Consider the following 57671-nt stretch of genomic DNA (forward strand, 5'->3'; position numbering starts at 1 on the left):
GTTATCATGCCAAAAATTCACCGGGAAGTGATTTTCTTCATGATACGCTTCAAATTCATACCCTTTTTCTTTTAGTCCTTTTATAATTGCTGGAACAGCTGCAACAGATTGCGGATGAATATCGTGCATTAAAATCACTTCTTGATCATTTGTTGCACCAGCAAGTACATTTTGCGCAATTTTAGCTGCTGCTGCATCGACTGGCATCTTGTTGTATTTCCAGTCTAAAGAATCAATTGTCCAATCCCATACTTTTAAGTCAGCTTCAACCACTTTGTTACGAAGCGCTTCATTTAGCCCTGGCATTGATCCATACGGTGGACGTGTTAATTTAGGGGATTGTCCAATAATATTTGCTATTAATCTTTGATTCTCTTTCATTTCCTTTACGTATTCACCATTTGTATATAACTTTTTAAAGTTATGTGTCATGCTATGCATACCTACATAATGACCTTCTTCCTTTTCACGCTTTACTAAATCAGGATATTGTTTTACATTTGCACCAATTAAGAAAAATGTAGCTTTCGCATCATTTTGTTTCAAAATCTTTAGCAACTCTGCTGTATATTTTCCTGGTCCATCATCGAAAGTAAGATATGCAACCTTTCTCACTTGACCATTAAATTTACTTGGCGCTGTTTTTTTTAGTTCAACTTTTCCTTGTTCGCTTGCTAGCTGCACCGGGTTCTCTTGCTTAGCTACAGTTGTCGCTGGCGAAGTAATCGATTGAAACATAAAATAGCCGACTGCAATTGCAATAATCGCTACCATTACTACGACAATACGTTTTACTTTTAAAGCATTATCCATTCTATCATTCCTTCTCTCTATTAATTTTATATATAAATTACCAAATGTAATTATACACGTATTCATTTGATTGTAACGATAAAAAGACAAATATAGAATAAATTTTAACGAAATTGTTATACCGATTTCTTTTTACTCTCAACATATTATACCTATAAATCTACAATTCTTCATAATCACTCATTAGACTTTCACGTAAAACACAACTCGCATCTACCTTTCTTGTTTCTCTCTGAATCCTAAGGAAGAGTGTAAACTGTTATTAATCTGATACAAAAAAGGATGGCAAATACCACCCTTTTCATCTAATTTTGAGTTAATTTGATGCAATGCCTAGGTGTTCATTTAATGTTTTCGAAATCTCTTTTACATTTTTCTCATTTGGCATATAATAATAAATTCCACGAATACGTTTATCTGTCCCTTCTACTTGTATTTTGTCCATTTGCCAATCGGATTCAGCCATATTTTTTGCAATCGAAAGCATATCATCAAATGTTAAATTCGTTTTCATACCATTATCAATTGCAGTTAATAACGAACTCATTTTACTAATAGATTGAGCTGAAAACGCTTTTTTCGCAATAGCTTCAATGACAAGTTGTTGTCTTTGCCCACGCATTGCATCACTATCAATTTTACGTGTTCTCGCTAATGCGAGAGCTTGTTCTCCATTTAAATGTTGATACCCTTTTTCTAAATGAATCATACCTGCTTGGTCTTTGCTGTCTTGTTCTGTAAACGTTACAGGCACATCCACATCAATGCCTCCAAGTGAATCAACAATTCTCATAAACGAATCAAAATTAAATTTCACATAATAATCTACTGGAACATCTAAAAATCGTTCAACAGTATCTCTTGTACTTTCAACACCACCAAATACATGAGCATGTGCAATTTTATCTAATTTCTTTCTTGATGGAATATATACACGTGAATCACGTGGAATACTTACTAATTTCACAGATTTATTATCTTTATTAATAGTAGCCAATAAAAGCGCATCGGTACGAACTGCTTCTCCATACTGACTTTCTCTTACATCACTACCATCTACACCCATAATTAAAATTGAAACGTTATCCTTTAGTGGTTCAACTTCCTTATCACGTTTCGTTGATTTATCAATTTGTTCATATGCTTTATTTGCAACTGCTTTCGCTTTATTATATATAACAGAACCATATCCAATGCCTCCCAAAAGAAGCAAAAACAATGAAATGAAAATGATCCATTTAAATGATTTTCTTTTAAAGCGTCTCTGTTTACTTCTTGTATTATGATGTTCTAATTCAGAGCTCATGTTCACTCTCCTCTCTTTCTTTTTTTTAGTATACTTCATGTATAGTAAACTTCCTATTGAAATTCATTTCATTCACCTTACATTTTTGTAAGGTTTCACTTCAAAAAATGCAAAATGAATATATATTTCACTTCACATTATACTCTCGTATTTTCTTTTGACAAGGTAAAAAACTCCTTTTAACAAAGTAAGAAATACTACTTTAAAAAAATTTACAATCATAAAAGTTAAAAACTTTTTATCATACTTTATAATATGTAATGGAATATCTTTATTTTTCCACATTTCCTGTTTCTATATCTCCCCCATACACATACAAAGCATTTATTACAAAAATGTAATAATAAAAAAAGAAAGCTAGTACACAGCCAGCTTTCTCTCCTCACGATTTTTCTTTTTCTGTTTTCACATATTTAATGCTAATTATCTGTTCACTGATATGTCCATATTTACGACTACTCCCTCGTAATCAATCTCCAGTTCACACACCTCTATCTTTGGAAAGACTTTCATTAACTGTTCAGCAATCTCCTGACGATTTTCATATGGGGTTAAAATGAAGAGAGATGGCCCTGCCCCACTTAGTGCTGTTCCATATGCTCCAAATCGCTTCGCATATTCACGAACAGAAGGTAGAAGAGGAACCAATTGCGAACGATACGGCTCATGAAATAAATCTCGTTCCATCATTTCACCAACTATTTCCCATTTCTTTTCACATAGTGCTGCCACTAATACGTTACTAATCGAGCTTGCACGAACAGCATGATGAAATGAAAATGTTTCAGGTAGCACGAAACGACTTTCATTTGTATTTAGTTCTTCATCTGGTATTACAGAAATAACTCCTAATTCTTTACTTTCAATCCGAACAACGGATACATGTCCCTCATCCATTGCACCAATGACTGTTCCTCCTAAAATAGAAGCTGCTACATTATCCGGGTGCCCCTCAAACTTTGTAGCAAGATGAATTTTTTCGTCTGTTGTTAAGTGTAACGCTCCTAACTGATTCGCTAGTTCAATTCCAGCAACAATGGCAGAAGCACTGCTTCCTAATCCTCTTGTAAGTGGAATATTACTTATGACTTCTATTATATGAGAAGATAACGATGGGCATACTTGAAGGGCCGTACTTATAATTAAATTGCTATCATCGTTTGGAACGGATTGGTCAAATGGATGTATAACATACCAATGCGGCACTTCTTCCTTCACAATAACTTCTAAATATAAAGATAGTGCCATCCCTACAGAATCAAAACCAGGGCCTATATTTGCTGTACTCGCTGGAACACGAATTTTAAATGGTATCACGAAATAATCACTCCCTTAATATGACCTTTCATTTGTTCTAAATCATTTGAGATATTTGTAATTTGTAATGAATTCGAGGAGATTGCGATATCCGGGTCTTTCAAACCATTTCCTGTTAATACAGCGACGACTGTCTCTCCTTGACGAATTTTACCTAATTGAACATGTTTAATGATCCCCGCTAAAGAAGCGTTGGAACCTGGTTCAGCAAACACTCCTTCTGTTCTCGCTAGCAATTGATAAGCCTTTACAATCTCTTCATCCGATACCATATCAATTTCACCGTTCGACTGTTCGGCAGCCTCCACTGCATAATGCCAGCTTGCAGGATTGCCAATTCGAATTGCAGTTGCAATTGTTTCTGGTCCTTCAATGACATGACCTTTTACAATCGCTGCTGCACCTTCCGCTTCAAACCCATGGATTCTTGGTTTTTTATACCCTTTTTCTTTCTCGTATTCACAAAAACCTTTCCAATATGCAGTAATATTCCCAGCATTTCCAACTGGAATAGCAAGAACATCTGGCGCTTTTTGCAACTGATCACAAATTTCAAACGCAGCTGTTTTCTGCCCTTCAATCCGATACGGATTAACAGAGTTTACTAATGTAATAGGCTCTTCAGCCGCGATTTGTCGCACTGCTCGCAGCGCATCATCAAAATTTCCTTCTATCGAAATAATTTCTGCACCATATGCAAACGCCTGTGCTAACTTTCCATGAGCAATTTTACCTTCCGGTATAACGATAATACATTTCATTCCAAGGCGAGCCGCATATGCTGCTGCAGATGCCGAAGTATTCCCTGTCGAAGCACAAATAATGGCTTTTGAACCCATCTCTTTTGCTTTTGCAACTGCCATTACCATACCGCGATCTTTAAATGAACCGGTTGGATTTGCTCCTTCATATTTTCCGTATAAACATATCCCTAATTTTTCAGAGATATTTTCAAGCGGAATAAGCGGTGTATTTCCCTCCATCAAACTAACCTCTGGTGTATTGTGGCTCACAGGTAAATAAGAAGCATATTGTTTTAATAACCCTTTATACATATTGTTTTTCCTCCTCAATACTGTAGTAACTTTTTATTTCACTTGCGACATCCTCTAATAACTGTAAGACTTGTGAAAATTGATATTTGGAAGTTTGATGCGTTACAATTACAATTTCTGCAAATTCTTTATTTATTGGTAATTGTATAATTTCTTCGAAACTAACAGAACAATTCTCGAAACATTCTGTCACTTTATGGAACATCCCTGGTTCATCACGTAATATAATACGCAAGAAATATTTTGAAACAATATCTTTATCTTGTTTTAATTCATATGGCTCCATTTCTTTACATACATCTTGATTTTGCACCTCTTGGTTCATTTTTTTTACAATAGCTACAATATCACTTACTACAGCAGAACCTGTCGGCAACTTGCCTGCACCCGGTCCGTAAAACATGACTTCTCCAACTGCTTGACCATGTACGTATACAGCATTAAACTCATTATTTACACTTGACAGAGGATGTTTGCTCGGCAATAAAGTAGGTGCAACGCTTAAATGAATTGCTGAACCTTCTCTTTCTGCTTTCCCAATCAGTTTCATTGTAAACCCTAGTTTTTCTGCTATTTCCAAATCTTCTTTTTCAATATTCCGAATACCGCGAACATAGACCTCATCTAAAGACACATTCATTGAAAATCCTAAATTAGCAAGAATAGCTACTTTTCTTGCTGCATCTAGCCCATCTACATCTGCTGTAGGATCTGATTCTGCAAACCCTAACCTCTTTGCTTCTTGCAACGCTTCTTCATAAGACCAGCCATTTTGACTCATCTTTGTTAAAATATAATTTGTTGTTCCATTCAAAATTCCCATCATCTTTTCAATATGATCTGAAGCTAATCCGTCAGCAAGTCCTCTTAATATTGGAATTCCACCTGCTACACTCGCTTCATAAAGCAACTCACAATGATTCTCGTTTGCAAGTTGTAGTAATTCTGCTCCATGTACAGCCATCAAATCTTTATTAGCAGTTACAACATGCTTCTTATATTGCAACGCTTTTATAATATGCTCTTTTGCTTCTTGAATCCCGCCCATTACCTCTACAACAATATCAATATCTGCATCATGTAAAAGTTCTTCGGCCTCTCTTGTAACAATAATTCCCTTGATAGAAACATCTCGTTCTTTTTCTAAATCCCGCACAACAACTGTTTTTACCTTCACTTCACTCCCTGTCTCAAGACCAATCTTCTTACCATGTTCCTGTAAAATTTGAACGACGCCACTTCCAACAGTTCCTAGTCCTAATACTCCAACATGTACAACACGATTCATCTTTCAATCTCCTCTCAAATTTGAAAATAAACAATCTGTTCTTTTCTTATTTGCTTTCTATACATGCTAGCGGTTCTTTCCGTACATATAACCAGCATCATATACAGCACCTCCTTTCAAAGTTATAAAAAAACACACTCATCCCTAGTAAAGGGACGAATGTGTTTTCGTGGTTCCACCCTTGTTCCAATCTAGATACGTTTTCTTTCTAGATTGCTCAAGTTCAGATAACGGCTGAGACCGCCAATAATTACTAGATTTCTCGTTCACTATTGAAGTTCAAAGGTGGTAAGATCATTTTTCGTGTTAGGAAGCTCACAGCCTTAGACTTCCCTCTCTGCAAACCGTAAAAATCATCTTGTGTCCTTATCATTACTTTTCCATTCATATTTATTTGTTAACTCATTATACGCGTATACAAAACAAAATCAATATATTTTTGATTTTGTTTATTTTCAATCGATTTAATCCGAAAAAAACACACTCATCCCTAGTAAAGGGACGAATGTGTTTTCGTGGTTCCACCCTTGTTCCAATCTAGGCACGTTTTCTTTCTAGATTGCTCAAGTTCAGATAACGGCTGAGACCGCCAATAATTACTAGATTTCTCGTTCACTATTGAAGTTCAAAGGTGGTAAGATCATTTCTCGTGTTAGGAAGCTCACAGCCTTAGACTTCCCTCTCTGCAAACCGTAAAAATCATCTTGTGTCCTTATCATTACTTTTTCGTTCATGTTTATTTGTTAATTTATTATAGTTATGAAAATGTAAAAAAACAACCCTTTTTTTCTTTATTTTTCAAAATTTCATACAATTGATATGTAATAAAATATATAGAAAGGGGAATTAAAATGGTTAACGATATTCCATAGGAACAGAGAAAAAATCGGCAAGAAACTTCGGGATGACGTACATCGCGACGGCGACTGGCATGAAATATTTCATTGCTGGTTTGTAGAAAAGAACAAGAAAGATATGTTTTTATATTTCCAATTGCGCTCTAAAAACAAAAAAGATTTTCCTGGCAAGTGGGATATTATATCAGGAGGACACATTATGCACAATGAAGATGTAAAAATGGGGGCCTTCGTGAAATAAGCGAAGAAGTAGGACTTTCCTTGCAGACAACTGATTTAATATATAAAGGAATCTTTTCAACCCACAAAAATGGCGTCCATGATCCTCTTTCTCTCTTTCCTTTGCACATGATTATGAGTAGTAGCATGTAGCACATCAGAATTTCTATAAAAATAGTTTTCATAATACGGTATATTTACATACAGCATATAAATATTTCTATCCAAAGAAGTATTTACTTAAAAAGGGGGCATCATTTTAAATGGCTATGCATCATACATAATCAAAAACCTCCCTAACATTTTATATGCCTTCCCTCTATACTTTGTTAGAGAAATGGTCATCATCCGTAAATAAAAATAGGATTTCTACTCCATTACAGAATAGAAATCCCATTTGGATTTTATATTCTCTCTTCTTATGGATTAGTAGACCAAAGCCCTGCTGATTTAATAAATGTACGCTTATTTAACTTCAACTGCGCTACGATAAATTCCGCAATATCTTCAGCTTGCATTACTTTATCTGGGTTACCGTCTGTTAATCCTAATTCTACTGCCATATCTGTTGCTACTGTACTTGGTGTTAACGCTGTGACACGAATGTTATGTTTACGAACTTCCATTGCTAATGATTCTGTTAAACCAAGAACACCAAATTTTGATGCACTATATGCACTTGTTACTGGCGCACCTTTTTGCCCAGCTGTAGACGAAATATTAATAATATCGCCAGATTGTTGCTCAATCATGCTTGGTAAAGCTGCACGAGTTACATAATATACACCCATTAAGTTAACTTGAATTATTTTTTCCCAATCAGCTACATCTAGTTCTAAGAATTTACCGAATTTAGAAATACCTGCATTATTAATTAAAATGTCAATAGAACCTAATCCATCTTTTAACGTTGCAATAGCAGTTGTAACTTCCTCATATGAAGACACATCAGCAGTAGCAATAACAGCTTTTACCCCTTCTGCTTCTACTTCTTTTGCAACGGCCTTTAAATTCTCTTCAGAACGCGCTAATAGACCAACATTTACACCTTCTTTTGCTAAAGCGATTGCTACAGCACGACCGATTCCGCGGCCTGCTCCTGTAATTAACGCATTTTTGCCTTGTAATAATTCTGCCAAATAAAACACTCCTCAATCTATGTTGCTTATTTCATATCATGAATTCTATATGCATATGATAAAAAATGCAATGATGCACTTTAACGTGCGTAGGTTACTTATAAGTAACTATAAACAATTTATTAAACCTGAAATTCCCCCTTCAATCTTTCCTACTTCGCAATTCAAATATATTGAACTCCCACCTACTTCTACATGAGCTGGAGATGGGAGTCTTACTTTCCTAAAATAGCGAGATAAATTATAAATATCTCCATTCCTTGAAAGAGGTATTTCTTTGCAAATAAATAAGTAAATTTCACCTTAACCATTTTCATGATTTATACGCACAGTTTTTACTAGAGTCTGAAAATGAAAAAAGCCTTCCGAGTTTCCTCGGAAAGCCTTTTTTATCATAATGATACTATCTCTTATTATGCTTTTGTATACCCTAATAGATGCTTACTCCAGTAAGAGTTATTTACTGAACTAATTCTTACACCAGTTTCATCAGTTTCTGCACTAATGAATTGACCGTTTCCTAAATAAACACCCATGTGTGAAGGACCAGCCTTATAAGTATTGGCAAAGTATACTAAATCGCCTGGTTGTGGATTACTTGTTTTTGTCTTAGAGCTCCAGTAACCTGCAACTGTTTGACGAGGGCCGCTATGCCCTGTTTGTTTTAATACATAGTAAATAAAGCCACTGCAGTCAAACCCAGCAGGTGTTGTACCAGCTGTTCTATATGGAGAGCCATTTAAAGATCTTGCAAATGCGGCAACTGATGATGTATTACCTGTTGGTGCAGCCGATTTTTGTGTTTGAGTTGTTTCTTGACTTGCACCTGTATTTGTATTCGCGGCTCCACCTTTTACGAATTTCACATAGTCTGCACTTACATACCCTGTTCTTCCGTTATGATTTATTTTATACCAACCATTTTCTACACCAGTTACTTGTAGCACTTGACCTCTTGTTACACCACCAATAACAGCATTATATGTAGCAGGACCTGTACGTACTTTTAAAGCGCCTGTATTTACTCTACATATGCTCCACCAGTTTGAAGTGCCACACTATTGTTTGCAGCTGGTTTCTCTGTTTGGCTAGATACAGCTGTCCCACCTTTTGTTACGAAGTCTTTACTTATGTATCCAGTTCCACCATTGTAGTTAACCTTAAACCAATCTTGTACTTCCCCTACAACTTGTACCACTTTTCCTTTATGTACAGAACCTAAAACAGTATGAGATGTACTTGGGCCTGTACGTACATTAAGTGAAGATACATTCACTGTGTAGTTGCCTGTTCCTTGTTGAACAGCAGTACCTTTTGTTCCACCAGTTGTTACAAAATCGCCACTTACATAGCCTGCTTTACCATTTACATTTACTTTAAACCAACCGTTTTCTTCACCAGTTACTTGTAATACTTGACCTTCTGTTACTTTAGAAATAATGTTATGTTCTGTACCAGCCCCTGAACGAACATTCAATACATCAGCTGTTACTGTATATTTTAGTTCAGAAGGTGTTTCAGATACGTTGTTTGTTTTAGTTGTTTGTTGTTGAGTTTGTCCATTGATTTCCTTTAACGCATCAGATGTAACTTGTGCATGAGCAGAGTCCATTCCAGGAACTGCTACACCAGCTACGGATGCTACTGCCAAACCTGCAATTACTTTCTTCATAAGTTATTTTTACTTCCTTTCCCTACTACCCTCTTTAAAAAAATGAACTTAATAATCTACAATTTTCTTAAAATTGAATGCGCATTAAGTTTCATTTTTTGACAAGAGCTTTATTTTTCACACGTCGTTTATTGTAAAACATTGACGTGAATTTTGTGTGAACTTTGTGTGAACTTTTTTGAGATGATAAGATAAGTTGAAACAATCACTAAACGTATTCAATTGCTATCTCATTCAAAAAGTTCATTCTATAAGTCACTCTTACATCATGACAAAAATCGAATGATTTATCAACTATATAATATTTTGAAATACTATATTTCTTTTAACGTAGTACCTTTTCGTTTAAATGCCCCCCTCTACCTCTACATGAGCGAAAGCGGAGGTGCATCATAAGCATTTTCGTAAAAAACGTTCATGATACATTCTTGATTTTTTATAGAAGATACAATTTAAACATGTTAAAATAACTATTACATATAGAAACCATAGGAGGCTCTTATTCATGGCTTACGTGATTGATCAACATTCTAAACAGCACAAAGAAATTTACTATGCATGTATGTGTCTATTATCCGTATTAACATTCCGAAAAATTCTAACGATTGAACAAAAAAAGAAAAATTTAAAATATGCTATGACTCACGATTGGAATGATATAAACAAAGATAACATTTATAAATTATGAATCTTCTTATACAAAAAAGGACTACATATTTTCTGTAATTCTTTTTTCATTATATTAATACATTCGAAAGGAACTATCGTTAATGAAAGTTTTCGCATTACATATAGACAGATTATTACAAACAAGCGAATTTCATACTTTAATGAAGCACATTTCACCAGAACGAATTACAAAAATCAATCAGCTTGTTTTTCCTAAGGATAAACATCGTTCCTTACTTAGTGAAATTTTTGTCCGATTCATTATTCAAGAGGAACTTCATCTCCCAAATCACAACATTACATTTCAAGTTGGACCGTACGGAAAACCTTTTGTCGAAAATCTTCCTTCCTTTCATTTTAATATATCTCATTCTGGTAATTGGATTGTATGTGCAATAGATTGTCATCCGATCGGAATTGATATTGAAAAAATAGCACCGATAGACTATAGCATAGCAAAACATTTCTTCTGTTATGAAGAATATGAAGATTTAATGGCGAAAATAGAACCTGAACGAATGGCTTACTTTTATCACTTATGGACTATAAAAGAAAGTTTTGTAAAGCAGTCTGGTGCAGGTTTAACCGTTCCCTTGCATTCATTTTCAATTTCAATTGATTCATCTCAAAACGTTCATATACGAACTATCGAAAAAACAAATCCTGTTTGTATCGAAATTCTTCACATAGGCACTGGCTATAAATCTGCAGTCTGCTCTTATAAAAAGAATAAGCCTACTAAAATTACATATATAAAATTGGAAGACCTTCTTTTTTATACGCCTTTCTCACGCTGCAAATTCTTTTTACCCGACTAGCGACTGTCTCATGTATTTCTAGTGAATCGAGGATGTTCACTTTTTCAAATAAGATGTTTCTTCATGTTCTTTTCTCTCATTAACGAATTCAAATCCATAAGACATTAATTTATGTGTTTCAGTGAACCGTTTTGTTTGACTCTTTGTTCCCATAACAACTGTAATAATACGTTTATCTCCCTGTTTTGCTGTTCCTGTGAAACAATATCCTGCACTATCAGTAAAGCCTGTTTTTAATCCATCCATTCCTTCTATATGAAGGTTTTTATTAGCTGTATTTAACATTTCATTTGTGCTTGTAACAGAAATATTTTTAAAAGCTAATTGGCTGCGACGTAAATGTGTTACCTCTAATATTTCTGGATACTCTTTAATAAGATGATACGCCAACTTTGCAACATCAGCAGCTGGCATCTTCGTCTCACTTCCATCTGGTTCTTGTAGACCAGACGCATTAGCAAACTTCGTTTTATTAGAAAGTTCCAAATCCTTCGCTTTTTGATTCATAATTTGAACAAAGTTTTTTTCTGTCTTTGCCATATGTTCTGCCAAAGCAACTGCTGCATTATTCGCGGATTGAATCATTAAAGCATGGAATAAATCTTTCACCGTTACTACATCATTCATTTGTAATGGAATTTTAGCACCTTCCGTTTGTGCTGATTTTGCACTTATTTTCACTTGATCTTCCCAATGCACTTTTCCCTTATGTATATTTTCTAAAAGCAAATATGCGGTCATCATTTTTGACATACTCGCTGGAGCAAACGTTTCATTTTCATTATTTTGATAAATTACTTCTCCATCGCTTGCATCAATAATAATCGCTGCTTTTGCTTCCACAACCGGGAGATATTTTTGCGGAATGACTTTTTCCGATACACCCAACTTTGGCAACTCTGCCACTTGAAGAGGCTGTCCTTCTATTAGAAGATTTTCTTTTGCTTTTGCAATATCTCTATCATCTTTTCCTAAACCTTCATGGAAAACGAACCAACATATACCGAAAATAACGGCTAATAGTATTGTTACTCTTCCCCACCTTAACCTTTTCATCGCTAAACTCCTTTTAATCTATCAAATTATCATTTCAGATTTAACCTTATCAACAATGCCTTCATACCGTCAAGGTAAAAAAGTCCTAACATACTAATACAAACCATACACACTGTGTCAGGTCAATTGTAAACTATTTATTCTACACATTTTTTATAAAATAGAAGATATGTACAAACCAAAACCATGTTATTTAATAGAATATAGTACACCTTAACAAAAGGAGGGATTACGATATGGCACATCGTAGTAACAGAGGGCCGATCTTTGAATTACTCTCAGGATTAAATCCTGGAACAGATGTAGAAGATGTTTTTATCAACGGCCTAGAAGAAGCAGTTGATGCTTTTGCTTCATTTGATAGAAGAAGCGGCCTTGCAACTTTTTCAAAAGGGAATGGAGAGATTCTAGTAGTTGATTATCGTAAAATTGATGCTATTGAATTCAACTAATCATTAACATCACTCTCTAATTATCTACTCATGCTAAGCATTTTTATTTTGCTTAGCATGTTTTCATGAAATGAATTCTATTTATGAGGAAACGACTTTCTTTTAGAAAAAAGAGAGTTGTTTCCTCATATTGTTTTCCCACATAAGACATGATACTATATACTTTGGAATGTGAATGGACAAACATTCTATATCATAAAGAAGATAATGAAATTCATTCGCTTCAAATTAATGTATTTACATGTAAAAGAGAGTGAATATATGAAACCGACTATAAAAAATTATATCTTTTTACATGCTGCTTTCTTACTATATTCGATTATCATGGTTTATATGAAATGGGCAGCTAAATTCCCGATTGCATCTATTGGCTTTTTTGTCGCCTACTTCGGACTTATCGTATTTTTATTTGGCTATGCTATTATTTGGCAACAAGTCATTAAACACTTTGAAATATCTAGAGCATACTCACACCGAGGTATTATTATATTATGGTCTATGCTATGGTCTGTTCTCCTATTCGGCGATACAATCAAGTGGAATCATATACTTGGTGCGGCTATTATTATCGTTGGAATTGTGGTGGTGACAAAAGATGAATAATTACATGTTACTATTTATTTTTGGTATCATTTTAGCCAATTACTCACAGATTTTATTAAAAAAAGCAACATTACAAAAATACGACTCTAAACTAAGAGAATATGTCAACCACTATGTTATGATCGGGTATTCTTTGTTTGTTATGAATGCTGGCTTAAATGTCATTGCATTAAAAGGCTTGCCTTTAAAACAAGCATCTGCCTTAGAATCACTAAGCTATCTTATTATTTTAGTATTTAGCTGGTACTTCTTAGGCGAAAAAATTACAAAAAGAAAGCTCATTGGTAACCTTATTATTGTCATCGGTGTTGTCATTTATTGTATACAATAATAAATATAGCCATACAAAAAGTCCGTTATTGAAAACGGACTTTTTTGTACTCTTACACTTATTCCCCTATATTTTGAATCTTATTTTTTAACTCTTGAACTTGTTGAACTGTCTGCATAAACTCTGAATCTTTAAATTGTTCTAGATCCACTTTACCTTTCTCAATCTTTTTCATTGTTTCATCAATCCATGTACTTAACGTTTCATTGTATCCAACAATCTGCTCATGCATTTCTTTTGCTACATCCGGCGGCGTTAATTTATTAAAGCTTGAAATATCCTTTTGAATCTCTTCTAACTTATTCTCTAACTCTTTTCTTGATGCGCTATCATTGATCGCTTTTTTCGCTAACTCTGGTGCCTCATTTGCAAACTGACTGACTTCGTTTATATAGTCCGTTGTCTTTTGTGCATATTCAACGGAGTTTTTCCCCCCTTCAATCATCGAGCAACCTGTTAATCCGATTAAGAGTACGGCTAAAAATGATAAAACTCTTTTGATTGCCATTGTTTTATCTCTCCCTTATCTTCATGGATTTACCACATACATTCATTTTATGTATTCTAGTAAAACGTCTCTTTCCCTTGTTAATTGGCTATAAAAAATATTTTTTTACATATGTTTATTACATCTTCTAACTCTAAATGGACTCCCTCCTTCGTTTAGAGAAAGAGAGCTTCTCGGTTATAGCATTCCCTTCGTACACTCTCCTCTCGTTTAAACTTATATGTTTTCACTGCAGACTTTCACAAGTTAAACATTGCAAGTTATGAACACACTTCATTCTATTCATAACTTGTAGCTTTTATATAGAGTGAAGCTTTCATCAATAGAGACTTCCTCTCCACTCAGTTTTTTTTACATACAACTACTCCTACCTATTTCTTCACCTAAACATGATTTTCTACCATTTCTAATTCTTTTTTGATTTGATTTTGATTGAATCCCTCACCTATCATAACCAAATTAGTTGGAAAGCCAAAGTCTTGTTCCAATAAGGTTGGTACTCCAAACGAATATTGCAATAAGTGTGGATACTTATTCCCATGAAATTTCACAAAGCCTTTCACACGATAAATACAATCAGGTAATGTTGATAACCATTCATATAATCTTTCTTGATCGATTGGTGTCGTAAATTGATATGTCATTGTTTGAATATGCAAATGCTGTTTCACATGCAATGTCTCATGCTCTTCCTTGCTTCTAAACTCAGCTTTTTCTATATGAGCTAAAGATATATTACAATACTTTGTTTCATACAATTTAGCATGCTGATTTATAGTCCGTACCTCTTCTACAAGCTTGTTCTTATCCTCTTCTGTGAGTAAGTCTACTTTGTTTATAAGAATATGACTTCCATATTTTATTTGTTCTTGTAATAACTGCTGAACGTTTGCACTTAATACACTTCGATTTAACCACCTTACTCCATCTAAAACGACTATAATTGATTTCACCTCAAGAAAAGGAGCTAAAATCGGTGAGATACATGCATCTAATACTTCAATTGGGTGAGCTACTCCCGTTGTTTCTATGTAAATGACATCCGGCTTTTCTTGTTGATATAAAGAATGTAACTGGATTTCAAGCTCTTCTTTTAATGTACAACAAATACAACCTTTTAGTAGCTCCCTTAAAACATTCTCTTTCCCAATAATATCTGTATCTACTGAGTATTCACCTATTTCATTCATTAAAACAGCAACTTTTCTATTCTTTTTCTTTTCTGCTAATAATAGGTTTTGAAGCAATGTTGATTTTCCGCTTCCTAAAAACCCACCTAATATATGAATTTCTACTTTTTTCATTTCATCGACCATCCATTTCTCTACTCTAATCTTCTCAAAACGTAATAATTACGATTTATATTCATTATTTTATTAAAAGAAGTATGTTTTGTAAACGAAACTGTCTCATTCACCTCGTATGTAACTCGAACTCTAGACTCACTCGCACTTTGTACCCATCCCCCATTATCTCATACTATTTGCAACTATATCAATTACACCATCTGAATAATGATCGCTTAACAAAGAACCTAATGAATATCTTTTTTGTAATGTCATAAACTAGATGAGAATCTGTATAAGCAGAGTCCATTTGTACATATCAAAATTATTGAAATAGCGAGGAATTGGTATATGAAAAAAGGTATTAATCGTGTTGTATTAGTGGGAACTGGAGCGGTAGGATGTAGTTATGCTTACTGTATGATTAACCAAGGCGTTGCTGAAGAATTTATTTTAGTTGATGTAAATGAAGCGAAAGCAGAAGGAGAAGCAATGGACTTAAGTCATGCGGTTCCTTTCGCTCCAGCACCGACAAGAGTTTGGAAAGGAAGCTACGAAGATTGCAAAAATGCCGACCTTGTTGTAATCACTGCTGGTTTACCACAAAAGCCAGGTGAAACTCGTTTAGATTTAGTTGAAAAGAATGCAAAAATTTTCAAACAAATTGTACGTAGTATTATGGATAATGGATTTGATGGCCTCTTCTTAATTGCTACGAATCCTGTAGACATTTTAACTTATGTAACATGGAAAGAGTCAGGATTACCAAAGGAACGTGTCATCGGTTCTGGTACGACTTTAGATTCTGCACGTTTCCGATATATGTTAGGAGAATATTTCAACGTTGCTCCTCATAATATTCATGCTTATATCATTGGTGAACATGGTGACACAGAACTTCCGGTTTGGAGTCACGTATCAGTTGGTGTTCAAAAACTACAAACGATTTTAGACAAAGATAATGAACATAATCAAGAAGAATTAGATAAAATCTTCATTAAAGTTCGCGATGCTGCCTATCATATTATTGAACGTAAAGGCGCTACGTATTACGGCATTGGCATGTCTCTGTTGCGCATTACAAAAGCAATTTTAAACAATGAAAACAGCGTATTAACAGTCTCTGCTTACTTGGATGGACAATATGGACAAAAAGACGTCTATATCGGTGTGCCTGCTGTTCTAAACCGCCAAGGTGTTCGCGAAGTATTAGAAGTTGAATTAAATGCGCAAGAAGAATTACAATTCGATCATTCTGTTCAAGTATTAAAAGAAACAATGGCTCCTGTTCTTTAATCGAGAATCAGCTACATGTATCGTAATCAAAAAACGCTTGGGGATGAAGCGTTTTTTGTAAATTTGTTAAAATAGAGAGTGAATACTAGAAATGAAAGTAGCAATTTGATCGTACTTAAATACTCTCCATCGATATCCTTTAAGTAAACGGACTCCCACTTATGTTCGGGAGTCCGTTTTTACGTATTTTTATACATTCAAACGTCTAGGTGTGTTTTCGTTCGCTGGAAACATACGTATTCTTTTCATTTCTTAACTATTCTTCATCATTTACTTCAAATACATCTAATAAGAAAATAAAGATTGGAATTCCGATAATAAGACCCCATATTCCTAAAAAATGCTCTGAGAAGATTAAAATCATAAATGTATAGAAAATGGGTAAGTTCGTTTTTGCAGACATAAATTTTGGATTTAAAAAATAACTTTCAAGAGCATGAATAACCGTAATCACAATTAATATGTATACAACGTACATTATTCCACCGATATTGTAGGCAATGATACAAAGTGGAAACAATGAAATAATAACACCAGCAACAGGAATTAAGCCAAGTAAAAAAATCATAATTGCTAATACGAGAAGCTGGGGAAATCCTAAAAAAACAAGTGCAATGACCGTGAGAATACAATTTACGATCGCAATTAAAAACTGTGCTTCAATCACTTTTCCAAATGACCGTGCAAACCGTTGAGAAAAATAGGCAATTTCTTCATAAAAAATCTTTAATTTACTCTCTTTAAATTTAGACGTAAACGTAATAATTCGTTCTTTTTCTAGCAAGAAAAATAAACTTAAAATAAGAGATAATAAAATTTGCAAGCTAACTTTTCCAATGTTCGCCACAGACTGGTAAATGACATCTACACCTTGTTCAATATATTTTGATACTTCCATTTGATTAATTGTTGAAAGTACATATTTAATGATCTCATTATCAGGTGGATGCTGAAAAAACAGTTTAAACTGATAAATTAACTGAGAAATTTGTATCGTTAATACCGGCAAATATTTATATAATGTTGTGACAATAAACGTTACTAAAACACTATATAAACAAGCAATCACTACTTTTCGATTTATTTTTAACTTGTTTGAAATAAATCGTTGAAATCGATCCATTAAAAAAGTCAGAATAAAAGTGATTAATATTAAATTAATCATACTTTTTAATCCATATAATAAAAACGCTAATATGACGAATACAATGAATCGTTGAAATCCTCTACTTTGAAAAAAGTTTTTTACTTGAATCATGACAAATTACTCTCCCCCTTCAATGGATTGATATTCATATATTGAAATACAGGTCTATCTATTGCCATATTACTACATATTATGAATTCCTGTAGACAATCTTTCTCATAAATTGAAAAGAATCCTCTTTTTTCTTTATCTTTTCATTACTTATTCATGATATCTATACACATTCTTTTTCGTAAATAGCTCGCTTGGCGAGAATTCATCATCAGTGGAAAATGAAGTACTCACTAAGGGGAATTCTACTTTATACCGGTCAAATATAAACAAAGCCATAAACATAATGTTTATAGCTTTGTTTTCATCTGTTTCACTAATAATTCTTTTACTTGATTATATGTTAACCCTGAGTTTTTATTTAATCGTTTCACTTCTTCAATGTCAGTGCCTACGACTGTATATTTCTTATCCTTCTTCATTCCGACACATCCTTCTCTAAAAATCCACTACGTATAACACATGATGTATTCTATTTTTCCTTTTCAATCATAAGTTCATACTTCTCTACATATAAAAAGAGAAGCTATGTTTACATAACTTCTCTTCTGAACTTTAAGAAGAACTACTTCTCCTACTCATTTTGTTCCTCCATCAATATCCTTACTTCATACTTTTATCCTATTCTTTCAGTTTATTTGTAATACTTGCCTTTCTAAATAAATCAGCGCGTAATCAAGCGCATCTATAGCTTTATCAATGTCTTTACGGCTTACATTTAACGAGGTTCCAAAGCGAAGTGTATTCGGCATTACTCCACCGATTAATACTCCTTTTTCAATCGCTTTTTCTCTAATAATATTGGAAGGAAACGTACTTGGGTCTGCTTCATGAGTAAAGTTTCTATCTATTTCAACAAAAGGTGTCATCTGCTCATCTTTTACAAGTTCCACAAGCCATAAAACCCCATACCCAGCGATTTGTCCAATTGATTGATGTTTTTTCTTTAACTCCAATAATTTTTGTTTTATATACTGTCCAGCCGCTGCAGCTCTCTCTACCAAATTTTCTTCCATTATATATTCTAAATTTGCACATACCGCAGCCATAGCGATTGGATGCCCTGAATACGTTGAAACTGTCTCCCATCGATATTGATCCATAAATTCCGCAATTTCTTTACTTACAACGACAGCACCTGCTGGAATAGCTGAGCTAGAAATTCCTTTTGCCATTGATACGATATCAGGCTCGACATCATAATGCTGATATGCAAACCATTCCCCTGTTCTTCCAAACCCTGTCAGCACTTCGTCAGCAATCCATAAAATATTAAGTTCTTTCGTCATTTTACGAATTTGTGGAATATACTCATCTGGCGGCTGAACAGAGCCAGCTCCTTGTGTAACTTCTGTAATGATTGCTGCAACTTGTTCTGGCCCTTGATTTTCAATAATACGTCTCGTATATTTCACGCAAGCGAGTTCACCATTTTCATCCTGGCAAGTACCATATTTATGGCCAAGTGAACAGCGCATACAATTAGGAGAAGGTGCTACGGCAACAAGTCCACTGTCTTGAGCTGGTACATGATGCGGAAGTGAATCAGGAACTGATTCCGTCACCCCACTTTTACTCCCCTTTAACCTTGTCATTGATGAAGCCCCTTTTGTCCAGCCATGATAAGCATATTCTCTCGTTACAACAAGGGGACGCTTTTTGTATAATCTAGCAATCATAAGTGCTGTCTCTACCGCTTCACTTCCAGTAGAAACAAAACGAACTTTCCCTGGCCAACTTTCATTTCCTAATACATCTTCAATAATCATTTTCGCTGCCTTTGCCTTATAATCTGTCACGTAAGCATCTTGTAAAAAACCATATCGATCTAGAGCGTCCTTAATCGCATTATTAATTTTCTCATTCTTTTGACCAGCATTTACACAATATAATTGATTAAAACAATCTAACAACTTTGTGCCATCTGGCAAAATTAAATAATCGCCTTCTGTAGTCGCGATTGGAATCGGCTCATATTCTTCTTGGGTCGAAAAAGTTCTCATGATATATTTTTTATCCCACTCTAATACTTGTTGCCAATCTATTTTACTCATATCATTTCCCCCTCTTGTTATTCCCTGCATGCTATAGCTAAAATATGACTTCCACCAATCATTCAATTGATGCCCCTGATTTTCCTATAATCATTTATCCTTCATACCAGTTTAAAGCTCTCTCATTTAAATCAACCCACACATGTTTAGTCTGCGTGTACATCTCCATTGCCTGCACCCCTAGCTCTCGGCCGAACCCACTTTGTTTTGTGCCCCCAAACGGCGCTGCACTATCTAAAAAACTATACGTATTAACCCATACTGTTCCCGCTTTTATATTGCGCGCCATACGATGTGCTCGTTTTAAATCGTTTGTCCATACGCCAGAAGCAAGTCCATAAACCGTATCATTTGCTTTCATTAGCGCATCCTCTTCATCTTTAAAACGAATCACCGACACAAAAGGTCCGAAAATTTCTTCACGAGCAATCGTCATTTTGTTGCTAACATTTTCAAAAATAGTTGGTGTAAAATAATAACCATCTCCAGCTTCTAGATATCGTTTACCACCGGTTACTAAATTAGCTCCTTCATCAAGTCCAACTGCTACATATTGTTCAATTTGCTTCAACTGCTTTTCTGAAATTTGTGGCCCCATTTGTGTTGTCCTTTCAAGAGGATTTCCAATGCGAATAGACTTCGCTTTTTTCACAAAAAGATCCATAAATGTATCATAAATCGACTCCTGAACAAATAACCTCGAACCTGCTGCACAGACTTGCCCTTGTGCAAAGTAAATACCGAAGGCCGACATATTTACTGCATCTTCTAAATTGGCATCTTCAAAAACGATATTCGGCGATTTCCCTCCAAGCTCCAATGATAGCGGTTTCAATTTCTTGCTTGCTGTTTGCATAATGAGTTGACCTGTACGAGTAGAACCTGTGAAAGCAATTTTGTCAACTTCTGGATGAGCTACTAATGCATCTCCAGCTTCATCTCCAAACCCCGGAACAATATTTATTACACCGTCTGGAATACCGACTTCTTGAAAAATTTTTGCTAATTCTAAAATACTAACAGGTGTTTGTTCTGCTGGCTTAATAACAATCGTATTTCCTGCTGCTAAAGCTGGTGCTAATTTCCACATCGCAAGCAGAAGCGGAAAATTCCACGGCACAATAGCCCCAACTACCCCAAGTGGCTCTTTCAATGTATAATTCAAACGATTTTTTGGTGAAGCCAATGTTTCACCTTGTACTTTATTTGCTAAGCCAGCGTAAAATTCTAATACATCAATCGTTGCTGGTATAGCAATGTATTTTGTCTCATTAATAGGTAAACCGTTATCCATCGATTCTATCTCAGCAAAAAAATCTAACTTATCTCTCATTTGCATCGCCGCTCTATATAAAAGCCTCCCTCGTTCACTCGGATCCATATTGGACCATGTTCCTGATTCAAAAGCATTGCGAGCAGCCTTTACAGCTAAGTCAATATCTTGCTTACCAGCTTCTGCTACAATGGCATGTATTGCTCCCGTACTAGGATTAATGGATTCAAATGTTTTTCCCGATACCGCATCTACCCACTTGCCATTTATAAATAATTGATATGTCTTTAACATACGATCCCCTCCCCCTCTAAACTTAAGAAAATAATAGCCAATTACCGTCCATATTGATTGTAAAAAACGGAACATTCTGATAATTTAACCAACTACTCTACGTCACAACGTAACTTTCCAAAAAACTTTTCAGTATATTCCCTTGGAGTTAACGAGCCAAAACTTTTAAATTCATGAATGAAATGCGCTTGATCATAATAACCATTTTCATTGATGATATCCCAAATGGTAAAGTTCTTCATTTTAAGCAACATATTTAAAGCAGATTGATATCTTACAATTTGACTAAATCGTTTTGGAGAGATTCCAATAGATTCTTTAAATTGCTTTCGTATATATCTCGTTGAATATCCCACCTTACCCGCCAACTGACTTATGTTCATATTTCCTTTTGATTCATAAATTTTATTTAGCACTTGTCCTATTATGTTCATTGAACCGTCTGAGGGAAAAACAACTTTACCAATTAACTCTTTAAACAATCCCACTCTTTCTTGAAACCCTTCTGCAAGTATTATTTTTTCTATAGTTGTATGTTGAATAGAAATCATATCAATTAAAGGTACTTCTTTATCGACTATTTCTTTTACCATATAGTTTGAACGAAGTACCTCTTGATATGGCAGGAACCTTACACCAAAGTATTCACTGCCAGCTTGCAGATGAATCATTCGACTACGAATGACACTTCCACATATATTTGCAAAACAATCCTGTTCATTACAACCGAATAATATATCTATACACCCATCAGGAACCACTGAAACAGCATGATGCAAATCTTTTTTTAGACGAAATTGATAAAATAATAATACTGTTTGATTCCATATATTTTTTTCTCGATGTTCTGTATAATAGTCTGCCATCCCTTCAAACTCAGGCTGAAATGGAAAATATTGATACGTTTTTATATGTTGAAAAATACTCAACATACTCTCCTCCCCTGTAAAACTCTTTGTTTTTTTACAATTTAATGGTGCTGTCTTACACATATTTCCCTTCTCATGTTTCTTGTTGTCCATTTTACTATCCATAACTTTCTAGAAGCAATACAAAGTTACCAACGCCACTTTCATATGGAAGTAAATCAGACTTTCAAACGTACAATTCGTTTTCTTTCTTTATATCATTGAAAAGGAAATTTTGTGCTTTATTATTTCAAGAGAGACTGATATGGGAAACTGTTCATGTTCTTAAATACATATATATTTTTCGGATAGAGATTCTTTTCTAAACAACAGTTCTCATACATATAAAAAATCAACATGGCTAACCATGTTGATTTTTTTACTTTCATTACTTCTCAATTAAAATGTTGCAGCTACTTTCTTAACTTTTTCTAATCCTTCTTCAACAATTTGCTGTGAGCGATCTGGATATTGATTATGCCCTTCAATTACTACTGTCTCTGGATTTGTAATGCCCCAGAATCCAAGTACAGTTGTCACATAGTTCACAGCCATTTCCATAGAAGCCATTGGCTCAGAAGAGTAATCAGAACCACGAGCACCTAGTACAGCTACTTTCTTCTCACCAGCTAATCCTACTGGACCATTTTCTGTATATTTAAATGTTTTTCCAGCTTGAGAAAGGTATGAAATATACGTAACTAATGGTGCTGGTACTGTAAAGTTCCATAATGGGAAGGCAAATACAACTTTTTCCGCTTCTAAAAATTGATTTAAATATTTATCAACTGTCGCAACAGCTTTCTCTTCTTCTACTGTTAATTCTAGTCCTTGACTACGTTTATACCCACCTGCAATCGCATCATTTCCGTAATATGGAAGATTCAATTCATATAAATCTAACTCTGCCACTTCTGTATTCGGATTTGCTACCTTATACGTGCTTACAAATGTTTCATACATTTTTGAACTAATTGCTTGATCTGCAGGACGGTCATTTGCTTTCACAAATAATACTTTTGACATTGTTTTTGTCTCCTCTACTTTTTTCATTTCTTCTTTCTTACCAAATAATGAACGAAATACCCCCATTTTCTTCACCTAAACTTCCTTTTTATATTCATTATTCATCAACTTAAAAAAACTTATTCTAAGAAAAGATTCTATCTTTTATTGTCAGAATCTTCTTATTGTATTCTGATTTACACTTTATCTAAGTTGAAGCAAAAATGTTTTATTACCTTACGTCAGTAAGTATACTCAAGTAACCTTTAATAAGATTTAAATTCTCAAATTAAAAATATTTTTTAAACCTGTTATAATAATAAGGTGAACCTTGAAGCAGTACATTTTTTTCATCCTCCACTGATTGTTAGCCCTCACCTATCTTCCTTGCTTCTCTCTGAATTTTGAGGTAGAAGTCTTACCGATTCCTAATCGTGGAAATAAAAATAAAGCGGGGATAGATTTTCTATTCAACTTTCCAGTTTAATGAAACAAGTACCGTTTCAAGCGATTAAAGAAAAATTCCTTTTCATTTCATATAATGAATACAGATTTTCTCTGATAACAAAAGGACCTGCATTCATAAGAAGCAGATCCTTTTATGTTTCTTTTCCTCTATACAGTTTTTGGAACTAGATTAAAACATCTTTTGTATATCCATTCATAATCTTTTACTGTTAAGTCACGCGGGTTCCCAACCGTTTGAGGGTCTTTCATCGCTTCTTTGGCTAGGCGCTCAATCATATCAGCTGGTACACCTTGTTTTTCAAGTGTAGGTATTTCTAGATTTTCTACGAGATCATACATCCAATTTACTGCCGCTTTCGCTGCATCTTCAGTCGATAATTCATGCGTATTAATTCCTACCGCTTGCGCAATACGTGCAAACTTTTCAGGATTTCCTTTCCAGTTAAATTCCATAACTGGACCCATCATAGCTGCAACACATTGTCCATGGGCAACCGGAATAATTCCGCCTAATGTTTGACTCATCGCATGTGCAGCACCTGCGGATTCACTTCCATAAGATAGCCCTGCTAACATTGCTGCTTGTGCCATACCGTAACGAGCTTCCAAATCTTCACCGTCTGCAAATGCGCGGTAAATATATTTTGATGCATACTCAATCGCCATTAATGCAACCGCATCTGTAATAGGCTGCGCATATTTCATTGTATAACATTCAATCGCATGTGCTAAAGCATCAACACCTGTCATAGCTGTTACATGTGGTGGCATAGATATATGTAATTCAGGATCAATAATGGTCAGATGTGCAGCGATAAGTGGTCCCCCTGTATTAAATTTAAATTCTCGCTCTTCATCTGTAATTACAGCCCATTGCGTTACTTCGGAGCCTGTTCCAGCTGTAGTTGGAATAGTTGTCAATGGTGGAATTCGATTCTCAAGTGGTTTTTTCCCTTCCGCTGCCTCATATTCTAAGATAGATCCTTCATGTGTTGCTTCCACCCCAATCGCTTTTGCTGTATCCATTGAACTACCACCACCGACTGCAACGAGCCCATCGCAGCCTTCTTTTTTGTAAAGAGCAGATCCTTCAGCAACTAAACGTACTGGCGGATTCGGTTCAACCTTATGAAAGATAACTACCTCTACATTTTCTTCCTTTAAATATTTCATAACAGGATCAACAACACCTGCGTTAAAAATTCCAGGATCTGTGACAAGCAATACTTTTGATACACCTAAATTTTTGACTTCTTTTCCTATATGGCGAATAGATCCAATTCCATGCTTAATCGCTGTAGGCACCTCAAATTGATGGAACTTATACATCTGTTCAACTTTCATATTTAAACTCATACATAACAACCCCCTGTTTTTTCTTCATTCCTTTATTTAAACCAGTTAATTGCTTCCGGTTTCGTATTTCGATAAATATGTTTGATTTCAGTATATTCTTCCAGCCCGTTGCTTCCTAATTCACGTCCAAAACCAGATTGTTTATACCCGCCCCAAGGTGCTTGAGCAAAATATGGATGGAAATCATTAATCCAAACCGTTCCCATTCGAAGACGTGAAGCAACAAACTCAGCTTTCTCAATATCTTTTGACCATACAGCTCCTGCTAGCCCATAAATCGTATCATTCGCAAGTTGTAGAACTTCTTCTGTTGTTTTAAAAGTCTCCACCGTTAAAACTGGTCCAAACACTTCCTCTTGAACAATTCGCATTTGTGAATGGCAGTTTGCAAAAATTGTCGGTTTATAAAAGAATCCATTTTGAAGTTCTGGATCTTCCGGACGTTCCCCGCCAAGAACCAATTGTGCTCCCTCTTGTTTTCCAATTTCTACATATCTTTCTACTTTCGCACGATGTTCCATTGAGATAAGAGGGCCACATTGCGTATCTTTATCAAATCCGTTTCCTAATTTTATATTTTTTGCACGGTTAACAACAGCTTGTAAAAATTCATCGTGAATACTTTCTTCAACTAGTAAGCGTGCTCCCGCTGAACACACTTGGCCAGCATGATAAAAAATTGCGTTGAGCGCTTGATCTACTGCTACTTCAAAATCTGCATCCGCAAATACAATATTCGGGTTTTTCCCGCCGAGTTCAAGTGCAATTTTCTTTACATTACTGCTAGCCGCTTGCATAATTCTCTTCCCTGTTTCAATCCCTCCAGTAAAAGAAAGAAAATCGACATCTAGATTACTAGATAATTCTGAACCTACTGTCGATCCAGGACCTAATACTAAATTAGCTACTCCGTTTGGCACACCAGCCTCTTCCATTAATTCAAATACTTTTATAGTCGTTAGTGGCGTAATTTCACTCGGTTTCACAATAATTGTATTTCCTGCAGCTAGCGCAGGTGCAATTTTCCATGCTGCTTGAAGTAAAGGATAATTCCACGGTGTGATTTGAGCACAAACTCCAACAGGCTCACGAACAATTCGGCTTTGAGAATTAGGAATAGGAGAAGAGATAATCTCCCCGCCATACTTATCAGCGAGACCTGCAAAGTATTGAAATACATTGACGATGTCATCCATGTCCGCTTGGCTTTCAATTAATGTTTTTCCTGTATCTAAGGTTTCTAGCTTAGCCAATTCTTCTTTATCTTGGCGAATGAGCTCCGCAATCTTTTGAACAAGTTCTCCGCGTTCATTCGCAGGCGTACTGGCCCAATCACCTTGATCGAATGCTGTACGTGCCGCTTTAATCGCGAGCTTGGCATCCTCTTTGTCTCCCTCAGTTACAGTTGCAATGATTTCTTGATTAAAGGGATTGATGATGTTTCTCGTTTTTCCAGAAATGGACTCTACCCACTCTCCGTTTATATACATTGTTTTTAGAGACATGCAATCACTCCTTTGAAAATCACTAAGTTAAATTTGTTAAGTTTTTTCTTAACGTTTTTAACAAAATTAACGTAACATACGCAAAAAATGTTGTCAAAATAAAAATTAAATTTAGAATTTTATAACCCTTTGGCGTATAAAGGATTATCAAGTATAAAAAATTTATTTATCGACGTATTTTTTTGACATTTTTCTGTAATACGTTAATATAAACATTGTTCAAAATAAACTTTATATTCTTAACGATTTGACTTTTCTCTACTAGGAGGTTTTTTATAAGATGGACGATAAAGGATATGAGGCTATTGAAAAGGCAAAAACATTCGTAATTGATTCAATTGCTGAAACAATGGATCTGTATGGAGTTACACGAAGTGCAGGAACATTATATGGAACCATGTACTTTGAAGATGATATGAATTTAGATGAAATGCGTGAACGACTAGGAATGAGTAAACCTAGTATGAGCACAAGTGTAAAAAAGCTACAAGACTTTGATATTGTCAAAATGACCTTTACTAAAGGGAGTAGAAAGCATACTTATGTAGCCGAAAAAGACTTTTTTAAATTTTTCACTCATTTCTTTTCTCATAAATGGGAAAGAGAGGTAAAGATAAATTTGAATGCATTAGGAAAGTCTCAAAAAATATTGAGAGAAGTGATGAATAATCAGGAAGAGTCAGAAGAAATCAAAGCCCATGCAAAGCAGATTTATGAGCAATTAGAAGAATCGCGTGCTTATTATAAATGGCTACAAAAATTAGTAGATTCTATAAAAGATGAGAGTATTTTCGAATTGATTCCTATAGAAGATAAATCGTGAAAAATGTTACTGAGGGTGATTTGAATCAAAATCGTTTGGAAAACTCACCCTCAGGTGCATTTTAAAATTTCGAACACTGACATGTATTACAGCATTTTCCGCCATCTTTGTCGTGTCCAAGCTTTCACAAAAAGTTTGTCCTCCTCAACCATTACTGATACCGAAAAAACAATCAAAAGCAGCTTAAAGATTTTCTTAATTCCGACAGGCTGGGGTCTGTCGGAATTTCTCTTTTGTCGGCTATTACGATATGATAGCATATAATATATAAGCACCCATCATACTTCTTTAGTGATAATCCTATATCTATAATTAATATTTGTTTCAATTATCGTTTTCATTATATTGATGATACTCTAGAAATTCCTATATGTATTTTCCCTATCCTTCACAATGTTCTTTTTTAAAGAGAAACAAAAAACTACCAAACAAAGTGGTAGTTTTACATACAATGATACATTTTACAATGGGGATAGGAGTGTACCCCCAATACCACCGGTCACAACAATGACCCAAGGTGGCATTTTCCAATATACTAACATGCTAAATAATATAGATGCAAAAGCAAAATCAACAGGTTTTAAGATAGCGCTAGTCCAAATTGGGTGATAGAAAGCTGAAATTAAAATCCCTACTACCGCTGCATTCACTCCCATTAAGGCGCCTTTCATTTTAGGATTTCGTCTTAATTGATCCCAAAAAGGTAATGTCCCTAATATAAGAAGGAATGCTGGTAAGAAAATAGCGATCGTTGCAATGAATCCCCCTTGCCATCCACTGATAATAGCACCAATATATGCTGCAAATGTAAATAACGGTCCAGGTACAGCTTGAGTAGCACCGTAACCCGCTAAAAACGAAGATTGATCCATCCATCCTGTCGGAACAAATTCACGCTCAAGTAAAGGTAAAACAATATGACCTCCACCGAACACTAAAGAACCTGAACGGTAGAAACTATCAAACATTGCAATCCAATTCAATGATGTAATTTCTCTTAGGATTGGCAGGAAAATAAGTAACCCAAAAAACAATGATAAACAAATGAATCCTACCTTTCGAGAGATTGGAAAGTTTCGTTTTGATTCATCATTGTCCACGTGTTTTTTATAAATGTAATAGCCGATCAGACCGGATAAACAAATGACTGCTACTTGTGTAAAAACCGTTTGCCATAATAGCGTTCCCACTAAAGAGAATAATGCAATAGCTTTCCGGTGTAAATCCGGTATCAACTTTTGAACCATTCCTAAAATCGCATGTGCTACTACTACGACGGCTACAATTTTCAAACCATGAATCCAGCTAGCTTCTCTCATATTTAAATCTTGTAGTATATATGCAAATAGGACTAATGCTATCACAGAAGGAAGAGTAAACCCGATAAAAGAAAGAATTCCTCCCAATATACCTGCACGCATGACACCAATTCCAATCCCCACTTGACTACTCGCAGGTCCCGGTAGACATTGACATAAAGCAACTAAATCTGCATAACTTTTTTCATCCATCCACTTTCTTTTGCGAACATACTCTTCATGAAAATAACCTAGATGTGCGGTCGGTCCTCCGAAAGATGTAAGTCCAAGTCTAGTAGAAACAAGCAATATTTCTAATAAAGTTTTCAATTTATTTTGAGGCGTTATTTTCTTCATTACACGTCCTTTTTCAGTCGCTGTATCATATTTTCTAATGTTTCCGGCTACATTATGCTCTTCTTTCTTCAAAAGTCCATCGCATGAAGAATAGAGTATAACGTACCAAGGCTAAATGTCGAAATTCGTAATTAATGTAGCATTAATATATCGTTTTTTCAATTTAGCATTAAAAACTTTTACATAAATTTTACAAAGTAATACATTCAAATCATTAGAATGTTTTTCAGTATTTAACCGTAGAAAAAGGCATTATCACAAGCATGTCTCGGAAAGGAAACCGCTTCGATCATGCCGTCATCGAATCCTTCCACTCCACCATAAAGTCCGAAGAATGCTACAACCAAAAAAGGAATGTCTTACAAATTCTATCGTACTAGAAAAAGGGAATCATTTCCTGCATGATTCTAATCACATATAACCGTTTAAAAAATGAAACTACCTGTCCCCGATTGAGTATAGGGAACAGGTAGCGTAGGTGTTTTACTCCTGTCTCACATCAGTGGTCCAGCTCATTCAAAGGGAATTAGGGGTTTTATTTTCAAAAATGCATAGACGTATCATTTTTGTCATTTCATATTCGTAAAACACTTTTTTATTAGTTAACAACTATTAATTTTCAAACACAAAGTTTATTTTATTATCTTTCCATTCTAACTTTGCATCAAACGTTTTATCATTTTTCTTAAATCCTTTAATTAAGTCAGTTTGTTCACCTTTCAATAGTTTTGTCATATTTTTTTGTGAGATTGTTTTGCCTAATATTTTTTTTGAAATTGTAAAATCACATTTTGTTGTATTATAGTTCGAACAACCGTAAAAAGTAGACTTATCGATCACATCGCCATCACATTTTTTACATTTCCCTACTTTTTTCCCCGTTGTAAATTTTGATCCTTTTCGTTCAATCGATTCTACATCTAAGCCTGTGAAATCCCATTTCTCAGACATTTCAATTGCATCTTCAATAATTTTTGCAGATAGCTTCTTCGTTTGTTCCATGAAAGTCGCTGGTGATGCTTTTCCTTCTCCAATTTCTGCAAGACGTTGCTCCCACTTTGCTGTCATTTCTGGTGAAGCTAAAATTTTATCCCCAATCGCTGTAATAAGTACTTTCCCTTTATCCGTTGCATACACTTGGTTTTTCTTCACATCTATATATTTACGGTCTTTCAGCATTGTAATAATACCAGCCCGAGTCGCTTCAGTCCCTAAACCTTCTGTTTTCTTTAACACTTTTTCAAGCTCTTCATTATCTAAATATTTTCCTGCCGTTTTCATTAACGTAATCAATTGCCCTTCTGTATAACGCTTCGGCGGCTGCGTTTTTCCTTCTTTTACTTTCACTTTTACAACTTTTCCTTCTTCCCCTTCTGTAACAATTGGAAGGATCGTTTCATCGTCCTTATCATCTTGAAAGATGACTTTCCGCCATCCTTCTTGAATTTGTTGTTTCCCTTTTGAAATAAATTCAGCCCGTCCATCTACAAGGGTTGTTATTGTTGTATAGTCGAAAATAGCAACTTCATAATGAGCGGCAATCAGTCTTCTTACAATCATATCGTAAATTTTCTTTTCATCACCAGATAGCTTATTTGGATTCGTAACTTGTTCTGTCGGTATAATCGCATAGTGATCTGTCACTTTCTTTTCATTCACATAACGCTTATTATTCCTAATCGATTCAATTGGGGCTGGCAACACCCCTTTATATTCATCAAATTGACTTAACTTTTGCAAAATATCAGGAAACGTTGCTGCCTCACCTTGTGTTACATAGTTCGAGTCAGAACGAGGATAAGAAACAATCCCTTTTTGATACAACGCTTGTGTAATATCTAACGTTTTTTTCGGTGAAAATTTAAATGCTTTATTCGCCGTTGCTTGTAGCGATGACAAATTAAATAAAAGCGGCGGCTGAAATTCCTTGCGCTCCGTTTTCACTTCTTTTACTTCAGCTGGTTTTCCTTGGCAAAAAGCGGCAATTTTATTCGCCATATTAGGGTCTTTTAAGCGGGATTCACCATCTTTTTCCCATTTACCCTCATATTTCTTACCTTCAATATTAAAGGTTGCGAACACTTCCCAAAACGGTTCTGATTTAAAGTTTTCTATTTCTTTTTCACGTTTTACAATTAACGCTAATGTTGGCGTTTGAACACGTCCAGCAGAAAAAACATCATTCATTCCTTTTTTCTTTAGTAAAATGCTATAGACGCGCGATGCATTCATGCCAACGACCCAATCGGCGCAAGATCTTGTATATGCTTCATAGTACGTATTGATCGTATCTGATTCATCAAGTAAGTTTTTAAACCCTTGATAAATAGCCTGTTTTGTCAAAGATGAGATCCAAAGACGTTTCATCGGCTTTTGCACATTACAAAGGTTAATAATATTTCGCACAATCAGTTCCCCTTCACGTCCTGCATCACCTGCATGAATGATTTCGGTCACTTGCGGATTATGTAACAGCTGTTTCACCACATTAAATTGTTTATATTTCGACTTTGTTACTTCAAATTGAAAACGCTCTGGAATCATCGGTAACGTATCAAGCGACCATTTTTTCCACTCAGCGTGATAATGTTCTGGATTACATAACTGCGTTAAATGACCAATTGCCCATGTACAATAAGCTCCATTTGGAAATAACTCATTTGCTTCTACTTCTAAATACCCATCTTTCCGGCGGTATTTAAATTGTGAAACAAGAGCTAAACCTTGATCTGGTTTCTCGGCAATAATTAATTTCATTTTATAACTCCCTATCTAAATTCCAGTGTTACTTTTCATTTGATCTGTTAAAAGCGATGATACATAAATCTTTCTTTTTATCATTCGCAATGTATTTATGTATAAGACCTATATATTATACGCTTATTCTTTCCGCCTTCACAATAGAAACTCATGATTTGATATAACGGTCATATTGCCAAGTTTAGAGAATACGTATAGAAAAAAACGAAATTCAAAATAAACTTTCTTTTATTTTTTCTATCTTATAGTTCTTTTCCTTTAATAAATGCAATTAAATATTCACGAATGCAACAATTCATGTTTTAATGTATATAATATAAAAATATTTCTGTTCATTGGGGTGGTTCTATGAAAGCAAATGTTGGAGATATGATACAATTTGAGCGTGGAAATGTTACCATTACAGGCTCAGTCGTGAAACTATACAGTGAATCTGTATTAGTTGAAATCACAAATATAAGCGGTGGCACTTTTGAATTCGATAGAACAGTAGTCAATCACAAAAATTATAAGATACTGAATGGAAATTTGTAATTCGGAAAATCTAATTCTGCTAAATGAATAGCATTTAGCACGTAAAAAGAGCCGATATTTATATAAAAATTTTCGGCTCTCTTTTATCTTATCAAAATGAAATTAAACTAAATCGCCTTTTAAAAATGCACCAGGTAATAGCTGCTCAACTGTTACTTCCTTTTCATCACCTTTGACATTTGTTAATAATACTGGCATTTTGGGATCACAAAATTCCGCAATAACTTGTCTACAAGCTCCGCATGGTGAAATAGGCCCATCCGTTTTACCTGTAACTACTAAATAGCTAAAATGACGTTCCCCTTCTGATACCGCTTTAAAGATCGCCGTCCTTTCAGCACAGTTACATAATCCATATGATGCATTTTCTATATTACAACCCGTATAGATTTTACCTTCTTTTGTAACGAGTGCCGCACCAACAGGAAATTTAGAATATGGAATGTAAGCTTTTTCTAGCATCTTTGTTGCTGCTTCAATATACTTTTTTTTATCCATGTTATTTCCTCCCTAAACTCGATATATTCTAAAGATGAAATTTCACTTTCCTTCTATATATTACTTGCTAATCAAGCGATACTTAGAACATATTTTATAACAAACCTCCCCTCCTTCGTATCCGCTTACACTTTTTTAAATGGGAAAGCAATAGATACTCTATATGTGTATCTATTGCTCCTTATCTATTTTTTACTTAATAATTGTCTGTAGCGCCTTTTTCGTCATTTAATACAATCGCAACACTTGCACTAGCTCCGATTCTTGAAGCACCAGCTTCAATCATTTTTTCTGCATCTTCACGTGTACGAACGCCACCAGATGCTTTTACCCCAACATTTGGTCCTACTGTCTTACGCATTAATGCGATATCTTCAGCAGTCGCTCCACCAGTTGAGAAGCCTGTTGAAGTTTTTACAAAATCTGCACCAGCTTTCACTGATAATTCACAAGCACGTACTTTTTCCTCATCTGTTAATAGGCATGTTTCGATAATAACTTTAACAAGTGCTTTTCCTTTTGCTGCTTGTACAACTTCACGAATATCCTTTTCAACGAATTCATCATCACCATCTTTTAAAGCACCTACGTTGATTACCATATCTACTTCCGTTGCACCTTTAGCAATTACATCTTTTGTTTCAAATACTTTTGTTTCAGTCGTATTTGCACCTAATGGAAATCCAATCACAGTACAAACATCCACATCATGTCCTGCTAATTCTTCAGCAGCTAATTTTACCCATGTAGGATTAATACAAACGGAAGCAAAATTATATTTCTTTGCCTCTTCAATGACTTTCATTACATCTTCTTTTTTAGAATTCGGTTTCAAAACTGTATGATCAATTAACTTTGCAATGTTCATATCTTTCACTCCTTATCTCTTTTAACAACTTCATTTTAACCCTCATTTGAACACATGTAAATAAGCTTTTGAAATTATGTTCATTTATCGTTTTTAAAAATCAAGAACTATCATGACGAAATCTCTAGTTTTTGAAAAGAACAATCCACCAAGGAGCCTTCTTTTCCATACTTCATAAAGTATTATCCTCTTATTTTCTTATATTAAAATGAACTGTATACTGAAAAGCCTTTCCCAAAATAATAGGTTTGAGAAAGCCCTTATTTTAATCTTTTTGATAATGTAATAATTCTTTTGCTGTATGCTGATCTATAATTAAGATATTCGCATATTTCCCTCTTAATGCACCGTCGATTGCCTTTACTTTTCGCGAACCTCCTGCAACAAGAATCGAACGTTTCTTTAATTTTAATTCTTCTAGTTCAATTCCAATTGTACGCCGATTAATGTCCTCACTACTAATATTCCCATCGTTATCAAAAAAGCGTGAACAAATATCACCGACTGCTTGCTTTTTCAAGAGATCCATTTCGTCCTGATCCAAATACCCTAACCGGAATAACAGTGCTTCATCACGCACAGTTCCAACAGTAAAAATAGCAATATTCGCTTGTTTCCCCATTTCAATAATATGATGAATATGTCTATCTTGCTCTACTAGTTCCTTCGTTATCGCATTATCAAATATAACAGGAAGCGGTAAATTTCTTGGCGTTGTTTGAAAAGCATCTGCAAATAAAGCAATCGTCTCATTTGCATATGTATTTACACTCGAATGACTAATGCCCCCCTTTAATTGAACTACTTCTACTCCCTTTACAGGCTGCGGTGCCATTTTTCGAGCGATTTCATACATCGTCGTTCCCCAGCTTACTCCAACGATATCTCCATTTTTTACCGTTTTCTCCATATATTCAGCAGCATATTTGCTAATATAATCTGTTATTGTTGCATATTCTGGTACAGGAGAAAATACGACATGTGTTTCTAACAAATTATATTTTTCTTTCAGTAAATTTCCGACATTGTCTAAATTAGCAAATGGATCTGTTATTGTAATTTGAACAAAGCCTTTTTCCTTTGCATACTTTAGCAGTCTTGAAACGGTTGGCCTTGAAATATTCAGCTTATTGGCAATCTCTTGTTGACTATAATCAGATTGATAATATAATCTTGCAACTTCAACACTTAATTGTTGTTTTTCTTTATCCATAGTAACTCATTACATATCCTTTCCTGTATTTCCCTTTCATTACAAGCATTATACAGGTTTATTCTCGAAATTTCGACTATTCGACCTTTCCTCCCCTCTATCAAAACGAAGACAAAAAAAGCAGTAGATTCTATCTACTACTTTTTTATGCTTTCGTGCAGTTTTTCTGTATATGTTTTTACATCCCTCCAACTATCTTTTGCTACATTCAAATCTTCTTTAATAAAATGAAACTCTTCAGGGCTAATTCCTTTTACATTTTGCAATAAGTTATTATATTTTGCCCCTACTATATACCATTGATTTGAAATATTTTGTAACGCTGTAATTGCGGCATCAATTGTTTCTGTCATATTTATTGTCTTATTTTTCACGTCTGTTAAAATGGCAATCTCCGCTTGTACTCCAGAAATTTTTGCCTTTACATTCGCGATTTCTCGCTCAGCATTTGCAATATCTTTTTTAGCCACAGCAATCATCGGTCCACCTGCAAGACAGGTAAGTAAAGTCACACAAAGTACACCTCCAGCTATGACCATGTCATTGCTCTTTTTTATAGAATCATTATATGTCTGAATTTGTTGCTCTAGCGCTGGAATCCCTGCATTTGTACTTGCCAAAATCGCAGTTAATTGATCCACATCATTTTTAAAACGAGTTGTATCTTTCACCATTCTCTCCCGGAACGCTTTTAACTCCTCTAATAAAGCATCTACTTCCTTTTGATTGCGTAAAATGTTCGTATACAATGTTTCTAAATTCGCTTTTAATGTGTCACGATCTTTCTGATCAACTGCCAATAGCATGCTGTTGTATTGCGCTTGAAAAATAGTATGAAAATCGATAATCTTTTGATCCACTTTCATAATTTGTGGTTTCATTTGATGGATCCAATTTGTTGCATTCATTTTTGCATCTCTTTGATGTTGGATTATATCTCGTCTTACATCACCGTGAATGGAGTTTATCTTATCTAAATCTGTTTCTTGTTGATCAAGAATTAATTTTGCATATGAATCCATTGCAAAAATGCTTGATGTTGTTTGCACCATTGCCTCTTGAAAGCCTGCTGGACCAAGAGAATCATTTTCTGCACCTTTTTGTTCTTCGGCAACAGAATGCAGAGGAAATGCATGATTTATTGTGACTCCAATAATCATGATAGATAATAGACACTTTTGATAGAAATGCTTGTACATATTTTTCCCCTATTCTTTATTGCACATATTATAAATTGTTACATAAAAATATATAAATTAAAAGAGCATTATACTTTTTCCCTATCTACTACTTGAATATCCTCAGCATAAATTTTCTCCGCATAATCTTTAATATTTTTCCAGCTATCTTTTGCGATGCTAAGATCTTCTTTCATAAACACAAGATCTTCAGGACTAATAGAATCCACATTTTGAAGTAATGAATGATATTTTGCTCCCATTGTATGCCACTGATTTGAAATATTTTGTAACGCTGTAATCGCAGTGTCAATTGTATTTGTTAAATATTCTGTTTGCATTTTAATATTTGTTAACCCTGCTACTTCTAATTGTGCAGTAGTAATTTTACCTGTTATTTTTTGAATTTCTGCCTGTGCATTGTCAAGTTCTTTTTTTGCTAAAACAATTCCCGTTGTACCTCCACCTACTGCTGCTGTACCACCTGCGATTAGTGCCACTCCTAACGGCGTTCCCGCTCCAGTAGCGATGACAACTGTACCACCTATAATCGCAATTGGGCCTAAAGCTGTGGCTACAGAGGAACCAATAATAAGTGCATTATACTTACTCATCGCCTCATTGTATGTTGTGATTTGACTTTGCAATAGTGGAATTCCTGCGTCTTGACTAGCTAAAATAGATGTAATTTGATTTGCATCCGTTTTGAAGTTTTGTGTATCTGCTGTCATTTTATTCCGGAATCGTTTCAAGTCTTCTACTAACTTGTCAACTTGTTCTTTATTTTCTGTAATACTATTAGACAACCTTGTTAATCCCTTTGTCAGAGTTGCTTTATCTTTCGTATCTACAGCTTTCACTAAAGTATCATAATAATTTTGGAATTTCGTATTATAATTAATGATATTTTGATTTGTAGAAATAAGCTGCGGCTTCAATACATCTAACCATTGTTTTGCATTACTTCGCGCTGTATTTTGGTGCTGCACAATTTTTGCCCTTAAAGGAGCATCAACCGTTGTTACATTTCCAAAACTAACATTTCCTTGTTTTATTATTGTTAAAGCATATAAATCCATTACTAAAGCATTCGAACCAGTGCGTTCCATTGCATCTTTTAATCCCTCTGGACCTAGTGAATACTCTTCATATTCATGATATGCTTTCGCCACCGCATGAACTGAAACTGATTTCATATTTTCTGCTGCAAAAGTATGCGCCGGCATCATATTTCCTGCTGCAAACACCATCATAAGTGCTGATAAAGTCATTACTTTAGAAGGTTTTTTATTCATTTTCTTTCTCTCCCTAATCATGCAATATGTATGCTTTTTTCACGAATGTACTTCGACGTTTGTAATGTAATCTTCAAATTGACTCGTTTGTTTTTTTATCTCATCGCTAGATTTCTTTAGCTGATTGAAATGCTTTTGAAGCAGACTACCGTTTGTATATGTTCCAGAGTCAATATTTGTTTTGATTTGGATCATATTCTGATTCAATACTTTCCAATCATTTAATACATATTCTAAAGTTGTAATTTGTCGATCAACGAGCTCCGTAAAACTGCTTACTTGATCTTCAACAAAAGTAATTTCTGTTACCTCTGCTTCCGTTTTTGCTAATTTTTGAATTAGCGGTAGTAACTCTTTTTGCTTTTGTTGAATCCGTAAGGCTATTTCTCTTGTTTGACTATCCGCAGCATTTACAATTTCATCGCTTAAAGAATCAATTGAAACAAAGTCTATCGTTTTTGTTTGCGCTGTTTGATTTGTTATTGTAAATACTTTTTTTCCTATATGAATAGATCCTTTGACGATTTCTTGTGGCCGATTTAAAATATCACTAAGGTCTGTTTGAATTTCTTCTTGTATTCTTTTTATATCTGCTCTTATCTTAACAATATCTCCATTTGCCCCTTGCAATGATTGAATAGCCTCATCGGCCTTTTGTGATAAGCTTTGGCTATCTTTCGTTAACAGTGCTTTAAACCTGTTTAACTCAAACAATGTTTGTTCCATATTATCCTGAATCATTTGTACCTGCCCTTGAAGTTTTCCATAGGCATTTGTAAAATCGACCGCTGCTTGTTCATCCTCATTTATTTTTTCCGCTAATCCATATAATTTGTTGTAATAGCTATTAAACCTTATGCTGTACCTCATCATTTCCTGATTTAAATCAATTAACTTTGGATTATATTCATCAATCCATTCTCGAACATTTGCCTTTGCAAACTTTTGATGATTCGTCAAACTACTCATCGCGCTCACCTTAATATCCGGTTGCTGCAAAATAATCAATCCATATGCTTGTATAAGCGGGGACTGCGCTCCTAACATTCTAATTGAATTTGAAAATGTATTTGGAGTCATTACATTTTGTGCATACATTGGCTGTAATCCAGATTGCTCCCCTTCGTAGTAAGCGTTTACATCGGTAAGCCAACTTGTAGATGCTGCTGTAGCCAATAACCCCGCAATTAAAGTCTTTTTCACTTTAATTCCTCCTAATGTATAAATTAACAATTTATTTTTTATACAGATTCAGTTGTTACCCTTCATAAATAGGGACAATTAACATTCAGCCCTTGCACTCTCTTCCTATTTACGAAATTGAAAATACAACACAAACTTGAATTTACTAAAAAGCATAGAAAAATGGGCCCATTCACGCATTGCATAAATTACATGAAAATATTATTCATTTTTAGCAAAATCGTAGAAAACAATCTTTTGTTTTTCATTCAAGTTCTGTACTGTAAAATTATTTAAACACAGCGCCTTATTAACGTAAAGAACTATTTTATTGCCCTTTATCTCCAATGATTTATCTCCTTATTTTAAAATAAAGTAATCAAGATTTTTCACTTTAAAATATCTATGCATAATAGTAAAAAATCTTGTTTCTCCACAAGAGATAGTGTTATATTGAAATAATTATTTCACGAATATGTAATTGTGCATAGTCTCTTCTGTTTATAAAATTAAAAAAGGCTGCCTATAAGTCGGTTTCACCGACTTATAGGCAGCTACTAAAAAAGATTATCCTAGTTTCACTTGATTTTCTGCTTCAATTTTTTCTAATGCAGCAGCAACTTGTTCTTCTGTTAATTCGTGTTCTTTTACATAGCGATTTCGTGGATGAACGCGGCATTCATGAGAACATGCACGTAAATATTTCGCTTCGTTTTCTTCTGAACATAAAATTTGCTTATTACATTCTGGATTTGCACAATTTACATAACGCTCACATGGCTCGTTTGTAAAATGATCTCTGCCCACAATAACATGTTCTTTTTGGTTTACCGGAACAGCGATACGCTCATCAAATACGTAACATTGTCCGTCCCATAGTTCACCTTGAACCTCAGGGTCTTTACCATATGTGACAATTCCACCATGAAGCTGACTTACATCTTCAAATCCTTCTCGCACTAACCAACCGGAAAATTTTTCACAACGAATTCCGCCTGTACAATACGTTAAAATCTTTTTCCCTTCAAGTACTTCCTTATTTTCCTTAATCCAATTTGGTAATTCACGGAATGATTTAATCTCCGGTTTAATCGCACCTCTAAAATGCCCTAAATCATATTCATAGTCATTCCGTGCATCAATTACAATCGTCTCTTCTTGTTGCATCGCTTCATAAAACTCTTTTGGTTCTAAATATTTTCCAGTTAGCTCTTTTGGATTAATATCATCTTCTAAGCGAAGCGTAACAAGTTCTGAGCGAGGACGTACATGCATTTTTTTGAAAGCATGCCCATCTGCTTCATCTACTTTAAAAACGATTCCAGCAAAACGCGGATCGTTCTTCATTGCTTCCATATATTTTTCCGTTTGCTCGGTAGTACCTGAAGCCGTTCCATTAATCCCCTCTTTTGCGACAAGAATTCTTCCTTTTAATTCAAGCGAATTACAAAATTGTAAGTGCTCCGCAGCAAATTCTTCAGGATTTTCAATTGTTGTATACATATAATACAGTAACACTCTATATGGTTTTTTTATTGCCAATGCATTTCTACCACCTATCTAAATTTTAAAATTACGTGTATAAGTTAACGATTATATCAAAACATATAATAATAAGAGAATGCATGCCAAGTTATATATACATCATTTTCTTCTAATTATAATTTTCCATAAGTTAACAAAAAAAAAAAACAAGATTACATACAAAACACTATGGTTATGTTGTAACCCTAATATATTATATAACATACAATTTAGTTTCCAGCAATTTATATGCTATAAGGCTTATTTACAAAGAGAAAAGTCTTTTTTCCATTCCAAATTATAGGTTATTTTCTTTACGATCCAAAATATCTAGCGTTTCATTCTATATGCATCGTCTTTTTTATTTTTGTTACATAGTGATTTCTTTCTTCATTCTCACACGCACTTTTTTGTGTATAGTCATATAATTTGCATTAAGGAAACATTCGTGTTCAAATAAAGATATTACGAAAATATTTAAATGTATTGAAATGCTTAATAAGAATCATACAATAGTTTCATTACGTTAAGAATTAAAGGGGGAAACCACTATGACTAATAATATAACAAAAGAGAAAAACATCCCTCCGCAAAGTACAACTAGTCAATCTGCTCATCTTGCTTTAAGTGGTGAAATAAAAGGACTAAAAAGACTGCTTCCTTTTCTTGGGCCTGCCTTTATCGCTTCTGTTGCTTATATTGATCCTGGAAACTTTGCGACAAATATTGCAGCGGGTTCACAATATGGTTATTTATTACTTTGGGTCATTCTCGCTTCTAATTTAATGGCGGTTTTAATCCAGACTCTCTCAGCAAAACTCGGAATTGCAACTGGTAAAAACCTTCCTGAAGTAGCACGCGAACATTTTCCAAAACCAGTTTCAATCGGTTTATGGATACAAGGTGAGCTCGTTATTATGGCCACTGATTTAGCCGAATTTATCGGAGCTGCTTTAGGTTTATATTTACTATTTGGCATTCCCATGTTACCAGCCGCTTTCATTACTGCAGCTGGATCATTTATTATACTCGAATTTCAGCGCCGCGGCTTTAGACCATTAGAGGCTATCATTACAGGGATGGTCTTTATCGTTGTTGTTGCATTTGGTGTACAAGTATTCTATGCAAAACCAGAGCTAAGCCCTCTTCTATCAGGACTATTTATCCCAAAATTCCAAGGTGTAGATAGCATTTTACTTGCAGCTGGCATTTTAGGAGCAACAGTAATGCCACATGCCATCTACTTACATTCTGCTTTAACACAGCGCCGCGTTGTAGGAACAACAGATGAACAGCGCAAACAAATTTTCCGCTTTGAGTTCATCGATATTATGATTGCTATGGTGATTGCCGGAGCAATTAATGCAAGTATGCTCATCGTAGCTGCGGCTCTTTTCTTTAAAAACGGATTGCACGTTGAAGATTTAGATGTCGCTTTTAGAGAATTTGGTAACTTAGCGGGACCGATATCCGCCAGCCTTTTTGGAGTTGGATTATTATCTGCAGGCTTATCTAGTTCTTCTGTCGGAACAATGTCTGGTGACATTATTATGCAAGGGTTTATTCGAATGCACATCCCTTTATATTTACGACGCTTTATTACAATGGTTCCACCACTTGTTATTATCGCCTTAGGGGTAAATCCAACATATGCTCTCGTTATGAGTCAAGTTGTATTATCATTTGGAATCGCTTTTGCACTTGTCCCACTTATTATATTTACAAGCAGTAAAAAAATTATGGGAGTACTTTCCAACCATCCCATAACGACTGTAATGGCTTGGATTATTGCCGCACTCGTTATCGCCTTAAATATTTTCTTACTGTATCAAACATTTACAGGTCAATAGAAAAAAGATCTCATCAAATATAGATGAGATCTTTTTTCCTTCTCTCTTTTCACCAAAATTAGAGAGGTAACGGGATTACACTGTCCCCTACTGGAACATCTTTTCCCTGCTCTATTCGAACGCCACCTTTTGGCGCTGCAGGACCTTGAATCCCTCGAAAATATAAAGGAAGTCCTTCCGTTAGAAATATACTTGTTTTCGATGGATCTTGCCGCTGATGATGTATGTGTAAATGGGGCTCACTAGAATTTCCAGAATTCCCAACATTCGCAACGACTGTGCCTTCTTTTATATGCTGACCTTTCTTCACTCGTACGGATCCTTTCTTCAAATGGGCTAGTACTAAATATGTTCCTGTTTCATCTAAACGTATATATATGTGATTCCCAACCATAGAATTAGAATTATCCGCTCCGGGCTTTAAGTCAAATTCATCATTTTGAACAGATACAACTGTACCAGAGGCTAGTACATCTGCTCCATAAGTTTTTAAACCTCTTTACATTCGAGAAAATAAGAGCAGTAAAGCACTTTTCACTCAAGCACTCTACTCTTTCTTGTAGCAAGTCTCTATTATTTCTTATCTATATAGGCAAATTTGTACGTATATATGCCACCGAATTGATGTTCTTCAATGCCTTTTACATATTCTTTTTGCATATATGCAGAACCTTTATAATAAAGAGGTGCCACAGCTGCATCTTCCAATATGATTCGTTCCGCTAGTTGCAAGGTTTCCCATCTTTTCTTTGAATCTAATACAATATCATATTTAGCCTGCTTAATTAAGTTATCATAATCGGGATTAGAATATTGCATCCGATTATTCGGACTATCTGTCGTAAATAATTCTAAGTAATTAATGGGATCCTTATAATCAGGTCCCCATATGACCATTGAAATATCGTACTGTCCAGTTTGCTCTAATTGTAATTTTTGTTTGAATGGTTGCTGTTTAATTTGTAATGTTAAACCGCTTAAATGTTTTTCTAACTCTCCTTTTATATACTCCGCTAGGCGTTTTGCATTATCTTGCTCAAATGTCAGAAATTCTATCGTAACCTTTTCAGTACCAAGCTCTTTTTTCGCTTCACTCCAAAGTTCCTTTGCTTTTTCAACGTCATAACCTGCGATCTCTCCATTTTCCTTCCGAAAATCTTTTTTAGTTACTTCATTTTCATATCCGCTAGGAATTAAGCCATATGCAGGAACTGCACCATTATTAATAAAATGATTTACCATTTCTTTTTTATTTATGGCAAATGAAATGGCCTGGCGAACTTTTTTGTTTGCTAGTAACGCATCTCCTTCATGAAAGCGAAGCATAGCAATTGCTGATTCACTTGACATGTGTAACTCTTTGTTATTTTTGTAACGATCTACAAAGGTAGAATTAATAGGTGTTCGATCAAGTACGCCAGATTCATACAAATTCACAGCTGTCGCTGTATCTTTTACAATGTGAAAATTTATTTCGTCTAATTTCACTTTTTCTTTATCCCAATATGTCTCGTTTCTCTTCAACTGAAACTCTTGCTCATGCTTCCATTCCTCTAGTACAAATGCCCCATTATAAATAAGATGGTTAGGTTCTAACCCATAACGTTCCCCTTGTTCTTTCACAAATGGTTCATGTTGCGGTAAATAAATCGGCAATGTTAACAATTGTAGAAAATAAGGAATAGGCCTATTTAATTGTACCTCTAATGTATAATCATCTAACGCTTTCGCTCCCAGTTGATCTACATGTAATTCACCTTTATTTATTTCTTTTGCATTTTTTATGTCAAATAACATGTAAGCATAGGGAGAGGCTGTGTCAGAGGCTAATGTTCGCTTCCAAGAAAAAATGAAATCATGTGCAGTTACCGATTCACCATTGGACCATTTTGCATTTTTGCGCAAATGAAATGTATATTTCTTACCATCTCCGCTTTTCTCAAATGACTCGGCAACACCAGGGATTGGTTTATCATCACGATCTAATACATATAATCCTTCAAATATATTTTGCATTACATGTGCCGATGTGCCATCCATTGCTTTCGCTACATCAAGAGATGGCATTTCTTCTGCTATCGTTACGTTTAACACTTGTTTTTGAGCTTCTTTATGTATTTTATCCTCGCTTTTATTACAAGCTGCTAAAATAAAAAATGTCATAATGGTAAGCATAAGTAAGCGACTCTTTTCTTGCTTCATGAATTATTCTCCTTACATTCAATAATTATTATAAAACGCTCTTTATTATAGCAGAAAGTTTACTGAAAAAGTGTTACACCTCCATGAATCTTTATCCGCTTATCAATTTAAAAATGCTATTTTTTCGATTTCACGAAAAAATAGCATTCTTATACGAATTACATTTGCAAACCATGCTTATAACGTCTAGCCTCAAAAATGATTCTCTCTTCATCTAATGTTTTGCACTCGCCGTTCCACATAATTTGTTTTCCATTGATGACAACATCAGACACATCTTTTCCACTTGCTGCATAAACAAGATGGGATAATACTTCTTCAGCTGGTTGCAAGTGAGGTTTGTTTGCTGGATCAATCGTAATAAAATCCGCACACTTTCCTCTTTCAATAGAACCTGTCTGTTTCATCCCAATTACTTCTGCTGCTCCTTTTGTTGCGAGTGAAAGAGCCGTTTCAACTGGTAATGCAGTTGCATCTTGATGAATTCCTTTTTGTAATAAAGTTGCAATGCGCATTTCTTCAAACATATCTAAATTATTGTTAGATGCCACGCTATCAGTTGCAATCCCTACTTTAATACCCGCTTCTAGCATTGCTTTCACATTTGCAATTCCAGACCCAAGCTTTAAATTACTATTTGGATTATGCGCTACACGCACATCATGTTCAGCTAAGAAAGTGCGCTCATTTTCATTGAGCACAACACCATGCGCAATGACTGTCGGTCTCTTAAATAAACCGCAGCTCTCGATATATTCTACAGGGCGTTTCCCATACTGCTTTTCAATATCTTGTACTTCGCGCTCTGTTTCTGAAAGATGAATATGAACCATCGTATTGTTTTCCATTGCAATTCTTGCACACTCTTCTAACATTTCTGTAGAACATGTATATGGACTATGAGGTGCAACCATCGTTGTTAACATATCATGTTCACGATAATATCGTTTCACATATTTCTCTGCTTCTTGAATTGCTTTTTTCTCATCTTCTTTTGTACCAAAACTAAATAAAGTTCTTGAAACCGCTGCACGCATTCCACTATTACGAACCGTTTCCATAATCGCATCTTGGTCGATACCAATTGGGTTAAACATATCCGAAAAGGTTGTTGTCCCACTTTTCACCATTTCTAACAAACCAAGTTCTGTACTCGCAACGGCAAGCTCTGGAGTGAATTGACGTTCAAGAGGCCAAATTCTCGTTTCAAGCCACGGTTGTAATAACATATCATCCCCGATACCGCGCAAAAGACTCATTACAATATGAGTATGTGTATTCACAAGACCTGGTAATAACCATTTTCCTTTTAAATCAACGACCTCATCCACTTGATCGTGTTTAGAAAAATCTCCATGTTGCACTTCTATAATCGTATGATCCTCTACAATAATATATCCATTTTCAAATACTTCATTTTGTTCATTAAGCGTCACAATTGTAGCGCTTACATAAGCTGTTTTCAAAAATATTTCCCCTCTCGATTCTTTAAAATATAATTCTTCCTCAATTGGTTACCACTATTATAGTAACTTAATCATTTTAAAGAGTCAAAAGTTTCTTGTATTCCCTACATACATTTTGTTTTAGCGTATTATATTGTGTTCTATTTGTATCCGCAAACGCTTCTTCTCTGCTTGAAATCGTATCCTCGTAAATGATTTCCTCCTTAAATTGCACTGCTGTAAAATCATATCTCCTGCCATCTATCACATTATAAAAATGCCAATCTTCACCGACTCTCGTCTTCTTTATTTCACCACCAAAGAAATCGTTTACTACAAGTGCTGTTACACCGCATTGTCCTTTCGCTGGATTTCTTTCTGACCATTTGGAGCTCGTTTCAAGTGACCACGATTTCATGAGCACTTTACATATTTCCTCCCAAGTTAACTCTTCCATTTCATCATCCCCTATATATGAACCGCTTTATACATCATACTGCAAAAGAGGTAAACTCCGACCTTTCAATACTGTTGAAGGCGTTTCTCCAATTAACTTTGCTCCCATTTTCATATAATATCCTTTTGCATTTGGATCGCTCTCAATGATAAAGCATGTTATCCCTAATTCAATTGCTTTTTCTACAACAGCTTTCCATAACATTTTTCCATACCCTTTCCCCTTGTAATGCGGATGTAAATAGAGAAAATCAAGAATATCTCTATCTTTACGTATAAATGAAAAAAAGCCAATTGTTACTCCCGCATTTTCTAAAACATAGACATAATTGTTTTTTATATATGATTCCGTAATTGTTAAATCTTCCTTACAAGCTGCTAGAAATTGCGTACTATAGTCCCACGTTGCCTTTGAACGAAGTGCGAGTTTACTTAGTTCATTTGCTTCTTCTAATATCGTTTCTCGAATGATCATCATTTATTCTCCTTTCATGTAAACTATTAATCTATAATCATTCTTCACATCATAAAAAATATATATTTAAATAAAAAGCTCCGACTTATATTTCTAGTGAGAGCTTTTCTTACGCAGTATGTTCATTTAACCAGGAGATTACATCTTGAAAAACCTCTTCTCGATTTACTTCATGAAACATTTCATGTCTCCCATTTTCATATAAGCGAAGTGTTACATCTTTTATACCGCATTTTTTATATGTATCATATACTTCTTTTACACCTTTCCCCATATTCCCTACTGGATCACGATCTCCAGAAAAAATATGGATAGGCAGATCTTTAGGCGTTTTCTCATATTCCTTTACTTTGTTCACTTCAAGTACACCTTTAAATAATTCACGATAAAAACTTGTTGAGCAAATAAATCCGCACAATGGATCTTCTATATATTTATCAACTTGGCTTGTATCGGAAGATAACCAATCAAACTTTGTTCGATTTGGTTTAAAATGCGAGTTGAAATTTCCGAACGATAAAAAGTTTAACATCGGGCTTTTCGTTTTTGTACCACGAAGCTTCATTTCAATCGTTGCTATTTTATGACCTATTATCCCTAACAATCCTGGGTTTCCACCTGTCCCAGAAATAAGAAAACCATCATATAATTCGCCTCGAAGTTGTACAGCACGTCTAGATAAAAAAGAGCCCATACTATGTCCCAATAAAAAAAGTGGACATGTTTGCTCCTTCCGAATAAACTCCGATACAAAAATAATATCAGAAACAGCTTGATCCCAGCCTACTTCTGGTTCAAAGTGCCCATAATCGTCTTCTCTCTTTACTGTCTTTCCATGTCCCTTATGATCATGAGCATAAACACCGTATCCAGCTTGTATGAATGCCTTAACACATTCTGTATAAACCCCTGCATGTTCTGTCATGCCGTGGGCAATTTGTATAATGCCTCGAAGTTCGTTTTCTGGTAGCCACTTGTATAAATAAATTTCAGACCCATCTGATACCGTAACGAAGCTTTCTTGTAATTTCATTGTAATCGCCCCCTAAATCTATTCCATATATATCATAAAATGAATGAGTATTCATAATTCTTATTATGTATTATATGTAATTCTCTCTCCCCTGACAAACACTTCCTGTTTGATGTACTTTTTAATATGAACACCTCTTACTATGATTCTTGTAACAAATGAATGGATAAATGTATTGACATATAAATAATAAAAATATATAGTTACTTACATAAAGTAACTATATATTTTTTAGGAGGTTCATTTATGATGCCATCATTATTTTTAGCTCATGGTTCACCCATGCTTGCGATTCAAGATACAGATTATACACGTTTTCTAAAAACACTTGGCGAAATATATACACCGAAAGCAATTGTGATATTTACAGCTCATTGGGAAAGTGAAATGTTGACAATTTCATCCTCTGATGATGAATATGAAACGATTTACGATTTTGGAGGATTCCCTCCCGAATTATACGAAATCAAATATAAAGCAAAAGGTTCTTCTACCATTGCATCATTATTAGAAGCAAAGTTTAAAAGTAAAGGAATTCCTGTGCGAAGAGATATAACTCGCGGATTAGACCACGGTTCATGGACGCTACTTCACCGCATGTATCCAAAAGCTAATATACCTGTTATTCAAATTTCTGTGCATCCATTCCTTCCAGCAAAAGAACAATTTGAAATTGGACAAGCTATCAAAGGACTCGGTCAAGAAGATATTTTAGTAATTGGTAGCGGGGTTACGGTTCATAACTTACGAGCACTGAAATGGGGCCAAACAGAACCTGAAAAATGGGCAATAGAGTTCGATGATTGGATCATTCATCATGTAGAAAAAAATGATACAAATGCTTTATTTCATTGGGAAACAAATGCTCCTCATGCACATTTAGCCGTTCCAAGACCAGAACATTTTGTCCCTCTTTTCATCGCTATGGGTAGTGGAGATACGAAAGGAAAAGTCATTCATCGTAGCTATGAGCTTGGAACATTAAGCTATCTTTGCTTTCAGTTTTAATTTGTATGAAGAGAATTAGCAAAGTTTGAAGTGGAAGCTTCTCAGTTATAGGACGAAAACAACTTTTGAAGTATGCCCTTTACGTACTTAAAGAAGAATTCTCTCAAAATTTTGTTAAAAGATTTATTCTATGCTATTGATTTTTTTACTAAAGTTTGCTTAAAATATAATTGTCAAACAATAGATGGTAATGCTATTTTTACATTCTTTGTTATGGAAACGTAGACATGTTAGTAACATTCCGTATAAAAAATTCATAACTAGAAAGTTAAAAGTATTAGAAAAATCTATTGCTGACAAAACCTTTTAAGTCAGATAGATCTAAACACAAGTTTCTTCCAAACATCAACTTATTATGATGATACTTTGTGTTCTGAGTAAACCATGGTAAATAAAAATCCTCCTAAACAACAATTTGGTTAGCTTTATGATAATTTTGCATTCTCTTAAATAAATTATCACTTTATTACCATCTTTGTTTGAGTCATATATTCCCGTTAACAGACCGAACGATAAAAGTTCTGTTAACGGAGTTCGACACAGAAAAAGCACATCACATTTTTATGGTGATGTGCTTTTTATAATGTCCTAAAATTCGATTCTTATAAACTGAAACTATATAAATTATGCTTCACTTTATATTTATTCACCTTGTTAACTAACTTTCAATCCTTCTTTTCCTGTCACTTCTGCATGTCTATTATGGAAATATACCCAAATACAAGCTATAAATAATAGCGCGGCAGTTGAAAAGAATACATATTGGAAACCAGCATGCGCGGCTACCTGCCCTCCAAGTACGGGACCAATCATATTTCCTAAAAATTGAAAGGATTGATTATATCCAAAAATACGGCCAGTGATGTGATTTGGTGTGTGTTTTTTTAGTAGCGTTTGTACAGAAGGTAATAATCCAGCTTGTGCAATTCCTAAAAGAAATCGTAAAATTAACAATTGCCAAGCAGAGGTCACAAAAGCTTGTGGAATAAAAACAATCCCTGCAACAAACAAAGCTACAATCAATGTTTTTTGCGGACCAATATGATCAGATAAACGTCCTAATCGAGGAGCTGCTAAAATTACAGCCAAGCCTGTTGCGGACATAACAGCCCCCGCGATGGTTTCAATATGCGCTGTGTGCGCCCCCGCCAAATGCTTTACATATAATGTAATAATAGGTTGTATCGACATATTTGCAAGTTGAATCATAAATGTAACGACAAATAAGCTCATAATAAAATGTTTTGCTGGAACCATCGTCCATACTTTTTTCGGTTGTGCTTTTTTCGGTTGAACAGAACGATTTTCTTCCTTTAAAAAGAAAAAGACAATAATAAAGGATAGAAATAAAAAAGCGCCTGTTACGAAAAATACATATCTCATACCAATTAACTCTGATAAATACCCACCGAGCATTGGTCCAAGTAAGGAACCGCTAACCCCTCCAGTTGAGATTGTAGAAATCGCCCAACCAGAATGCTCTTTCGGTGTTTCTGCAGCAATAAATGTCATTGCTGTAGAAAGAAAACCAGATACCGCTCCCATTAAAAAACGAAGGGCAACTAATTGATACACATTTGTCACAAATCCCATAAGTGTCATAATAATCGCCATACCGAGACTAGCACGAATAAGCATCAATTTTCGTCCATGTGTATCACCAAGTTTCCCCCATAAAGGCGATACAATGGCACCCATTAAAAATGTTACCCCAAATGCAATTCCTGACCACTGTGCGATATTAGAAGTTCCAGTCACGCCAAGTTTCTCAATATAAAAGGATAGGAAAGGAATTACTAAACTCATACCGGCTGCAGTGGTAAAACAACCAAGCCAACAAATCATTAAATTTCTTTTCCAGCTGGCCATTTTCACACCTTCCTTCTTAGATAACCATTCTACACCCTTTTCCTTGAAAAGTTTAGCAATATGCCTCCTCTTACATAAGTCTTCTTTTCTCGTTAAATTTCGAAACAAAATAAAAAAGTTATGAATGGAGACATGTCTCTATTCATAACTTTTTTATTTTTAATTGGAATATACTTCATCCTTCATCGTAAATGATTCCAGTTTACAAAACAGTTCTAAAAGTGTATGAATTGCTTGTTTCATACGTTCATCATAAGGAACATCCTTTGCTACATAAGATAAAAACTCTTCTGTACAATATACCCCATTATATATAGCCTCTTGCATTCGAATATCTTTTGGAATACTTGTTTCACTTCGGTCATTGTATAAACTAACCGCAAGTAAATATGCCATTGGGGGTAAAAGATGCTCTCCAAATTCAAGCATAAATGAAGATTTCAAAAGTGGATTTAAATAAAAATACTTTTCATTTTTAAATTTGATCCCTTTAAAAAAAGAATGTTGATTATATTCATCACGAATTTTCAAAAAGTCGAGTAACGAAATGGTTCCGTGTTCCTCTATATGCTTAACTAAGCTTTTTTCTAACAAGTGAACTCCGTATGTGGATAAGACAGTTTGATGTATTCTTTTTATATATTGTCGTGCTATTTCTTGTTTCATTTCAATCTTTATCTCTTCATTTCCTAGCATTGATTGAATACAAATAATTTCAAAATAGTATGCCATCATTTCGTTAACTAATTGTGTACTATCGTCAAAAAATGTATGTCCATAACTTTGGTTAAAATAAGCATGTCCTAATTCATGGCATAGCACAAATACACTATCCATATCATTATGATAGTTAAATACAATTCTACTCTCCTTCATACTTGGAAAATAGTATGTTTTATTTACTTCAACATTATTATATACTTGTATAAAATTCTCCTCGAACATTCGCTCTATATAATGAACAAAATGATGCTTCCCATCTTTCTCTAAACTTGTAACGATGAAATGTTTTGCCTCATCCAGTGTAATCATACTGTGTTCTTCTTCATTATATGATAAAAAGTCTACGCCAATTTCATGAAATGAATTTGAAAACATCATAGACAGACTTTTCGTAAGTAATGTATGGAACTTCTTTTGCAACTCATTTTCGAGTATATGTAACGTTTCCTCTTTAACGCCAAAGACTTCCATGTAATAATTCGGGATTTCTAAAGCTAAATACTTCTTCTTACTGTTTACAAAAAACGAAAGCAGTGTGTCACCATTCTGTTTCAATACTTCATAGATTCCGCTTTGCATTTTTTTCTTTTCCTCATAATCCTTCGTGTTGCGAATCATTTCAAAAATTTCAAATATGGTGCATACCTCATCTTCATAATTTATTTTCATGCTACGAATGAATTGTAGATATTGTTCATATTCATCTTCATTATGTTCTGGGTCTTCTGTTTCGTCTATTTCATTCATCAGTTCTATAAATTTATTGTAGTGATCTTCTAACTGTAAGCTAGCAATTTGACCTATATGAAATAAAATGTCAAACACTTGGTGCATAGATAAAATATCCATTTCTATTACTTTCGGAAGAATCGTCACTTTCTCTTTTTTATCAATAATATTGAAAAGGAATTCTATCTTCCGATTTAATTGTTCTTGGTCAAAGGGCATAATTCTTTGCAATGATTGAACGAATGGTTCTCTCGAGATAGATTGACGGTTATGAGAAGTTTGAAATGTAATAAAGTCAAAATGATACCCACTTGGCACTGTACAACTGCTTTTTGTTATGTCCTCGAATAGAATCCGACTAATTATAAGCGAAACAGCTAGGCTTTGAATGATCGTCCCCCTATTTTCTCGAATAACATATTCTGTATGATAGTTTTGAAAACTCTCTTCAAGCAGTCTCTCTCCATCATTCCGATTGCTTACATGAAACACTTTGACAAAATCATTATGGTATCCCATCAAATAATATTGAATCTTTTCCTTATCACAATAATTCATTATATCTTTTTGCAATTGAAGTGAAGATTCATCAAAACATCCAAAAATATAATGCACATCATGTAAGTCTACTCGTAACAAATCATGGATTGTTTCGATTTTCATATCATACACTTGAACTTTAACATATGGATCCATTTTCTTTAACTTTTCTTGGATAACATGTATTTTTTTCTTATTCGTATCTTCTTTTTGAAATATTGTCTGCGCTCTAATATTTTTTAGTTGTACCGTATCAAAATCGATAACAATAATCTCTCCGACACCAAGTTTAGATAATGTCATACATAATGTTGCACCTATCGTTCCAGCCCCGATTACAACTGCTTTTACCTTTTTTATCCTTTGAACAATCGCATCTGCATATATAGTAGAATCGTGTGTACTGAAATAATGAAAGTTTCTTATATTATATAATTGTTCCTCATCCATCTTGTCACAACGCTTTTCATATAACATTCCATTCTCATTTATAAATTGGAGAATTTGATGTAACTCCTCATCCTCTATGTCGTTGTTATTTTTCCATTCCTGTATTTTTGTATGAACATCTTCTTTCGGGCTTTCCAAAATTTTCAGTAATGACCATAGCTTTTCAAATTCATTCACTTCAATCACTCGTTCTTCGCCATCGTAATAAACAATTTCATTTCTATTTGGATACCCTCTAAAATTCAAACTTGTTTTTAATCTCATCTTTTTCTCCCCATTCCATTGAAAAAGAAGGTGCTTGCACACCTTCTTTTCTCAAACTAGCATAATAATAAACATACACATTGATTATCTTGTTGCGTAGCCTTTTTAACTTTCATTTTTAGTTTCATGTCAAAATCCCCCTTTTTAATTGATTGGTAATACAAGGGTATATTAACAATTAATCCCACAAAAACTCAATTCTTTTTCTTGTATTCAGAATTTTCAGATGTTGAGAAAACATTTTCTATTCCTAGCTCTTTTTTGACTTTTCTTTTTATTTCCTGCTTGTAATCTATCGAAAACAATACACTTTTTATTTTATCAAGTAAAATATTTTATTAAGAAATTATATTATTTCCAAACATTTTTATAAATTTTATATCTATTTTTTAATGTACATAGCTGATTGAGCTAAATATAGATCAAGAATACATGACTATATAAAAAGGACTCGAAGTCTAACAAATGGAAAAAATGCTATACGATTACGTTTCACGGCTTTGCCCCCCTTCATTAATCATGGTAGAAAATCGCTCCTTCAAATAAGCTAAACAATAATTATTCAGTAATAATCTTTTTTCTACAAACAAAAAGGGCTGAATTTTATAAATATCGTACAAGTTCTTTTTACTATGAGCTTTATTACTGTTGGACATCTTTTACATCTATCCGTTCCATTCCCGCTCACTCCAATAATAGATATATATAAAGGGGATTCCCTTGAACGTCATGGCGGCATCGTTCTTAATGATAGACTCATTTATACAAGGCAAGACAATCTTCGTCATAAAATAAAAAGACTCATTAACAAGCTATGAGTCTTACAGAAAGCATCAAGCGATAAAACATTCACAATCATGACCAAAAACTTTCATTTTGTATTACCTATGTAACGATTTAATATTTTGAATTTTCGATAAATAATCCAAGTAGCATAAATACCAAAGATAACAACTAAGAAAGAGGGTCTATCATTTTTGCCCTCTTTCTCTTTATTTATTAAGTTAATAAATCAAACAAAACAGGATTTTTGTTCAGTTCCAGAAATTGAATATGATTTTCCTTAAAACGAGCAATCAGTGGCTCATAATCTTCTTTATGTTTTAACTCTACACCGACAAGTGCAGGACCATTTTCTTTATTATGCTTCTTAATATACTCAAAACGAGTAATATCATCCTCAGGGCCTAATCCTTTATCAAGGAACTCTCGCAATGCTCCTGATCGCTGCGGAAATTGAATAATAAAATAATGTTTTATCCCTTCGTAAATGAGAGAGCGTTCTTTCATTTCTTGCATTCGGTCAATATCATTATTCCCACCGCTTAACACACAAACGACTGTCTTTCCTTTTATTTCATCTTTATAAAAATCGAGCGCTGCAATCGAGAGAGCTCCGGCAGGTTCTGCAACAATTGCATTCTTCTTATACAATTCTAAAATCGTTGTACAAATTTTCCCTTCAGGAACTAAGACAATATCATCTAACACATCTTTACAAGTCTCAAAAGTTAGCTTTCCTACTTTCTTTACCGCTGCACCATCTACAAAACTATCAATCATTTCTAGCGTTACATTTTCGTTTTGTAAAAAAGCTTCTTTCATCGACGCTGCCCCTTTAGGTTCCACACCGATGACTTTTGTATTTGGACTCACTCCCTTTACATATGTACCGATGCCAGAAGCGAGACCCCCACCGCCAATTGCTGTAAATACATAATCAATCGTTTTTTCCGTATCATGTAAAATCTCGACTGCCACTGTTCCTTGACCGGCAATTACGTGTGGATCATCAAAAGGATGTACAAATGTCATGCCATTTTCTTCACAATAGCGCTGCGCTTCTTGAAAGGAGCTATCAAATGTATCACCAACTAACATAATGTCTGCCACATCACCACCGAAAAATTTGACTTGCGATACTTTCTGCTTTGGCGTTGTCGTTGGCATAAAAATGTTCGCTGGAATTTCTAATAAATTACACGTATATGCAACGCCTTGTGCATGATTTCCAGCACTTGCGCACACAACTCCGTTTTGCAACTTCTCTTTTGATAAACTTTGAATTAAATTGTAAGCACCGCGAATTTTAAAGGAACGGATTACTTGTAAATCTTCTCTTTTCACATATACTTCACATTTATATTTCTTAGATAAAACTGCATCTCGTTGAAGTGGTGTTTTATTGACAATATCCTTTAAACAATTATGAGCCATAAGGATATCTTCAATTTTTACTCTCTCCTTTACCTTATGCACCATCTCATATCATTCCTTATCCTTTTTTTCTATCATTCAATCAAAGTTTTGCATTTTCAGTACTGCTCCAGTATTTGCTGATGTAACCATCTGGGCATAGCGGCCAAGCCATCCTGTTTTTACTTTCGGCTCTGGTCTTTTCCATTCTTTTCGGCGTTTCGCTAATTCCTCATCACTCACTTTCACTTCAAGCAAACGCTCCTCTACATCAATACAAACGATATCTCCTTGCTGAAGAAGTGCAATTTCCCCACCCGCAGCAGCTTCTGGGGAAATATGCCCGACAGAAATACCTCGTGATGCTCCCGAAAAACGGCCATCTGTTAATAGTGCTACATCAGCTCCTAGTCCCATACCAGCAATTGCTGATGTTGGAGCTAACATTTCTGGCATACCAGGCCCACCTCTTGGCCCTTCATAACGAATAACTACCACATCTCCTTTTTTTACTTTCCCAAGCATAATCCCCGCAAGTGCTTCATCTTGTGAATTAAAAATAACACACGGTCCTTCAAAACGCTTTACTTCTGTTGCACCACTTTTAATCACAGCACCATCTTTTGCGAGATTTCCTTTTAATATACGTAAGCCCCCCTCTTGGCTATGAGGATTTTCAAGCGAATGAATGACTTCTTTGTCTTGAATTTCAGCATCGGCAATATTTTCTCGTAACGTTTTCCCTGTAACTGTTATCCGATCTAAGTGCAGTACCCCTTCTTTTCTACTTAATTCTTTTAAAATAGCACTCATACCACCTGCACGATCGATATCTTCCATATGCCAATTTGAGGCTGGGCTTACTTTACATAAATGAGGAACTTTCCTTGAAACTGCATCAATCCGGTTCATGTCATAGTCTAATCCTGCCTCTTGAGCAATTGCTAACGTATGTAATACTGTATTTGTAGATCCTCCCATTGCCATGTCAAGTGCAAACGCGTCATCAATGGCTTCTTCAGTGACAATGTCTCTCGGTTTAATATCACGTTCCATTAAAATTTTTAAACTCTCCGCTGCTCGTTGAATTAACTGCTCTCGGCGCGAGTCTGTCGCTAAGATGCTTCCATTTCCCGGGAGGGCTAATCCTAATACTTCACATAGACAGTTCATCGAATTCGCTGTAAACATACCCGAACAAGAGCCACAAGATGGACAACCGTGATCTTCAATATCTTTTAATTCTTCCTCTGAAATTTTTCCAGATTGATAAGCGCCTACTCCTTCAAAAACAGAGCTTAAGTCAACAACCTCTCCTTTTGACGTTTTTCCCGCTGCCATTGGTCCTCCTGAAACAAAAACCGTTGGAATGTTAATACGCATCGCAGCCATCATCATGCCCGGTGTAATTTTGTCACAGTTCGGAATACAAATCATGCCATCGAACCAATGCGCATTGACTACTGTTTCCACTGAATCAGCAATAATCTCACGACTTGGAAGGGAATAGCGCATACCGATATGCCCCATTGCAATTCCGTCATCGACTCCAATTGTGTTAAATTCAAATGGAACCATTCCCGCCGCACGTACAGCTTCCTTTACAAGACGACCAAATTCATTTAAATGTTTATGCCCAGGAATAATTTCAATAAAAGAATTACAAATCGCTACAAACGGCTTGTGGAAGTCTTCATCTTTGAGCCCGGTTGCTTTTAATAAACTGCGATGCGGCGCTTTATCGAAACCTTTTTTAATCATGTCACTTCTCATATTTTCAATTCCTTTCCTCATACATTTTTACGCTGCTGTTTATTTTTTTGTTTCTAGCGGCTGAATTCAAGACATCCTTTCACGAAGTACTGCTCCTACCTTTTTCAGCCGATGCTTTTGCTCTTTCTTTTTCATTGCATGCTACGCCTTACGTCCAGTTTAAAATTCTAATAACCTTTTTCCCCTAAATTCTCCTTGCTGAATTTTGATAAGAACACATTTCATTTTATCCGTTGCGATTATCCTGTTACATGATCGCCAAATGCTGCTGTATTTGAAATAGAATGACACATATTGGTCACTCTATCTTCATACATGAAAG

45 protein-coding genes, 3 pseudogenes and 2 other annotated features (1 of these 50 only partly in view) are annotated in these 57671 nt (G+C 34.8%); of the genes and pseudogenes, 11 read left to right on the forward strand and 37 right to left on the reverse strand.

Features of this window, described 5'->3' with window-relative positions:
* From MR056_RS09195 to MR056_RS09215, 5 genes are all read right to left on the reverse strand, one after another.
* On the reverse strand, positions 1 to 813 hold the 5' portion of the coding sequence (locus MR056_RS09195; protein ID WP_210351556.1) for a peptidoglycan-N-acetylglucosamine deacetylase. It extends 9 nt beyond the left edge of the window; 813 of the gene's 822 nt are visible here — the first part of the coding sequence; the start codon lies at positions 811 to 813; its stop codon lies off the left edge, out of view.
* Between the two features lie 316 nt (positions 814 to 1129).
* Entirely contained in the window at positions 1130 to 2119 is a 990-nt protein-coding gene (locus MR056_RS09200) for an LCP family protein (RefSeq protein WP_087098478.1), read from the reverse strand.
* Positions 2120 to 2542: 423 nt separating this feature from the next.
* Positions 2543 to 3436: a homoserine kinase gene (gene thrB / locus MR056_RS09205; RefSeq protein WP_087098476.1), complete on the reverse strand. Its 894-nt coding sequence runs from the start codon at positions 3434 to 3436 to the stop codon at positions 2543 to 2545.
* On the reverse strand, positions 3433 to 4491 hold the full coding sequence (gene thrC / locus MR056_RS09210) for a threonine synthase (RefSeq protein WP_087094807.1): 1059 nt from the start codon (positions 4489 to 4491) through the stop codon (positions 3433 to 3435). The genes thrB and thrC overlap by 4 nt, the downstream gene beginning before the upstream one ends.
* A complete protein-coding gene (locus tag MR056_RS09215; RefSeq protein ID WP_087098474.1) occupies positions 4484 to 5779 on the reverse strand; it encodes a homoserine dehydrogenase in 1296 nt (431 codons plus the stop codon). Before MR056_RS09215 ends, thrC begins: the two co-directional genes overlap by 8 nt.
* Positions 5780 to 5927: 148 nt before the next feature.
* Positions 5928 to 6161, reverse strand: a binding site (T-box leader).
* Between the two features lie 112 nt (positions 6162 to 6273).
* Positions 6274 to 6507 (reverse strand) — a binding site (T-box leader).
* A 133-nt stretch (positions 6508 to 6640) separates the two neighbouring features.
* Here MR056_RS09215 and MR056_RS09220 point away from each other — a divergent pair.
* Positions 6641 to 6933, forward strand: a pseudogene (locus MR056_RS09220) (NUDIX hydrolase); the annotation flags it as partial.
* Positions 6934 to 7274: 341 nt separating this feature from the next.
* On the opposite strand, the gene MR056_RS09225 reads toward MR056_RS09220, so the two are convergent.
* Complete coding sequence (locus MR056_RS09225; protein ID WP_012093984.1) at positions 7275 to 7994, reverse strand: 3-ketoacyl-ACP reductase; 720 nt, start codon at positions 7992 to 7994, stop codon at positions 7275 to 7277.
* 413 nt (positions 7995 to 8407) lie between these two features.
* Positions 8408 to 9666: pseudogene (gene entFM / locus MR056_RS09230) on the reverse strand (enterotoxin EntFM).
* Positions 9667 to 10171: 505 nt separating this feature from the next.
* Here entFM and MR056_RS09235 point away from each other — a divergent pair.
* Together MR056_RS09235 and MR056_RS09240 are read left to right on the forward strand one after the other, a co-directional pair.
* Positions 10172 to 10354: a hypothetical protein gene (locus tag MR056_RS09235; protein WP_012093982.1), complete on the forward strand. Its 183-nt coding sequence runs from the start codon at positions 10172 to 10174 to the stop codon at positions 10352 to 10354.
* An 82-nt stretch (positions 10355 to 10436) separates the two neighbouring features.
* Complete coding sequence (locus MR056_RS09240; protein WP_012093981.1) at positions 10437 to 11153, forward strand: 4'-phosphopantetheinyl transferase family protein; 717 nt, start codon at positions 10437 to 10439, stop codon at positions 11151 to 11153.
* Positions 11154 to 11189: 36 nt separating this feature from the next.
* On the opposite strand, the gene MR056_RS09245 is transcribed toward MR056_RS09240, so the two are convergent.
* Positions 11190 to 12209 (reverse strand): D-alanyl-D-alanine carboxypeptidase family protein, encoded by a 1020-nt coding sequence (locus tag MR056_RS09245; protein WP_012093980.1) that lies wholly within the window; start codon positions 12207 to 12209, stop codon positions 11190 to 11192.
* Between the two features lie 236 nt (positions 12210 to 12445).
* On the opposite strand from MR056_RS09245, the gene MR056_RS09250 reads away from it, so the two are divergent.
* The 3 genes from MR056_RS09250 (at position 12446) to MR056_RS09260 (ending at position 13595) form a co-directional block, all read left to right on the forward strand.
* The gene (locus MR056_RS09250; RefSeq protein WP_012093979.1) at positions 12446 to 12661 is read left to right on the forward strand and encodes a hypothetical protein; all 216 of its coding nucleotides are present in this window, start codon (positions 12446 to 12448) and stop codon (positions 12659 to 12661) included.
* Positions 12662 to 12922: 261 nt separating this feature from the next.
* Positions 12923 to 13264, forward strand: a complete 342-nt coding sequence (locus tag MR056_RS09255; RefSeq protein WP_041810327.1) for an EamA family transporter — start codon at positions 12923 to 12925, stop codon at positions 13262 to 13264.
* The gene (locus MR056_RS09260) at positions 13257 to 13595 is read left to right on the forward strand and encodes an EamA family transporter (protein ID WP_012093977.1); all 339 of its coding nucleotides are present in this window, start codon (positions 13257 to 13259) and stop codon (positions 13593 to 13595) included. The genes MR056_RS09255 and MR056_RS09260 overlap by 8 nt, the downstream gene beginning before the upstream one ends.
* 58 nt (positions 13596 to 13653) lie before the next feature.
* Here the strand turns inward: MR056_RS09260 and MR056_RS09265 are convergent, their stop codons facing one another.
* Positions 13654 to 14103 (reverse strand): DUF6376 family protein, encoded by a 450-nt coding sequence (locus MR056_RS09265; RefSeq protein WP_012093976.1) that lies wholly within the window; start codon positions 14101 to 14103, stop codon positions 13654 to 13656.
* Between the two features lie 383 nt (positions 14104 to 14486).
* On the reverse strand, positions 14487 to 15407 hold the full coding sequence (locus MR056_RS09270) for a CobW family GTP-binding protein (RefSeq protein ID WP_041810325.1): 921 nt from the start codon (positions 15405 to 15407) through the stop codon (positions 14487 to 14489).
* A gap of 333 nt (positions 15408 to 15740) precedes the next feature.
* Between MR056_RS09270 and MR056_RS09275 the strand changes: the two genes are divergently transcribed.
* Positions 15741 to 16685, forward strand: coding sequence for an L-lactate dehydrogenase (locus tag MR056_RS09275; RefSeq protein WP_012093974.1), 945 nt, complete (start codon positions 15741 to 15743; stop codon positions 16683 to 16685).
* 256 nt (positions 16686 to 16941) lie between these two features.
* On the opposite strand, the gene MR056_RS09280 is transcribed toward MR056_RS09275, so the two are convergent.
* The 8 genes from MR056_RS09280 to betB form a co-directional block, all read right to left on the reverse strand.
* The gene (locus MR056_RS09280; protein WP_012093973.1) at positions 16942 to 17943 is read right to left on the reverse strand and encodes an AI-2E family transporter; all 1002 of its coding nucleotides are present in this window, start codon (positions 17941 to 17943) and stop codon (positions 16942 to 16944) included.
* Positions 17944 to 18233: 290 nt separating this feature from the next.
* Positions 18234 to 18365 carry a hypothetical protein gene (locus MR056_RS22250; RefSeq protein ID WP_012093972.1) on the reverse strand — a complete coding sequence of 44 codons (132 nt, stop codon included), beginning with the start codon at positions 18363 to 18365 and terminating at the stop codon, positions 18234 to 18236.
* 207 nt (positions 18366 to 18572) lie between these two features.
* Entirely contained in the window at positions 18573 to 19997 is a 1425-nt protein-coding gene (locus MR056_RS09285) for a class-III pyridoxal-phosphate-dependent aminotransferase (protein WP_087098472.1), read from the reverse strand.
* Between the two features lie 94 nt (positions 19998 to 20091).
* On the reverse strand, positions 20092 to 21564 hold the full coding sequence (locus MR056_RS09290) for an aldehyde dehydrogenase family protein (RefSeq protein ID WP_012093970.1): 1473 nt from the start codon (positions 21562 to 21564) through the stop codon (positions 20092 to 20094).
* A 92-nt stretch (positions 21565 to 21656) separates the two neighbouring features.
* On the reverse strand, positions 21657 to 22496 hold the full coding sequence (locus MR056_RS09295; protein ID WP_167527338.1) for a helix-turn-helix transcriptional regulator: 840 nt from the start codon (positions 22494 to 22496) through the stop codon (positions 21657 to 21659).
* Between the two features lie 375 nt (positions 22497 to 22871).
* Positions 22872 to 23564: an FMN-dependent NADH-azoreductase gene (locus tag MR056_RS09300; protein ID WP_012093968.1), complete on the reverse strand. Its 693-nt coding sequence runs from the start codon at positions 23562 to 23564 to the stop codon at positions 22872 to 22874.
* A gap of 528 nt (positions 23565 to 24092) precedes the next feature.
* Positions 24093 to 25301, reverse strand: coding sequence for an iron-containing alcohol dehydrogenase (locus tag MR056_RS09305; RefSeq protein ID WP_087098470.1), 1209 nt, complete (start codon positions 25299 to 25301; stop codon positions 24093 to 24095).
* A 32-nt stretch (positions 25302 to 25333) separates the two neighbouring features.
* A complete protein-coding gene (gene betB, locus MR056_RS09310) occupies positions 25334 to 26806 on the reverse strand; it encodes a betaine-aldehyde dehydrogenase (RefSeq protein WP_087098468.1) in 1473 nt (490 codons plus the stop codon).
* A 280-nt stretch (positions 26807 to 27086) separates the two neighbouring features.
* Here betB and cudC point away from each other — a divergent pair, with 280 nt between their 5' ends.
* On the forward strand, positions 27087 to 27629 hold the full coding sequence (gene cudC, locus MR056_RS09315) for a choline uptake/conversion transcriptional regulator CudC (protein WP_012093965.1): 543 nt from the start codon (positions 27087 to 27089) through the stop codon (positions 27627 to 27629).
* Positions 27630 to 28090: 461 nt separating this feature from the next.
* On the opposite strand, the gene MR056_RS09320 is transcribed toward cudC, so the two are convergent.
* Positions 28091 to 29284 carry a chromate transporter gene (locus MR056_RS09320; protein WP_087098506.1) on the reverse strand — a complete coding sequence of 398 codons (1194 nt, stop codon included), beginning with the start codon at positions 29282 to 29284 and terminating at the stop codon, positions 28091 to 28093.
* A 612-nt stretch (positions 29285 to 29896) separates the two neighbouring features.
* The gene (topB, locus tag MR056_RS09325; RefSeq protein ID WP_087098466.1) at positions 29897 to 32041 is read right to left on the reverse strand and encodes a DNA topoisomerase III; all 2145 of its coding nucleotides are present in this window, start codon (positions 32039 to 32041) and stop codon (positions 29897 to 29899) included.
* Between the two features lie 351 nt (positions 32042 to 32392).
* On the opposite strand from topB, the gene MR056_RS09330 reads away from it, so the two are divergent.
* On the forward strand, positions 32393 to 32578 hold the full coding sequence (locus MR056_RS09330) for a YkvS family protein (RefSeq protein ID WP_012093962.1): 186 nt from the start codon (positions 32393 to 32395) through the stop codon (positions 32576 to 32578).
* A gap of 102 nt (positions 32579 to 32680) precedes the next feature.
* On the opposite strand, the gene MR056_RS09335 is transcribed toward MR056_RS09330, so the two are convergent.
* The 7 genes from MR056_RS09335 to trhO form a co-directional block, all read right to left on the reverse strand.
* Complete coding sequence (locus tag MR056_RS09335; protein ID WP_087098464.1) at positions 32681 to 33076, reverse strand: cytidine deaminase; 396 nt, start codon at positions 33074 to 33076, stop codon at positions 32681 to 32683.
* Positions 33077 to 33272: 196 nt separating this feature from the next.
* Positions 33273 to 33944, reverse strand: coding sequence for a deoxyribose-phosphate aldolase (deoC, locus tag MR056_RS09340; RefSeq protein ID WP_012093960.1), 672 nt, complete (start codon positions 33942 to 33944; stop codon positions 33273 to 33275).
* A gap of 265 nt (positions 33945 to 34209) precedes the next feature.
* Positions 34210 to 35157, reverse strand: coding sequence for a sugar-binding transcriptional regulator (locus tag MR056_RS09345; RefSeq protein WP_012093959.1), 948 nt, complete (start codon positions 35155 to 35157; stop codon positions 34210 to 34212).
* Positions 35158 to 35294: 137 nt separating this feature from the next.
* Positions 35295 to 36356 (reverse strand): non-hemolytic enterotoxin subunit C, encoded by a 1062-nt coding sequence (gene nheC / locus MR056_RS09350; protein ID WP_087098462.1) that lies wholly within the window; start codon positions 36354 to 36356, stop codon positions 35295 to 35297.
* 68 nt (positions 36357 to 36424) lie between these two features.
* On the reverse strand, positions 36425 to 37630 hold the full coding sequence (nheB, locus tag MR056_RS09355; protein ID WP_087098460.1) for a non-hemolytic enterotoxin subunit B: 1206 nt from the start codon (positions 37628 to 37630) through the stop codon (positions 36425 to 36427).
* A 39-nt stretch (positions 37631 to 37669) separates the two neighbouring features.
* On the reverse strand, positions 37670 to 38833 hold the full coding sequence (gene nheA, locus MR056_RS09360; RefSeq protein WP_087098458.1) for a non-hemolytic enterotoxin subunit A: 1164 nt from the start codon (positions 38831 to 38833) through the stop codon (positions 37670 to 37672).
* A 546-nt stretch (positions 38834 to 39379) separates the two neighbouring features.
* Positions 39380 to 40354 (reverse strand): oxygen-dependent tRNA uridine(34) hydroxylase TrhO, encoded by a 975-nt coding sequence (gene trhO, locus MR056_RS09365; protein WP_012093955.1) that lies wholly within the window; start codon positions 40352 to 40354, stop codon positions 39380 to 39382.
* A 533-nt stretch (positions 40355 to 40887) separates the two neighbouring features.
* Here trhO and MR056_RS09370 point away from each other — a divergent pair.
* The gene (locus MR056_RS09370) at positions 40888 to 42186 is read left to right on the forward strand and encodes an Nramp family divalent metal transporter (RefSeq protein WP_048722770.1); all 1299 of its coding nucleotides are present in this window, start codon (positions 40888 to 40890) and stop codon (positions 42184 to 42186) included.
* A 58-nt stretch (positions 42187 to 42244) separates the two neighbouring features.
* Here the strand turns inward: MR056_RS09370 and MR056_RS09375 are convergent.
* The 6 genes and pseudogenes from MR056_RS09375 to MR056_RS09400 all read right to left on the reverse strand — a co-directional run.
* A pseudogene (locus MR056_RS09375) lies at positions 42245 to 42670 on the reverse strand (M23 family metallopeptidase); the annotation flags it as partial.
* A gap of 89 nt (positions 42671 to 42759) precedes the next feature.
* Positions 42760 to 44388: a peptide ABC transporter substrate-binding protein gene (locus tag MR056_RS09380; RefSeq protein WP_048722768.1), complete on the reverse strand. Its 1629-nt coding sequence runs from the start codon at positions 44386 to 44388 to the stop codon at positions 42760 to 42762.
* A 158-nt stretch (positions 44389 to 44546) separates the two neighbouring features.
* Complete coding sequence (locus MR056_RS09385; protein WP_087098452.1) at positions 44547 to 45854, reverse strand: bifunctional S-methyl-5'-thioadenosine deaminase/S-adenosylhomocysteine deaminase; 1308 nt, start codon at positions 45852 to 45854, stop codon at positions 44547 to 44549.
* 76 nt (positions 45855 to 45930) lie between these two features.
* Positions 45931 to 46290, reverse strand: coding sequence for a YunG family protein (locus tag MR056_RS09390; RefSeq protein ID WP_012093950.1), 360 nt, complete (start codon positions 46288 to 46290; stop codon positions 45931 to 45933).
* Between the two features lie 27 nt (positions 46291 to 46317).
* Positions 46318 to 46764 (reverse strand): GNAT family N-acetyltransferase, encoded by a 447-nt coding sequence (locus tag MR056_RS09395; protein ID WP_087098450.1) that lies wholly within the window; start codon positions 46762 to 46764, stop codon positions 46318 to 46320.
* A gap of 109 nt (positions 46765 to 46873) precedes the next feature.
* A complete protein-coding gene (locus tag MR056_RS09400; protein WP_012093948.1) occupies positions 46874 to 47797 on the reverse strand; it encodes an alpha/beta fold hydrolase in 924 nt (307 codons plus the stop codon).
* Positions 47798 to 48043: 246 nt separating this feature from the next.
* On the opposite strand from MR056_RS09400, the gene MR056_RS09405 reads away from it, so the two are divergent.
* Positions 48044 to 48805: a DODA-type extradiol aromatic ring-opening family dioxygenase gene (locus MR056_RS09405; protein ID WP_087094796.1), complete on the forward strand. Its 762-nt coding sequence runs from the start codon at positions 48044 to 48046 to the stop codon at positions 48803 to 48805.
* 654 nt (positions 48806 to 49459) lie between these two features.
* On the opposite strand, the gene MR056_RS09410 is transcribed toward MR056_RS09405, so the two are convergent.
* From MR056_RS09410 to ilvD, 4 genes are all read right to left on the reverse strand, one after another.
* Positions 49460 to 50674 (reverse strand): multidrug efflux MFS transporter, encoded by a 1215-nt coding sequence (locus tag MR056_RS09410; protein ID WP_012093946.1) that lies wholly within the window; start codon positions 50672 to 50674, stop codon positions 49460 to 49462.
* 159 nt (positions 50675 to 50833) lie between these two features.
* Positions 50834 to 53380 carry a ThiF family adenylyltransferase gene (locus MR056_RS09415; protein WP_210351552.1) on the reverse strand — a complete coding sequence of 849 codons (2547 nt, stop codon included), beginning with the start codon at positions 53378 to 53380 and terminating at the stop codon, positions 50834 to 50836.
* Between the two features lie 999 nt (positions 53381 to 54379).
* The gene (gene ilvA / locus MR056_RS09420) at positions 54380 to 55642 is read right to left on the reverse strand and encodes a threonine ammonia-lyase IlvA (protein WP_087098441.1); all 1263 of its coding nucleotides are present in this window, start codon (positions 55640 to 55642) and stop codon (positions 54380 to 54382) included.
* A 33-nt stretch (positions 55643 to 55675) separates the two neighbouring features.
* On the reverse strand, positions 55676 to 57349 hold the full coding sequence (gene ilvD, locus MR056_RS09425) for a dihydroxy-acid dehydratase (RefSeq protein WP_087098439.1): 1674 nt from the start codon (positions 57347 to 57349) through the stop codon (positions 55676 to 55678).
* Positions 57350 to 57671 lie beyond the last annotated feature (322 nt).

It is taken from the genome of Bacillus cereus group sp. BfR-BA-01360 (genome assembly GCF_022663595.1).
Lineage (GTDB): Bacteria > Bacillota > Bacilli > Bacillales > Bacillaceae_G > Bacillus_A > Bacillus_A cytotoxicus.

Bases quoted from the DNA above. Each gene is read 5' to 3' on its own strand.
- MR056_RS09200 (WP_087098478.1), bottom strand. From the start codon at position 2,119: ATGAGCTCTGAATTAGAACATCATAATACAAGAAGTAAACAGAGACGC.
- thrC (WP_087094807.1), bottom strand. From the start codon at position 4,491: ATGTATAAAGGGTTATTAAAACAATATGCTTCTTATTTACCTGTGAGC.
- MR056_RS09215 (WP_087098474.1), bottom strand. From the start codon at position 5,779: ATGAATCGTGTTGTACATGTTGGAGTATTAGGACTAGGAACTGTTGGA.
- MR056_RS09235 (WP_012093982.1), top strand. From the start codon at position 10,172: ATGGCTTACGTGATTGATCAACATTCTAAACAGCACAAAGAAATTTAC.
- MR056_RS09240 (WP_012093981.1), top strand. From the start codon at position 10,437: ATGAAAGTTTTCGCATTACATATAGACAGATTATTACAAACAAGCGAA.
- MR056_RS09245 (WP_012093980.1), bottom strand. From the start codon at position 12,209: ATGAAAAGGTTAAGGTGGGGAAGAGTAACAATACTATTAGCCGTTATT.
- MR056_RS09250 (WP_012093979.1), top strand. From the start codon at position 12,446: ATGGCACATCGTAGTAACAGAGGGCCGATCTTTGAATTACTCTCAGGA.
- MR056_RS09255 (WP_041810327.1), top strand. From the start codon at position 12,923: ATGAAACCGACTATAAAAAATTATATCTTTTTACATGCTGCTTTCTTA.
- MR056_RS09260 (WP_012093977.1), top strand. From the start codon at position 13,257: ATGAATAATTACATGTTACTATTTATTTTTGGTATCATTTTAGCCAAT.
- MR056_RS09265 (WP_012093976.1), bottom strand. From the start codon at position 14,103: ATGGCAATCAAAAGAGTTTTATCATTTTTAGCCGTACTCTTAATCGGA.
- MR056_RS09270 (WP_041810325.1), bottom strand. From the start codon at position 15,407: ATGAAAAAAGTAGAAATTCATATATTAGGTGGGTTTTTAGGAAGCGGA.
- MR056_RS09275 (WP_012093974.1), top strand. From the start codon at position 15,741: ATGAAAAAAGGTATTAATCGTGTTGTATTAGTGGGAACTGGAGCGGTA.
- MR056_RS09280 (WP_012093973.1), bottom strand. From the start codon at position 17,943: ATGATTCAAGTAAAAAACTTTTTTCAAAGTAGAGGATTTCAACGATTC.
- MR056_RS22250 (WP_012093972.1), bottom strand. From the start codon at position 18,365: ATGAAGAAGGATAAGAAATATACAGTCGTAGGCACTGACATTGAAGAA.
- MR056_RS09285 (WP_087098472.1), bottom strand. From the start codon at position 19,997: ATGAGTAAAATAGATTGGCAACAAGTATTAGAGTGGGATAAAAAATAT.
- MR056_RS09290 (WP_012093970.1), bottom strand. From the start codon at position 21,564: ATGTTAAAGACATATCAATTATTTATAAATGGCAAGTGGGTAGATGCG.
- MR056_RS09295 (WP_167527338.1), bottom strand. From the start codon at position 22,496: ATGTTGAGTATTTTTCAACATATAAAAACGTATCAATATTTTCCATTT.
- MR056_RS09300 (WP_012093968.1), bottom strand. From the start codon at position 23,564: ATGGGGGTATTTCGTTCATTATTTGGTAAGAAAGAAGAAATGAAAAAA.
- MR056_RS09305 (WP_087098470.1), bottom strand. From the start codon at position 25,301: ATGAGTTTAAATATGAAAGTTGAACAGATGTATAAGTTCCATCAATTT.
- betB (WP_087098468.1), bottom strand. From the start codon at position 26,806: ATGTCTCTAAAAACAATGTATATAAACGGAGAGTGGGTAGAGTCCATT.
- cudC (WP_012093965.1), top strand. From the start codon at position 27,087: ATGGACGATAAAGGATATGAGGCTATTGAAAAGGCAAAAACATTCGTA.
- MR056_RS09320 (WP_087098506.1), bottom strand. From the start codon at position 29,284: ATGAAGAAAATAACGCCTCAAAATAAATTGAAAACTTTATTAGAAATA.
- topB (WP_087098466.1), bottom strand. From the start codon at position 32,041: ATGAAATTAATTATTGCCGAGAAACCAGATCAAGGTTTAGCTCTTGTT.
- MR056_RS09330 (WP_012093962.1), top strand. From the start codon at position 32,393: ATGAAAGCAAATGTTGGAGATATGATACAATTTGAGCGTGGAAATGTT.
- MR056_RS09335 (WP_087098464.1), bottom strand. From the start codon at position 33,076: ATGGATAAAAAAAAGTATATTGAAGCAGCAACAAAGATGCTAGAAAAA.
- deoC (WP_012093960.1), bottom strand. From the start codon at position 33,944: ATGAACATTGCAAAGTTAATTGATCATACAGTTTTGAAACCGAATTCT.
- MR056_RS09345 (WP_012093959.1), bottom strand. From the start codon at position 35,157: ATGGATAAAGAAAAACAACAATTAAGTGTTGAAGTTGCAAGATTATAT.
- nheC (WP_087098462.1), bottom strand. From the start codon at position 36,356: ATGTACAAGCATTTCTATCAAAAGTGTCTATTATCTATCATGATTATT.
- nheB (WP_087098460.1), bottom strand. From the start codon at position 37,630: ATGAATAAAAAACCTTCTAAAGTAATGACTTTATCAGCACTTATGATG.
- MR056_RS09370 (WP_048722770.1), top strand. From the start codon at position 40,888: ATGACTAATAATATAACAAAAGAGAAAAACATCCCTCCGCAAAGTACA.
- MR056_RS09380 (WP_048722768.1), bottom strand. From the start codon at position 44,388: ATGAAGCAAGAAAAGAGTCGCTTACTTATGCTTACCATTATGACATTT.
- MR056_RS09390 (WP_012093950.1), bottom strand. From the start codon at position 46,290: ATGGAAGAGTTAACTTGGGAGGAAATATGTAAAGTGCTCATGAAATCG.
- MR056_RS09395 (WP_087098450.1), bottom strand. From the start codon at position 46,764: ATGATCATTCGAGAAACGATATTAGAAGAAGCAAATGAACTAAGTAAA.
- MR056_RS09400 (WP_012093948.1), bottom strand. From the start codon at position 47,797: ATGAAATTACAAGAAAGCTTCGTTACGGTATCAGATGGGTCTGAAATT.
- MR056_RS09405 (WP_087094796.1), top strand. From the start codon at position 48,044: ATGATGCCATCATTATTTTTAGCTCATGGTTCACCCATGCTTGCGATT.
- MR056_RS09410 (WP_012093946.1), bottom strand. From the start codon at position 50,674: ATGGCCAGCTGGAAAAGAAATTTAATGATTTGTTGGCTTGGTTGTTTT.
- MR056_RS09415 (WP_210351552.1), bottom strand. From the start codon at position 53,380: ATGAGATTAAAAACAAGTTTGAATTTTAGAGGGTATCCAAATAGAAAT.
- ilvA (WP_087098441.1), bottom strand. From the start codon at position 55,642: ATGGTGCATAAGGTAAAGGAGAGAGTAAAAATTGAAGATATCCTTATG.
- ilvD (WP_087098439.1), bottom strand. From the start codon at position 57,349: ATGAGAAGTGACATGATTAAAAAAGGTTTCGATAAAGCGCCGCATCGC.